Genomic DNA, 57,377 nt, shown 5'->3' with positions numbered 1-57,377 from the left:
CCTGCGCCATCCGCGAGTAGCCGATGATCGTGATGTCGGTGCCGGGCCGGGTCACGGCGGCGCGGCCGATCTCGGCGGGCTCGATCTCGGCGATCTCGGCGGGCAGCTCGCCCTTGCTGTTGTAGAGGGCGAGGTTCTCCAGGAAGAGCACCGGGTCGTCGTCCCGGATCGCGGCCTTGAGCATGGCGGACGCCTCGGCGGGCGTGCTCGGCGCGAGGACCTTCAGGCCGGGGATGAACGAGTAGAACAGCTCGACGTTCTGCGAGTGCGTGGCGCCGAGCTGCTGGCCGCCGCCGCCCGGCGTGCGGATCACCATCGGGACGCTGGCCTGGCCGCCGAACATCCCGTAGATCTTGGCGGCGTGGTTGACGATCTGGTCCAGCGCCAGCAGCGAGAAGTTGATCGTCATGATCTCGACGACCGGCCGCAGGCCGAGCATCGCGGCGCCGATCGCGGCGCCGACGAAGCCCTCCTCGGCGATCGGGGTGTCGCGCACCCGCTTGGGGCCGAACTCCTTGAGCAGCCCCTCGGTGATCTTGTACGAGCCCTCGAAGAGCCCGATCTCCTCGCCCATCAGGAAGACGTTCTCGTCGCGCAGCATCTCGGCGCGGAGCGTGTCCCGGAGGGCCTGGCGGTAGGTGACAAGTGCCATCGGACGACTCCTCAGGAACGGAATACGGTGTCGGCGAACACGGGGTCGGCGGGCAGGCGGCGCTGCTCACCGGCGACCGGGGTGGCGTAGGTGTAGTCGAACAGGGTGGACGGGTCGGGCGCCGGGCTGGCGTCGGCGAACGCGGCGGCGGCCTCGACCTCGGCGGCGACCTCGGCCTCGACGGCGGCGAGCCCGTCGTCGGTCAGCACGCCCTCGCGCACCAGCCGCTCGGCGAACGCGGCCAGCGGGTCGGAGTCGAGCAGCGCCTGCCGCTCCTCCTTGGTGCGGTAGCGGGCCGGGTCGACGACCGAGTGGCCGCGCAGCCGGGGGCTGACCGTCTCCAGCAGGTACGGCTTGGACTCCGACCGGGCGTACTCGACGGCCTCGCGGGCCGCGTCGCGCACGGCGATCACGTCGGCGCCGTCCACGCGGGCGCTCTCCATCCGGTACGAGGAGCCGCGCTTGTACAGCTCGGGCTCGGCCGCGGACGCCTCGACGGTGGTGCCCATGCCCAGCCCGTTGTTGATCACGACGAAGACGGCGGGCAGGTTCCAGAGCGCGGCGATGTTCAGCGACTCGTGGAACGCTCCGATCGCGGTGGTGCCGTCCCCCATCTGGCACATCACGACGTCGTCGCCGCCCTTGTACGACACCGCCAGGGCGGCGCCGGTGGCCAGCGGGAGCTGCCCGCCGACGATGCCGTACCCGCCGAGCAGCCGGGCCTCGGCGTCGAACAGGTGCATGGACCCGCCCCAGCCCTTGGAGACCCCGTCGGAGCGGCCGTACAGCTCGGCCATCACGCGGCCGGCGTCGATGCCCTTGGCCAGGGCGTAGCCGTGCTCGCGGTAGTTGGTGAACAGGTAGTCGGTGGGCCGCAGCGCGGCCATCAGCCCGACGACGGTGGCCTCCTCGCCGAGGTTCAGATGGCAGTAGCCGCCGATCTTGGCCTCGGTGTAGGCCCGCGACGCCCGCTCCTCGAACCGCCGGACCAGCAGCATCTGCCGGTAGTAGCCCGCGAGCTCGGCCGGGTTCCCCGGCGTTCCGGCGCCCGCGCCCGCGGTCCCGGTGGACCTCGGCTTCCCGGCCGCGGCGCCGCCGGTCCCCGCCTTGGTCCTGCCGGTGGTCTTCCGGGGACGGGTGTCCGCGCCCCGCGCCTTGGTGATCTCGGCCATCGGCGTTCTCCTCACGACTCCTGGAGCGCACCGCGGGGTCGCCACGGGCCTCCATTGATCATCATTGATCAATGATCGATCATATTCCTCCCCATCAGTATGCACTGACCAGGGAGTACTCGGGAAGTGGGCGCCGCCGTGTTCTGGGCCGCCCTCTACCATTGGCGCGTGAACGCTTCCGATCCGCTGCTGCGCACCGGCCTGTCCGCCCAGATCCGCGAGTTCATCGTCGAGGGCATCACGGCGGGCCGCTGGGAGCCGGGCGAGCGCATCGTCGAGCGCCGCATCGCCACCGAGCTCGGGGTGAGCCAGGGGCCGGTGCGCGAGGCGCTGCGCCAGTTGGAGGCGCTGCGGCTGGTGGAGAGCCTGCCGAACCGCGGTGCCCGGGTGCGCCCGTTCACCGAGGAGGACCTGGGCGAGATCTTTCCCGTCCGGGCCGGGCTCGAGCGTACCGCCGCCGAGCTGGCGCTGCCGCGCCTGGCCGCCCGGGTGGACGCCCTGGAACGGCACAACCGGCGCCTCGCCGAGGCCGCCGAGTCCGGCGACCTGCCCGAGCAGATGCGGCTGAGCATCGACTTCCACCGCGAGGTCGTGGAGACCGCCGGGAACCGGCTGCTCACCTCGGTCTGGGAGTCGCTGGGCATCGAGCTGTGGACGACGCTGTCCCTCCGCCTGCACCAGACGGAGATCTACTCCAAGTCCGCCGAGCACGCCGTGCTGATCGAGGCGTTCCGCCGGCAGGATCCCGAGGCCCCCCGGATGCTGCACGACCACGTCATGAACTATGCCCCCTGAGCGGCCCGTTGTGTCCCGGCTCACACCCGTCTAGGCTGCACGGTATCGCAAAACTTTCGAAACGTTTCGACGCGCTCGGAGGGGCATGTGCTCGTCGCCGGGATCGATTCCTCGACGCAGTCGGTCAAGGTCCTGCTCTGCCGCGCCGAGGACGGCACCGTCGTGGACGCCGCCGCGGCCCCGCACCCCGACGGTACCGAATGCCACCCCGAGCGCTGGTGGGAGGCCCTGAACCGGGTCCGTGACCTGCTCGAACGCGCCGACGCCGTCGCCGTGGCCGCCCAGCAGCACGGCATGGTGGCCCTCGACGAGGCCGGCGAGCCGGTCCGCCCCGCCCTCCTCTGGAACGACACCCGCTCGGCGCCGCAGGCCAGGGCGCTCGTCCGCGAGCTCGGCGGCCCCAAGACCTGGGCCGAGCGGACCGGGAGCGTGCCGCTGGCCTCGTTCACCGTCACCAAGCTGCGCTGGATGGCCGAGAACGAGCCGGACAACGCCCGCCGCACCGCCTCGGTCATGCTCCCGCACGACTGGCTGACCCTGCGCCTGGGCGCCGCGGCCCCGGTCACCGACCGCGGCGACGCGTCCGGCACCGGCTACTGGTCCCCGGCCGAGGGCCGCTACCTGCCCGAGCTGGTCACCGCCGCGCTCGGGCACGAGCCGGCCCTGCCGCGCGTCGCCGGTCCCGCCGAGACCGTCGGCGAGACGCCCTGGGGCGCCCGGCTGGCCCCCGGCACGGGCGACAACATGGGCGCCGCCCTGGGCCTCGGCCTGCGCGAGGGCGACGTCGTGATCTCGATCGGCACCTCCGGCACCGCCTTCGCCGTGGCGCCGGCCCCGGCCGCCGACCCGGGCGGGTTCGTGGCCGGGTTCGCCGACGCCACCGGCCGCTACCTGCCGCTGGTCTGCACGCTGAACGCGGCGCGCGTCCTCAGCTCGGCCGCCGACCTCGCCGGCACCGACCTGGACGGCCTGTCGGCGCTGGCCCTGTCCGCCGCCCCCGGCGCGGGCGGGCTGACGCTGCTGCCGTACCTCGACGGCGAGCGGACCCCCGACCGGCCCGGCGCCACCGGCGTCCTGGCCGGGATCACCACGGCCAACGCCACCCGCGCGAACCTCGCCCGCGCCGCCGTCGAGGCCCTGCTGTGCTCCCTCGCCGACGCCGCCGGGTACCTCGCGGCGCAGGGCGTGCGGCCCCGCCGGACGCTCCTGATCGGCGGCGGCGCCCGCTCGGAGGCGGTGCGGACGCTGGCCCCCGCGATCCTCGGCACGCCGGTGACCGTTCCCGAGCCCGCCGAGTACGTGGCGCTGGGCGCCGCCCGGCAGGCCGCGTGGGCCGCCGCCGGCACCCCCGAGCCGCCCGCCTGGCCCGCCCCGCCCGCCACCGAGCACGAGGCCGGCCGCGCCGCCGCCGAGGCGGCCGCCGGGATCCGCGCGAGGTACGCCGCCCTGCGCGACGGCACGCCCGCGTAAGAGTGAACATCGTCGAGGGAGGACAGTGTGGACAGTGTGAGTGGTGACCGTTTCACCCCCGCGCCCGAGGATCGGTTCTCGTTCGGGATCTGGACGGTCGGGTGGCAGGGCGCCGACGTGTTCGGCCCCGGCACGCGGCCGCCGATGGCCGCCGACCGGGCCGTCCGCGAGCTGGCCCGGATCGGCGCGTACGGGGTCAACTTCCACGACAACGACGTGTTCGACTTCGACGCCACGGCGGCGGAGCGGGACGAGCGGCTCGCGGCGTTCCGGAAGGCGCTGGACGAGACCGGGCTGGTGGTGACGACCGCGACCACCAACCTGTTCTCGCACCCGATCTTCAAGGACGGGGCGTTCACCGCCAACGACCGGGACGTGCGCCGGTTCGCGCTGCGCAAGGTCATGGACAACCTGGACCGGGCCGCCGAGCTGGGGGCGCGGACGTACGTGTGCTGGGGCGGCCGGGAGGGCGCCGAGTCGGGCGCGGCGAAGGACGTGCGGGCCGCGTTGGACCGTTACAAGGAGGCGTTCGACGTCCTCGGCGCGTACGTGGCCGACCAGGGCTACGACATCCGCTTCGCGATCGAGCCCAAGCCGAACGAGCCGCGCGGCGACATCCTGCTGCCGACCGTCGGCCACGCGCTGGCGTTCATCGGCGAGCTGGAGCGGCCCGAGACGGTCGGCCTCAACCCCGAGGTCGGGCACGAGGAGATGGCCGGGCTGAACTACGCGCACGGGCTGGCGCAGGCGCTGTGGCACGGCAAGCTCTTCCACATCGACCTGAACGGGCAGAACGGCCCCCGCTACGACCAGGACCTGCGGTTCGGCGCCGGGAACGCGCGCGGCGCGTTCTGGGTCGTCGACCTCATCGAGAACAGCGACTACGACGGGCCGATCCACTTCGACTTCAAGCCGCCGCGCACCGAGGACGACGCGGGGGTGTGGGAGTCGGCGCGCGGCTGCATGCGCAACTGGCTGATCCTGCGCGAGAAGGTGCGGGCGTTCCGCGCCGACCCGGAGGTCCAGGAGGCGCTGCGGGACGCGCGGGTGGACGAGCTGGCCGCGCCGACGCTGGCCGAGGGGGAGGACTGGCGCGCCGTCCGCGACTTCACGCCCGACATCGCGGGCCTGGCGGCGCGCGGGTCGGCGTTCGAGCGCCTCGACCAGCTCGCGCTGGAGCACCTGTACGGCACCCGCTGACGCCCTCTGGAACACACTGACCAGGGCGTCCGGGGATCTCCGTACCGGCCCGGCATAGGCTGTCGGGCATGTCGGAGATCCCCGCGGAGCCGCTCGGCGGGCGCTACGAGCTGGTGGCGCCGCTGGGCTCGGGCGGCATGGCGACGGTGTGGCGCGCCGTCGACCGGGTGCTCGACCGGCCCGTCGCGGTCAAGGTGCCGCGCGCGGACTGGCCGCGCGAGCTGACGCCCCGGCTGCACGAGGAGGCCAAGGCCGCCGCCGCGCTCGGCCACCCGCACATCACCGGCGTGTACGACTACGGCGAGGCGGTGCTGCCGGACGGCGCGCGGCTGCCGTACGTGGTGATGGAGCTGCTGGACGGGGAGAGCCTCGCCGGCCGGCTGGCGCGCGGGCCGCTGCCCTGGCGGGAGGCGGCCGTGCTGGGCGCGCAGCTCGCGTCCGCGCTGGCGGCCGCGCACGCCGCCGGCGTGGTGCACCGCGACGTCAAGCCCGCCAACGTGCTGCTCACCCCGGCCGGCGTCAAGATCCTCGACTTCGGCATCGCGTTCGCCGCGGGCGGCCCGGACGGCGGCGGCCCGCTGCTCGGCACGCCCGCCTACGTCGCCCCCGAGCTGCTCGCCGGCGCCGCGCCGGCCCCGGCCGCCGACGTCTACTCCTTCGGCGTCCTGCTGCGCGAGACCCTGACCGGTACCGCGCCCGAGGACGTCCCGGACGCGCCCGGCGAGCTGATCCGCCTGTACCGCCGCTGCCTGGCCGACCATCCCGAGGACCGTCCCACCGCCGCCGAGGCGGCGGCCGTCCTGCGCCGTACCGCGGGCATCCCCGACGACGTCCTCCTCCCCGGCGCCCTCGCGGCGGGGGAGGCGGGGCCCGCGGGGCCGGCGCGCGACAAGGGCACCCGGATCCTGGCGGAGCCGGTGCCGCCGCGGTCCGGGGTGCGGCGGCCGGTGGCGCTGGCCGGCGGGCTGGCGGGCGCGCTCTGCCTGCTCGCCCTGCTGCTGCTCCTCGTCCCGGACGGCGCGCCGGGAGGGGCGCCGCCGCCGGGCCGGGGCGCGACCTCGGCGCCGGCGACGACTCCGGCCGCGGCGGGCGGGTGCGCGGTGTCGTACGCGGTGGTCGGGGAGTGGCCGGACGGGTTCCAGGCGCGGGTGCGCGTCACCAACCTCGGGGACGCGCCCGTGGACGGGTGGCGGCTGGCGTGGGCGTTCCCGGACGGGCAGCGCGTCGTCCAGCTGTGGAACGGCGGGCAGACCCAGCGGGGGGCCGACGTGGAGGTGAGCGCGGCGGGATGGAACCGGACGATTCCGGCGCGCGGGACGGTGGAGTTCGGGTTCCTCGGCCGCCAGGACGGCGGCAACGGCGTGCCGGAGAGCTTCACGCTGAACGGCCGCGGCTGCCGTGCGGCGGGCTAGCGGCGGCCCGCCTTGGGAGCGCTCCCATGCAACGGCCCAGGTCAGCGGGCCGGAACGAAATCGGAGAGCGCGGATCTATTGTGTCGCAGCTCACCCAGGCTTACGATCCCCGGGAATCGAAGCGCTTCGATTCCCCCACCCCCTGAGGAGAACCCATGATCAAGGCGCGCAGGGGCGCGGCGCTGGTGGCCGCGCTCGCCGCGGGATCCCTGGTGCTGACCGCGTGCGGCGGTGACGGCGGGTCGGACCCGAACGAGCTGCGGCTCTGGCACTACGAGGCGCCCGAGAGCGCCATGGCCGTGGCCTGGAACCAGGCGATCAAGGAGTTCGAGCGGACGCATCCGGGCGTCAAGGTGAAGTTCGAGGAGAAGGGCTTCGAGCAGATCCAGAAGACGGCGCCGATGGTGCTCAACTCCAAGGACGCCCCCGACCTCATGGAGTACAACAAGGGCAACGCCACCACCGGGCTCATCTCCAGGCAGGGGCTCCTGGACGACATGACGGCCGAGGTGACCAGGCGCGGCTGGGACAAGGTGCTCAGCCCGAACGTCCAGGTCACGTCCAGGTACGACGACAAGGGCGTGATGGGCGGCGGCAAGTGGTTCGGCGTCCCCAACTACGCCGAATACCTCCAGGTCTATTACAACAAGGACCTGTTCGAGAAGCACGGCGTCAAGGTGCCCGCGACCTTCGCCGAGTTCACGGCCGCGATGGACGCGTTCGTGCGGAAGGGCGTCACCCCGCTGACCAACGCGGGCGCCGAGTACATGGCGCACCAGTTCGTCTACCAGCTCGCGCTCGACAAGGCCGACCGCGGCTGGGTGGACGCGTTCCAGCGCTACACGGCCAAGGCGAACCTGACCGACGCCGCCTGGACGGCCGGCGCCGCGACGTTCGCCGACTGGGTGAAGAAGGGGTACGTCGCCAAGGACTCGGTCGGGCTCAAGGCCGAGGACGCGGGCGTGGCCTTCATGAGCGGCGAGTACCCGATGATGTTCTCGGGCAGCTGGTGGTTCGGCCGGGTCGCCAAGACGGCGAGGTTCGACTGGGACACGATGGTGTGGCCGGGCGCGAGGATGACGCCGGGCTCGGGCGGCAACCTGTGGGTCGTCCCCAAGGGGTCGGAGAACAAGAAGCTGGCGTACGACTTCATCGACATCACGATGAAGAAGCACATCCAGAACGCGCTCGGCAACGCGGGCGGGATCCCGGTCGCGGCCGATCCGGCGGCCATCACCGACCCCAAGGCCAAGAAGCTCATCGGGAACTTCACCACGCTCGCCCGGAACGACGCCCTGGCCTACTACCCGGACTGGCCGGTGCCCGCCTTCTATGACAAGTGGGTCGCCGAGGTCCAGCGGCTCATGAACGGCAAGGGCACTCCCGCGCGGATCCTCGGCGAGGTCCAGAAGGCGTACGACGCCGGCCTGCCGAAGTGAGCGTCAAGGCCGCCCCGAGGGCGACGAGAGCCGCGGGCCGGGAACGGCTGGGATACCTGCCCTACCTCGTTCCCGGGCTGCTGCTGTTCACCGCCGTGATCGGCGTGCCCTTCGCGATGAACGTCGCCACCGGGTTCACCGAATGGGACGGCGTGGGCACGCCCGAATGGGCCGGGCTCGCCAACTACGCGCGGCTGGCCGGCGACGGCGAGTTCTGGGCCTCGTTCCGGCACAACGCGCTCGTCATCGTCGCGATGGCGATCGCGCCGACCGCGATCGGGCTGGTCCTCGCCGCGCTGCTGACCGACCTGGTGGACCGGCACTTCGGGCCGCGCGCCGCGAGCGTCCTGCGGGCGTGCATCTACCTGCCGCAGGTGCTGCCGGTGGTCATCGCGGGCGTGGTGTGGAGCTGGCTGCTCAACCCGCAGAACGGCGCGGTGAACGAGGTGCTCGCGGCCGTGGGCCTGGAGTCGCTCGCGCACGACTGGCTGGGCGACCCGGCGACCGCGCTGTGGAGCGTGCTGGTCGTCATGGTGTGGGTGCAGATCGGGTTCCCGCTGGTGGTGTTCATGTCCGGCCTCCAGCGGGTGGACCCGTCGCTGTACGAGGCGGCGGAGATCGACGGGGCGAGCTGGGCCCGCCGCTTCCGGCACGTGACCGTCCCGCAGATCCGGCCGGAGATCTTCGTGGTGCTGCTGTGGACGACGATCGCCTCGCTGAAGGTGTTCGCGCCCATCTACGTCCTGACGAAGGGCGGCCCGGGAGGGGCGACCAACGTGCCCGCGTACTACTCGTACCAGAACTTCTTCGACAAGACCGATGTCGGCTACGGCGCCGCGATCACCACCGTGATGACGCTGATCATCGTCGCGCTGACCGTCGTCTTCCTGCGGACGCAGGGCCAGGGGCCGGAGGGGGAGCGATGACCGCGGCCCTCGCCGGCACCGGGGCCGGGGTGCGGCAGGGGCGCGACGGCGGCGCGCGCAGGCGGCGCGGCCCGTCGGCGTACCTGGTGCTGGTGCTGCTGTTCGCGCTGGCCGGCGTCATGCTGATCCCGTTCGCCGTCGTGGTGCTCAACGCGCTGAAGACGCCGGAGGAGTACTCCGCGAACGGCCCGCTCGCGCTGCCCGAGGGCGTCAGCCTGGAGGGCGTCACCGCGTTCTGGGAGCGCACGGACTTCGGGCAGGTGCTCTTCAACAGCGCCCTGATCAGCGGCTCGGTGGCGGTCCTCGCCGTGCTGCTGTCGGTGCTGAACGCGTACGCGCTCGGCATCGGCCGCGTCAGGGGCCGCATGTGGGTGCTGGTGGTGCTGCTGCTGGCCAACACGCTGCCGCAGGAGGCGCTGGTCTACCCGCTGTACCACCTGGCCAAGCAGGCCGGCCTGTACGACACCCGGCTCGCCGTGGTCATCGTCTTCACGGTGATCCAGAGCGCGTTCGGCACCTACCTGCTGGCGTCGGTGCTGTCGGCGTTCCCGCGCCCGCTGCTGGAGGCGGCGCGGATCGACGGCGCGAGCCGGTGGCAGGTGCTCCGGCACGTCGTGGTGCCGGTCATCCGGCCGACCATGGCGGTGCTGCTGGTGTTCTTCTTCGTCTGGACCTGGAACGAGTTCCTGATCCCGCTGGTCTTCCTGGTCTCCAACGACAACCAGACGGTGTCGGTCGCCCTCGGCGTCCTGCAGGGGCAGCGGCTCATGGACGCCACGATGTCCAGCGCCGCGTCGCTGCTCGGCCTGCTGCCGACCGTGCTCTTCTTCCTGGTCTTCCAGCGCACCCTGTCCCGCGGCCTGACCGCGGGCGCGGTCAAGTAGATCGAGCGATCCGAGTAGAGGTGAGATGAAGTTCAGTGACGGCTACTGGATGATGCGCGCGGGCGTGCACGCGGCGCACCCCGCCGAGGTGCTCGACCACGAGGGGTCCGGCCGCGGCCCGCTCGTCGTGCACGCGCCCGTCCGGCGGATCCGGCACCGGGGGGACCTGCTGAGGGGGCCGCTGGTCACGTTCGAGTGCACGGCCCCGATGGCGGACGTGATAGGGGTGACGATCACGCACTTCGCGGGGGAGGAGCCGCGCCGCCCGGAGTTCGAGCTGGCGTTCGACCCGCCCCCGGACGCGGCCGTGCGCGGCGGCGACGAGGCCGTCACGCTGACCTCGGGCGCGCTGACCGTCCGGTTCGGGCGCGGCGAGGAGTGGGGCGTCGACTTCCTCGCGGGCGGGCGGCGGCTGACCGGGTCGCGGCCCAGGGCGACGGCGATCATCGAGACGGACGAGGGCCGCCACTACGTCCGCGAGCAGCTCGACCTGGGCGTGGACCACTTCGTGTACGGGCTCGGCGAGCGGTTCGGGCCGCTGGTGAGGAACGGCCAGTCGGTCGACGTGTGGAACGCCGACGGCGGCACCGCCAGCGAGCAGGCGTACAAGAACGTGCCGTTCTTCCTCACCAACGCCGGCTACGGGGTGTTCGTCGACCATCCCGGCCGGGTGTCGTTCGAGGTGGCGTCGGAGGCGGTGGCGCGGACGCAGTTCAGCGTCGAGGGCCGGTCGATGCGGTACTTCGTCATCTACGGGCCCACGCCGAGGGAGATCCTGCGCAAGTACACGGCGCTGACCGGGCGGCCCGCGCGGGTGCCGGACTGGTCGTACGGGCTGTGGCTGTCCACCTCGTTCACCACCTCCTACGACGAGGAGACCGTCACCTCGTTCATCGACGGGATGGCGGAGCGGGACCTGCCGCTCAGCGTGTTCCATTTCGACTGCTTCTGGATGCGCGAGTACCAGTGGTGCGACTTCGCATGGGATCCGCGCGTCTTCCCCGACCCGCCCGGCATGCTGCGCCGCCTGAAGGAGAAGGGGCTGCGCGTCTCGCTCTGGATCAATCCGTACATCGCGCAGCGCTCGCCGCTGTTCGAGGAGGCGAGGGCGCGCGGCTACCTGCTGAGGCGCCCGAACGGCGACGTGTGGCAGTGGGACCTGTGGCAGCCCGGCCTCGCCGTCGTCGACTTCACGAATCCGGCGGCGCGCGAATGGTACGCCGCGAAACTCGACGCGCTGCTGGAAATGGGCGTCGACTGCTTCAAGACCGACTTCGGGGAACGGATCCCGACCGATGTCGTCTACCACGACGGCTCCGACCCCGAGCGCGCGCACAACTACTACACCTACCTCTACAACCGGACGGTCTTCGAGCTGCTGCGCGAGCGGCGCGGCGAGGGCGAGGCGGTGGTGTTCGCCCGGTCGGCGACCGTGGGCGGGCAGCGGTTCCCGGTCCACTGGGGCGGCGACTGCGAGTCGACGTACGAGGCCATGGGGGAGAGCCTGCGCGGCGGCCTCTCCCTGGGGATGTCGGGGTTCGGCTACTGGAGCCACGACATCGGCGGCTTCGAGGGGACGCCGGACGCGGGGCTCTTCAAGCGCTGGATCGCGTTCGGGCTGCTGTCCTCCCACAGCCGGCTGCACGGCAGCCACTCGTACCGCGTGCCGTGGCTCTTCGACGAGGAGGCGGTGGACGTCCTCCGCCGCTTCACCCGCCTGAAGATGCGGCTGATGCCGTACCTGTCGGGCGCCGCGCGCCAGGCGTACGAGGAGGGGCTGCCGATGATGCGCGCGATGGTCCTCGCCTATCCGGACGACCCCGCCTGCACCCATCTGGAACGCCAGTACATGCTCGGCGACGACCTGCTCGTCGCGCCCGTCTTCTCCAACGACGGCGAGGTCTCGTACTACGTCCCCGAGGGCGTGTGGACCCGTTACCTCACCGGGGAGCGCGTCCGCGGGGGACGCTGGGTGCGCGAGCGGCACGGGTACGACAGCGTGCCCCTGCTCGTCCGTCCCGGCGCCGTCGTCGCCGAGGGCGCCGTCGCCGACCGGCCCGACTACGACCACGCGGAGGACGTCACCCTGCGCGTGTACGAGCCGCCCGACGGGTCCCGCGTCACGACGCGGGCCGGCGCGGCCACGTTCGAGACCGCCCGTTCGGGCGGCGCGATCCGGGTGACCGCCGAGGGCGCGGGCGGCTGGAACGTGCTCATCGTCAACGCCGACCCGGCCGCGGTGTCCGTCGAGGGCGGCACCGCCACCGCGCACGACCAGGGCGTCCTGGTCCGCGCGACCGGTTCGGAGATCATCGTGGAAGGGGACCGCCGATGACCGAGGGCTTCCTGTGGGGCGCCGCGACCGCCGCGTACCAGATCGAGGGGGCGGCCGCGGAGGACGGCCGCGCGCCCTCCATCTGGGACACCTTCAGCCACACCCCCGGGCGCACGCTGAACGGCGACACCGGCGACGTGGCCACCGACCACTACCACCGCTGGCGCGAGGACGTCGCCGCCATGGTGGACCTGGGGATCGGCGCGTACCGCTTCTCGATCTCCTGGCCGCGGGTGTGGTCGGGCGGCGCGTTCAACCGCAAGGGCGTCGACTTCTACTCGCGGCTGGTGGACGCGCTCCTGGAGGCGGGCATCGCGCCCGTCGCGACCCTCTACCACTGGGACCTGCCGCAGGAGCTGGAGGACCTCGGCGGCTGGCCGGCCCGCGACACCGCGTCCCGTTTCGCCGAGTACGCGGCGCACATCGGCCGCGCCCTCGGCGACCGCGTGCACACCTGGACGACGCTGAACGAGCCGTGGTGCTCGGCGTTCCTCGGGTACGCCGCCGGGGTGCACGCGCCCGGCCGCACCGACCCGGTGGACGCGCTGAAGGCCGCCCACCACCTCAACCTCGCGCACGGCCTCGCCTCCCGCGTGCTCCGCGCGGCCGCGGCACCGTCCGCGCGGCACTCGATCACCCTCAACCTGCACCACCTGCGCGGCGAGGCCGAGGCCGTGCGGCGGGTCGACGCCGTCTCCAACCGCGTCTTCCTCGACCCCCTCCTCGGCCGCGGCTACCCCGCCGACCTGCTGGAGGACACCGCCGCGCTCACCGACTGGTCGTTCGTCCGGGACGGCGACGAGGAGACGATCGCCGCGCCGCTGGACGTCCTCGGCGTCAACTACTACTCGCCCACCCTCGTCCGCACCTGGGACGGCGTCTCGCCCCGCGCCCACGCCGACGGGCACAAGGAGGGCGCGGCGACGCCGTTCGTGGGGTGCGGTGAGACCGTGGAGTTCGTCGAGCAGCCCGGCCCGCACACGGCGATGGGCTGGCCGGTGGACGCGACCGGCCTGGAGGAGATGCTGCTCGCCCTGCACCGCGACCACCCCGGCGTACCGCTGATGATCACCGAGAACGGCGCGGCGTTCGACGACGAGGTGGACGCCGGCGACCGGATCCGCGACGAGCGCCGCGTCTCCTACCTGCGCGACCATCTGGCCGCGATGCGGCGGGCGATGGCCGCGGGCGCGGACGTGCGCGGCTACTTCGCCTGGTCGCTGCTCGACAACTTCGAGTGGGCGTACGGCTACGACCGCCGGTTCGGGCTGATCCACGTCGACTACCCGACCGGCGAGCGCCGCTGGAAGGACAGCGCGCACTGGTACAAGGAGGCGATCTCCGGCGGCGATCCGCGATGAGCCGGCGGGGCGCCGCGGTGGCGGCGCTGCTGGTGTGCGCGGACCTGCGGGGCAGCGCTTCGCCGGGCCCGCCGCTCACCTATCATCGCGGGATTCGAACCGCTTCACCTACGGAAACGGGTACGCCTGGTGGTCAAGATCACTGATGTGGCGCGGCATGCCGGGGTCTCCCCGAGCACGGTCTCGTACGTGCTCAGCGGCAAGCGGTCGATCTCGGTGGAGACCCGCGAGCGGGTGCTGGCCAGCATCGCCCACCTGGGCTACCGGCCGCACGCGGGCGCCCGCGCGCTGGCCAGCAGCCGGTCGAACGTGCTGGCGCTGATGGTGCCGCTGCGCAGCGGCATCCACGTGCCCGTCGTGATGCAGATAGCGGTCGCCGCCGTGACCGCGGCCCGCCGGCACGACCACGACGTGCTGCTCCTGACGCAGGAGGAGGGCGTGGAGGGGCTGCGCCGGGTCGCCGACAGCGCGCTCGTCGACGCGCTGATCGTGATGGACGTCCAGATGCGCGATCCCCGGCTGCCGCTGCTGCGCGGGCTCGGCCGGCCCAGCGTGCTGATCGGCTTCCCGGCCGACGCCGCCGACCTGACCTGCATCGACCTGGACTTCCGGGCCGCCGGCGAGGCGTGCGCCGACCACCTGGCGGGGCTCGGGCACCGCACGGTCGCGCTGATCGGCTCGCCGCCCGAGGTGTACGAGCGGCAGACCGGGTACGCGCAGCGGGTTGCCGAGGGCTTCCGCGCGGCGGTGCGGCGGCACGGCATGGACGGCGAGGTCCACCCGTGCGAGTCGAGCGCCGAGGCCGCCCGCGCGCTGGTCGCCCGGCTGCTGGCCGAGCGGCCGGGGCTGTCCGGCGTCATGGTGCACAACGAGGCCGTCATGGAGCCGGTGGTCCGCGCGTTCCGGGCCGCCGGGCGGCGCGTCCCGGGCGACCTGTCGGTGGTCGCGATCTGCCCGGACGAGCTGGCCGAGCACGCCGACCCGCCGCTGACCTCGGTCGCCGTCCCGGCCGAGGAGGTCGGGCGGCGCGCGGTCGAGCTGCTGATGGCCAAGCTCGCCGGGGAGGCCGTTCCCGCCGCGACGCTGCTGCCGCCCCGGCTGACGCCGCGCGGCAGCGACCGCTGACCGTACCGAGAAGGCCGGGTACGAGAACAGGGGACGTCCGGCTCGGCGCCTTCTCGTTCAGGCGTCAGGAGCGGAGCAGCGCCGGTGCAGCTCGCGCATCCGGTCGCCGAACTCCGGGACGGGACCCTCGACGATCACGTCGGGGGCCACGTCCTGGACCGGGATCTCCCGCACCGGCCCCGGCGCCGCCCCGAACTCGGCCCGCCACGCCGCCAGCTGGGCGGAGGACACCGCGTACACGATGCGGCCCAGCCCGACCCAGCCGTGCGCCGCGGAGCACATCGGGCAGTGCTCGCCCGAGGTGTAGACGGTGGCCGCCGCGCGCTCGGCGGCGGTCATGTTCGCCGCCGCCCACCGCGCCAGCTCGAACTCGGGATGCGCGGTCTGGTCGCCCTTGGAGACGGTCCGGTTGTGGTCCTCGGCCAGCACGGTCCCGTCCCCGCCCACCAGCACCGACCCGAAGGGCTCCTCGCCCGCGTCCAGGGCCTGCTCGGCCAGCTCGGCGCACCGCTCCAGATGCCGCATCCCCGCCTCATCGATCATGCTTAGGAACTACCACACCCGTTCCGCGATGTACATTTCCCCGTGTGCTGGACAGCGGGGCGGCCGAGGACCTGTACGCGGCGTTCGCGGCCGTGCCCCGGCCCGCGCGGCTGGAGGGCTGCCCGTGCTGCGTGGCCCCGGGCGAGGGCCGGGCGCTGCTCGGCCGGCCGCTGCGCGCCCTCACCGCCGGCGACCTCGCCCGGTACGCGGCGAAGGCGCTGACCACGTGGGCGGGCGAGGAGGAGTTCCGCTACTTCGCGCCCCGGCTGCTGGAGCTGGCCGCCGCCGACGCGTTCCCGACCCTCGACCCGGAGATCGTCTTCGCCAAGCTCGGCCGGGCCGGGTGGACGGACTGGCCGCAGCGCGACGCGGTCGAGGAGTTCCTGCGCGCCTTCTGGACGCGGACGCTGGAGCGCCACCCGTCCCGTCCCGCCGTCGGCACGGCGCTGTGCGCGATCGGCGGCGCCGCCGGCCGGATGGCCCCCTACCTGGACGAATGGGGACGGCTCGCGTCCGAGGCGGCGATCCGGCAGCTGCACGCGTTCGTCGCCGAGGAGCTGGCCTGGCGCCGGGGGACGCCGCTGCTGCGCAACCCGTTCTGGGACACCGGGCGCGCCGCGTACCGGGAGGTCCTCGCCTGGCTCACCGGCGGGCCGGCGGCGGAGGCGGTCCGGGTCGCGTTCGAGCGCGCCGACCGCGAGGATGTCCTCGAACTGCTCGCCGACCTCGAAGACCGGTGCCGATGACGACCCTGACCAGGCGCGACCTCAACCGCGCCACGCTGGCGCGGCAGCTGCTCCTGGAACGCGCCCGGATGCCCGTACGCGACGCCGTCGAGCACCTGGCCGGGCTCCAGGCGCAGACGCCGCACTCCTGGTACCTCGGCTTCGCCTCCCGGCTGGCGGACGTGCGCCCCGAGGAGATCGCGGAGCTGCTCGACCGGCGGGAGCTCGTGCGGATCGCGCTGATGCGCGGCACGATCCACCTGGTCAGCGCCCGCGACTGCCGCTGGATGCGGCCGCTGGTGCAGCCCGTCCTGGATCGGGACCTGCGCTCCAACTTCACCCACACCAGGCCGATCGCGGGCCTGGACCTGGACGAGCTGGTGGACGCCGCCCGCCCGATCCTGGAGGAGCGGCCCCGCACGTCCAGGGAACTGGGCGCGCTGCTGGCCGAGCACGGCGTCCGGGCGGGCTGGGGCGAGCGCGCCCCGGCGTCGCTGGCGTACGCGGCGCGCAACCGGATGGCGCTGGTGCAGGTGCCGCCGCGCGGCCTGTGGGGCCGGAGCGGGCCCATCGCGCACACGACGGCCGAGTCCTGGCTGGGCGAGCCGCTCGCGGACGGCGCCGCCCCGGACGAGCTGGTGCTGCGCTACCTGGCGGCGTTCGGCCCGGCCACGGTCAAGGACGTGCAGGCGTGGTCGGGACTGACCCGGCTGCGGGAGGTCGTGAACCGGCTGCGGCCGCGGCTGGCCGCGTTCACCGGCGAGGACGGGCAGGAGCTGTTCGACCTGCCGGACGCCCCGCGCCCCGGCGGCGACGCGCCGGCGCCGCCGCGGCTGCTGTACGACTTCGACAACCTGCTGCTCTCGCACGCCGACCGGAGCCGGTTCGTGACCGCGGAGCATCTGGCGCAGGGGTACGCCACCCGCCGGCCGGTGCCCGGGTGGGTCCTGGTGGACGGCTTCACCGGCGGCGAGTGGGAGATCGCGCGGGAGCGGGACGCGGCCGTCCTCACGATCCGGACGTACGCGCCGCCGCCGGAGGGGCTGGCCGAGGAGGGCGAGCGGCTCCTGGCGTTCGCCCACGCGGACGCCGCGCGCCGCGACGTCCGCGTGGAGCGCCTCAGAACGGCACCGTGACCTCGGCGGTCAGCGGTTCCGGTCGCCGCGCAGGACGCGCTGCACGAGGTCGTCGCGGAGCTGCCCGTAGCCCGTCTCGGCCCAGATGTCGTCCTCGGCCTCGAAGTACGGGACCGTGCGGCCGCCGGCGCGGGCGGCGAGGACCTCGGGCGTGCGGTGCGCGCGGACGGCCCTGGCGCAGGCGGCGCAGGTGCGCACGCGCAGCTTGTCGCGCTGCCCGAGCGGGCGCCAGTCGACGGCCGCCGCCGAGTCGCCGTGCAGCGGGTTGAAGAAGCACAGCGGGCTCGGCGGGACCTCCTTGCCGCCGCGCGCCACCGACCGCGCGGAGGCCAGCGCGTCGCGGCCGCGGTCGACGAGGACGAGCACTCCGGCCAGGTCGGGGACGCCGCGCGCGTCGTCGAGCACCTTTCCGGCCGCCTGGTAGGCGTCCAGGGCGCGGGTCATGGCGGCGTGCGCGGCGGGCCGCGAGGTGTCGACGTCCGTCGCGTCCAGCAGCTCGCCGAACGTCACGACCTCGTGCGCCGCCTGCTCGCGCAGGCCGTCCTCGTCGGCGCGGGCGGCGGTGGCCAGGACCGTGCGGGACAGCAGGAGCGGGTTGCCGGCGCGTTCCACCGCGGACACCCGGCGGCGGCGCCACACCAGCAGGCCCGCGGCGGCCGCGGCGGCCGCGAGGCCCGCGCCCGCCAGCGGCAGGACGGGCGGCCCGCCCTCCTCCGCCGCCTCCGGCCCGGCCGGGGTGGCGGACGCGCGGGGCCTGGAGCTCCTCAGGTGCGCGGTGGCCTTCGCGTACTCGGCCTCCCCGTTGCCCGCGGCGATCAGCTCGACGGCGCGCAGCAGCCGGTCGGCCAGCGTCGCGTCCTTCAGCTCGTCCAGGAAGAACGGCACCCGCGCGGCCGAGCGCGTGTTCTCCCGCGACTCCTCGGTGCCGCCCCACTGCCGGGCGGCCAGCTGCCCCTCGTAGTCGTCCAGCGTGAGGTACGCGCCGTCGCGGCGCAGCCGGTCGTGCACGACGGTGGCGAGCTGGTCCGGGTCGTCCCAGGTGCCGCCCTTCACCAGCGGGACGATCACGATGAAGATCGGGATCGGCGACCGGCGCATCCGGGCCAGCAGCTCCGACCGCTTGGCCGGCGGGACGGCCGAGGCGAGCGAGCGGTCGACGTAGATCGGCGACCGGCGCAGCGCGGCGGCGATCCGCTGTCCGGGGGAGGGGGCGAGGAGCGGTTCACGTGACACCGAGGGACTCCAGCACGTCCGAGGGGATGTCGGGCCGGCGGGATCCGAAGCCCCCGCGCTCCCAGCGGCCCGGCACGTCATGGTGGGGACGGCCGTCCGGCACCCGCAGCAGCCGCGGTTTCCACTGGCCGTTCGCGCAGCCGGCGCAGACGGGCCGCCTGTTCCGGCCGCCGAGCTTGCGCCGCGCCGTGGACGGGCCGTGCAGCGGGTTGACGTAGCAGGGCGGCGCCGGCCGGTCCTCGGTGAGCGCGGCCCGCCCCTGCCGGACCAGGACGATGACCCCGACCAGGTCGAGCGCGGCGTCCGCGCTCCCGCGGTCCGGGCGCGGGCCCAGCTCGTCGTACAGGATCCGGGCGGCGTCGTACGCGCGCAGCGAGTAGCTCCGGTCGGGGAGGAGCTCCTGGGAGAAGGCCGCCAGCTCCTTGCCGGCCTGGGCGTGCAGCCGGCGTACGGAGGGCTTGGCGCTCGCGCGGCTCCGGAACGCGCGCGGCGCGCGGGCGGCCAGCAGGTACGCCCCGTACAGCAGCAGCGTCAGCAGCGGGCCCAGGACCAGCAGGCCGGTGAGGAGCGGCCCCCAGAAGGCGGCCTCCAGCGGCGGGCGGACGTCCTCCTGGCCGATCGGCGGCACGCTCGGCGGCGGGTAGGGGCTGGCGGGCGGGCCCGCCGGGGAGCTCTCGACGATCGCGAGCAGCCGGTCCACCCGCGCCGCGAGGTCGGCGAACGGCCGCTCGCGGTCGGTGCCGTCGCGCACGGACCGCGGGAGCAGGTCGTAGTCGGAGATCCGCCGCCGGGGGACGCCGAACCCCTCGGTCTCCAGTCCGGCGCGGGTGTCGGCGAGGACGTAGAGGCCGTCGCGCCCGATCCGCTCGCGCAGCCCGAACATCAGGGTCTCGGCCCGCCCGTACGACTCCGACTCCATGCCGTTGGGGATGACGGCGACGTAGACGGGGAGGCCGAGGGCCCCGGACGTCCGCCTGATCGCGGCCTTGATCCGCGACCGGTCGGCCCGGCCGAGCCCGTCGGCGAGGTCCATGTCGACGTACAGCGGGTCCTTGGCCAGCGCGGCCGCGACCCGGTCCAGGCGGTCCGGCGGCGCGGCGGCGTGCGCGGCCGCCGGGGCGAGGGCCGGGGCGGCGGCGAGCGCGGCGGCGAGCGCGAGGAGCGCGGTGAGGATCCTCATCGGCGAGCCTTCCGCCGCCACACGGCCAGTGCGGCGGCCGCGGCGAGCGCGCCGGCCGCGGTGCCGCCGGCCATCGCGAGCATCTCCTTGCGGTCGCGCTCGGCGGACCGGTCGCGGTACGGCGGCGCCGGCGGCCGCGAGCGCCGCTGCTCGATGCGCTTCGCGACGTCAGGGGCGGTCAGGATCTCGACGAACCGTTCCACGTGCGCGACCACGCCCGCGTCGTAGGGCAGCTCCAGCCGGGCGGTCAGCCAGGCGCGCCCGGCCGGCAGCGAGCCGCCGTACTGGCGGGCCTCGCCGCTGCCGCGGTGGTCGGTGACGATGTAGAGGCCGTCCTTGCGCAGCCGGTCGTGCAGCAGCGGGATCAGCGTGTCCCGGTCGGGGATCGTGGAGATCGGCAGCGGCCCGGGGCCGACCACGACGTACGCGGGCACGTTCAGCCGCGCGAGGTGCGCGCGGATCCGGGCCGCGGCGTCCGCCGGGATCTCGCGCGGGGCGTGGTCGGTGATCTGGATCGGGTCGCGGGCCAGGCGGCGGGCCAGCAGGTCGGCCCGGCCCGGCGGGTCGGGCGCCGCCGCGTGCGCCGCGGCCGGTCCCGGCGACACGGGCCCCAGCGAGACCGGTCCCAGCGAGGCCGATCCGAGCAAAAGGGACGTGACGCCAAAGAGTAGGAGCAACCGCACGCGGCGGAGTCTACAAGGCGCGCCGGTCCTCGTCCCGCCGGTACGCGGCGGTGAGCTGCGCCTCCGCGTCGTCGAAGTACGACAGCAGCTCGCGCTCCGCGGCCGCGGTCTCGCCGCGCGCCATCAGCTCGGTCAGCAGCCGGTTGCGCACCAGGTACGGCTCGTGGAACTCGCGCGGCGAGCCCATCTCGTGGAACACCAGCCGCAGCTCGGCGAGCAGGTTGCGCATCACCTCGTCCACCCGGGGGCTGCCGCACAGGGCGCCGATCGCCTGGTGGAAGCGGATGTCGGCGGTGCCCACCCCGGGCCAGTGGCCGGCCGCGGCGGCGCGCTCGCCCTCGGCGACGGCGGCGTCCAGCCGGTCCAGCGCACCGGGGCCGGCGGTCGCGGACTCGCGCACGCCGGCGCACTCCAGGATGCGCCGCACCCGGTAGAGGTCGGCGAGGTCGGCGGCGGTGAGCCGGCGGACGAACACGCCGCTGTTGAAGCGGTGCTCCAGCAGCCGCTCCTGGACCAGCAGCCGGAACGCCTCGCGCAGCGTGTTCCGCGAGACCCCGGCGGCCCGGCACAGCTCGGCCTCGGGCAGCCGCTCGCCGGGCTGCAGCAGCCCGTCGGTGATCTGCTCGCGCAGCAGCCCCGCGACGCGGGCGGCGGTGCTCGACCTGTCGAGGTCGCCGCGGGCCGCCTCGATCCGGCTGATCCAGGTCTCCTGCGCGGGCATCGACGTCCCTTCGGCTCGGGGGGAGGGGAAAGCGGGGCAACGAGGGCAACGAGGGCAACGAGGGCAACGAGGGCAACGAGGGAAACACGACCGTGACGCCAGCGTATCGCTGAATTCATCAACTTGGGGATTGCTGGATTGTTGAACAATCCTTACCCTACTGGAAACGCGTACCCTCCAGGGGAGACCGACCATGACCGAACACGTCACGCTCGACAAGGGCGGGACGCCGCCGTCGGCGCCACGCCGCGGCGCGCTCCTCGGCGCGATGTTCCTGATGGCGACCAGCGCCATCGGCCCGGGCTTCATCACCCAGACGACCGTCTTCACCGCCCAGCTCGGTGCCGCGATGGCGTTCGCCATCCTGGTGTCGGTCCTGGTCGACATCGCGATCCAGCTGAACGTGTGGCGGGTGATCGGCGTCGCCGGCCGCCGCGCCCAGGACCTGGGCAACAGCGTGCTGCCCGGGGCCGGCTACGCGCTGGCCGCCCTGGACGTCTTCGGCGGGATCATCTTCAACATCGGCAACATCGCCGGCACCGCGCTCGGCCTCAACGCCCTGCTCGGCCTGGACGTCAAGATCGGTGGAACGATCTCCGCCCTGATCGCCATCGGGATCTTCCTGAGCAAGCGGGCCGGCGTGGCGATGGACCGGATCGTGGTCGTCCTCGGCTTCCTCATGATCGTGATGACCCTGTACGTGGCGATCGTCTCCTCGCCGCCCATCGGCGACGCGCTCGTCCAGACGGTGGCGCCCGAGGAGGTGAGGTTCCTGGTCATCACCACCCTCATCGGCGGCACGGTCGGCGGCTACATCACCTACGCCGGCGCCCACCGCATGATCGAGTCGGGGCTGACCGGCCCCGAGAACGTCAAGGGCATCACCCGCAGCTCGATCACCGGCATCCTGGTCACCGCCCTGATGCGCGGCCTGCTCTTCCTGGCCGTCCTCGGCGTGGTGGCCGGCGGCGCCAAGCTGGCCGCCGAGAACCCCGCGCCCTCCGCGTTCGAGCACGCCGCCGGCGAGGCCGGCCTGCGGATCTTCGGCCTGATCATGTGGTCGGCCGCGATCACCTCGGTGATCGGCGCCTCCTACACCTCGGTGTCGTTCCTGGTGTCGTTCCACTCCTGGATCGAGCGCAACCGCAACTGGCTGGTGGTCGCGTTCATCGCCCTCTCCACCGCCCTCTACCTGTCGCTCGGCACCACGCCGGTCGACCTGCTGATCCTCGCCGGCGCCCTGAACGGGCTGATCCTCCCGTTCGGCCTCGGCCTCCTGATGTGGATCGCGGCCCGCCGCCGCGACCTGCTCGGCGGCTACCGGTACCCGGCCTGGCTGCTGGTGCTGGGCGCCGCCGCCTGGGTACTGACCCTGTACCTGGGCTGGAACTCCCTGACCGGGATCGCCGATCTCTGGAACTGAGGTGACCATGGCCGAACGGCCGATCGACCCGGCCGGCCTCACCCCGGAACAGGCCAGGGCCCTGTTCCGGGCGGGCCTCCGGGTGCCCACCGCGGGCTGGTGCGCCGGGAGCACGCAGGCCAACCTGATCGCGGTGCCCCGCGAGCACGCGTACGACTTCCTGCTCTTCGCCCAGCGCAACCCCAAGCCCTGCCCCGTCCTGGACGTGACCGAGCCGGGGGAGACCTCCGCCGGCCTGTTCGGCGGCGACCTCCGCACCGACCTGCCGGGCTACGTCGTGTACGAGCACGGCGAGCCCGTCGCCGAGGTGACCGACGCCACCGAGTACTGGCGCGACGATCTGGTCGCGTTCCTCATCGGGTGCAGCTTCACCTTCGAGGCGGCCCTCCAGGAGGCGGGCGTCCCGGTCCGGCACATCGAGCAGGACCGCAACGTCCCGATGTACCGGACGGGCCGCGCCTGCCGCCGGGCCGGCGAGATCGGCGGCCCGCTGGTCGTCTCGATGCGCCCGGTCCCGGCCGAGCAGGTCGCCGACGCCGTCCGCGTGACCTCCCGCTACCCGGCCGTCCACGGCGCGCCCGTCCACATCGGAGATCCCGCCGAGCTGGGCATCGCCGACCTGGACGCCCCCGACTTCGGCGAGCCGGTCGACGTCCGCATGGGGGAGATCCCCGTCTTCTGGGCGTGCGGCGTCACCCCGCAGGCCGCCGTGATGGCGTCCCGCCCGAAGTTCGCCATCGGCCACGCCCCCGGCCACATGGCCATCACGGACGCGCGGGACTCCGACTACCTCGTCCCCTGATCGCGGGCGGCCGGCCGCGGTTCTGTGGTGATATTGGAGGGCTGATCGTTTGCCGTCCCGTGACGGCGGCTGACCACGGGACGACGGGAGCGCCCATGGACCCCCTCCGGCCCAACGACCCGCGCATGATCGGCCGGTACACCCTGACCGGCCGGCTCGGCGCCGGCGGCATGGGGCAGGTGTACCACGGCCATTCGCCGGGCGGCCGGCCCGTCGCGGTGAAGCTGATCCGCGCCGAGTACGGCGCGGACGCCGAGTTCCGGCGCCGGTTCGCCCGCGAGGTCGAGGCGGCCAAGCGGGTCGGCGGCTTCTACACCGCCCAGGTCGTCGACGCCGACCCGGAGGCCGAGACGCCCTGGCTGGTCACCGCCTACGTGCCCGGGCCCTCGCTGGCGGACGCGGTCAACGAGCGGGGGCCGCTCCCGCCGGATGCCGTCCGCACCTTGGGAGCGGCCCTGGTCGAGGGGCTCATCGCCGTCCACGACTGCAACCTCGTCCACCGCGACCTCAAGCCCGGCAACGTCATCATGGGCCCGGACGGCCCGCGCCTGATCGACTTCGGCATCGCCCGCGCCCTGGACGCCACCTCCACCACCGTGACCGGGGGCGTGGTGGGGACGCCCGCGTACATGTCGCCCGAGCAGGCCCGCGGCGACGCCGCCGGGCCGCTGTCGGACGTCTTCTCGCTCGGCTCGGTGCTGGCCTTCGCCGCCACCGGCGCCGCCCCGTTCGGGCACGGCTCGGTGGCCTCGATCGTCTACCGCGTCGTCCACGGCGAGCCCGATCTCGGCGCCGTCCCGGCGGAACTGCGCCCGCTGATCGCCCGCTGCCTGGAGAAGAACCCCGCCGGCCGCCTGGGCACCCACGAACTGCTCGCCATGCTCGCCCCGCGGCCCGACCACAGGTTCCCGGTGGCGGTCCCGCCGCGGGAGGACGGCCCCGGGCACGCCGCCACCCGCCCGCTGCGCGCCGCCCCGGCCCCGCCGACCGAGCCTCCGGAGCAGCCCGGACCCGAACCCGCGGGGGACTCCAGCACGTGGAAGACCTCCAGAAGGAACGAGATCTTCCACGTGGACACCCTGATGGTCCTGGGGGTGGTCTGGGCGATCCCCGCGGGCACGGCGGCGCTGGCCGTCGCGGGCTGGTCCCCGCCGATCTGGCTGTGGGTGATCGCGGCCCTACTGTTCATCCTGGGCGCGGTCGTGCTGCTGGCCTTCGCGGCCGTGGACGAGCGGCTGGTCATCGACCACCACGGCATCGCCCGCCGGGTAGGGACCAGGAAAACCTCTCTCGCCTGGGACGAGATCGAGCGGCTCGCCTTCCGCGACCACCGGCCCGGGAAGCCGCGCTGGCGATCGCGGGACTACCTCGCGGCGGTACCGAAGGAGGCCACGCCGCTGCCGCAGGACAAGAGCAGGAAGGACCTGCGGTGGCGGTCGTCCGCGGGCGACTACCGACTGGTCGACATGTCGATCGTGAAGGGGCGGCCGTACCACGAGATCGCCGAGGCGGTGGCCCGCTTTAGCTCTGGCCGGCTGATCGTGGAGGTCCCCCGCCGGCCGCAGGATCCGGGGATCAAGGCGGGGTGAGCGGGGCGGCGAAGGACCACCCCTTCTCCAGCAGGGCCTCGACGGCCCCGGCGGCCGCGGCCAGGCGCGCCTCGTGCGGCCCGGTCACGGTGACGTGGGGGAGGCCGCGACGCTCCAGCTCCTCGCGGAAGCGGCCGTGCATCCAGTGCCGGACCGGCTCGCCGTCGCGCCAGCCGTCCTGGTCGAACGGGACGCCCGCCGGGTCGGTGAGGATCCACAGGTGGTGCCGCCCGGTATGGAGCGGGAACGTCTCGGGGGCCGGCTCGCCCAGGTAGCGCTCGTACCAGAGCGCGGTGGCGAACGCGTCGGTGTCGCAGACCAGCACGGGCGAGCCCGCGCGGGCGGCCGCCTCCTCCAGGGCCAGCTGGCGCTCGGCGATCAGCGCGAAGTCGCGGGGCTCCCAGACGAGGCCGTCCAGCCAGAGGGACGGGTCGTTCGCGGCCCGCCGGGCGGCGGCGAGCTTCTCCTCGGTGTACGTGCGGCCGTACTCGGGGACGTACCGCGTCTCCGGCCAGCGCCGGGCGAAGTGCTCCGCGAGGGCCCTGGCCAGCGTCGTCGTCCCGGTGGACTCGGCGCCGACCAGGACGATCCGGCGGGCGAGGTGGCCCCGCACCGGGGGCGCCAGCCACTTCCAGGCGGCGGCCGGGTCGGCGCGCACGGCGGTGCCGCTGACGGGGAAGCGCTCGCGCGGCGGGTCCACCGGGACGTGCACGGCCCCGAAGCGGCGGGCCAGCTCGGGGCCGTACGCCTCGGAGGAGAAGACCGCGTCGACGGGGCCCGACGTCTCCGGGAGCCCGGACCGGAACGCCGCGACATGGGCCGCCCAGGCGTCCTCGGAGCCGTAGTCGATCTCATGGTCGTCCACCACCGGGACGATCTCCACGTGCGCCTGCGGATGGCACTCGCGGAGCCAGGCGGCGCGCAGGGCGAGCGGGACGCTCTCGACCGTGGACCCGGCGACGATCACCGTGACCCGGTCGCAGGCCGCCGCCGCGGTGTCGACGAGGTGGTGGTGGCCGGCGTGCGGGGGATAGAACTTGCCGGTCACGAGCCCGTGCCTCATGCGGGCACCGGGGCGGCCTGGGCGCGCAGGTCCTTGCGCCAGGCGTTCAGGCCGAGGACGCAGAGCGTCAGGAAGATGATGTACAGGGCGCTGGTCAGCTTGAGGTCCTTGTAGAAGTAGAGCGGGATGTAGACCAGGTCGGCGGTGATCCAGATCCACCACGACTCCAGCAGCTTGCGCGACTGCCCGTAGATCGCCATGAGCGACAGTGCGGTCGTCAGCGCGTCCCAGAACGGGACGGTCGAGTCGGTCCGGGTGGCCAGCAGCCAGGTCAGCGCCGCGGTGGTGGCGGCGCCCGCCGCGACCAGGGCCGTCCAGGTCGTCCGGCTCGTCCGGGTGACGGGGAGGTCGTCGCGGCCCTCGCCCCCGTACAGCCAGACCCACCAGCCGTACGCCTGGAGCCCGATGTAGACGATCTGCAGGCCGGCGTCGGCGTACAGCCCGCCGTCGAGGAAGACCAGCCCCAGCAGGATCACGTTGGCGATGCCGATCGGCCAGTTGAGGATGTTCTGCCGGACGACGAGCCACACGTTCACGCCGCCGGTGACGAAGCCGAGCAGCTCGGCCCACGTGGTGGGGACCGTTCCGAGGTGGAACGCGGGCTGGAGCAGCGGGCCGAGCAGATCATGCAGCGTCATCGACGCCTCCGGGGGAGACCGAGGGGGAACCATTAATCGTCAGAGAGACGATAACACCCCGCGGATCAGGCGCTCTCCCGGACCACCAGGTGAGGCTGGAGGATGACGACCGGGTCGGGGACGGACTCGCCCTGGATGCGGGAGATCAGCAGGCGGGCCATCTGCCGGCCCATCTCCTCCACCGACTGGTGGACGGTCGTCAGCGGCGGATCGGCGACCGGGGCGCTCGCCGAGTCCTCGAAGCCGATCACCGCCACGTCCTCCGGGATGCGGCGGCCGCGCTTCTTCAGGACGCGCATCGCGCCGAGCGCCATCGGGTCGTCGGCGGCGAAGAGCGCGTCCATGTCCGGCTCGCGGTCCAGCAGCTCCTGGGCCGCCTCGACCCCGCTGGCCTCGCTGAAGTCGCCGTACACCACCAGCTCGGGCAGCCCGGCCGCGGCCAGCGCCTCCCGGTAGCCGGTGAGGCGGTCGACGCCCACGCCCATGTCCTGCGGGCCGGCGATCGTGGCGATCCGCCGCCGGCCCTGGCCCAGCAGGTGCTCGACCGCCTGCCGGGCGCCGTCGCGGTTGTCGACGTCGACGTACGAGACCGGCGTGAGCCCGACCGGGCGGCCGCCGAGCACCGTCGGAACGCCGCCCGCCTCCAGCTTGGCCGGCAGCGGGTCGTCGCCGTGCAGCGACGTCAGCAGCACCCCGTCCACGTGCTGCCCGGTCAGGTAGCTCTCCAGCCGCGCGTACTCCTCCGGGGACTGGGCCAGGGCGAGCAGCAGCTGGAGCCCGGTGTCGCTCAGCTCCGAGCTGATCCCGCGGATGATGCCCGCGAAGAACGGCTCGTCGAACACCCGCTGCTCCGACTCGGCCACCACCAGCGCCACCGTGTCGGTACGCCGGGTCACCAGCGTCCGCGCGGCCCGGTTAGGAACGTACCCCAGCTCCTCGATCGCCCGCAGCACGGCCTCGCGGGACTCCCGGCTCACCCGCGGGGAGCCGTTGATCACCCGCGAGACCGTGCCCCGCCCGACGCCCGCGCGGGCCGCCACCTCTTCGAGGGTGGGACGCTCCGCCGAGCGCCTCACCTGCGTCGCCTCTTCATCCGGCCCCTTCTCCACCCCGCGACGTTCAGACGTGATCCGGCAGTCCGCCGCGCCGGATCACGCCCGCGTACCAGCGTGCGCTGTCCTTGGGCACCCGGCGCTGGGTCGCGTAGTCGACGTGCACCAGCCCGAACCGCTTCGAGTAGCCCCAGGACCACTCGAAATTATCCAGCAGCGACCAGGTGAAGTAGCCGCGAAGCGGGACACCCCCGGCGATGGCCTCGTGCGAGGCCCGCAGGTGCGCGTCGATGTACGCGATGCGGTCGGCGTCGTGGACGGTGTCCTCGCCGTTCAGGACCTCGTCGTAGCCCGCGCCGTTCTCGGTGATGTAGAGGTCGACCGGCGGGTAGTCGGTGTGGAGGCGGGTCAGCACCTCGTGCAGGCCGCTCTCGTCGATCTCCCAGCCCATCCCGGTGACCGGCCGGCCGCCGTCCACGAACCCGACGGACTCGCTGCCCACCCAGGGGGAGTGGGACGCGAACGGCGACGTCGCCGCCTGCCCGGCCGTGCCCGCCTCGCCCGTCACGGTGAACCGCGAGTAGTAGTTCACGCCGAGCTGGTCGAGCGGCTGGTTGATGACGGCCAGGTCGCCCGGCCGGACGGCCGCGTCGAAGCCCAGCTCCTCCAGGTCGGTCAGCACGTCGGCCGGGTACGAGCCGCGCAGCAGCGGGTCGAGGAAGAAGCGGTTCTGCATGCCGTCCACGCGGCGCGCCGCGTCCAGGTCGGCCGCCGAGTCGCTGGCCGGGCTGATCGCGTACAGGTTGACGGCCGCGCCCAGCCGGTGGTCCGGGTGGCGCTCGCGCATCCCCTGCACCGCCAGCCCGTGCCCCAGCATCAGGTGGTGGGCGGCGCGCAGCGCGGCGGGCCCCTCGCGGCGGCCGGGCGCGTGCTCGCCCGACGCGTACCCGAGGAACGCCGCGCACCACGGCTCGTTCACCGTCATCCACTGCCCGACCCGGTCGCCGAGCGCCTCGTGGACGAGCCCGGCGTACTCGGCGAACCGGTACGCGGTGTCGCGCTCCGGCCAGCCGCCCGCGTCCTCCAGGCCCTGCGGCAGGTCCCAGTGGTAGAGCGTCGGCCACGGCTCGATGCCCGCCTCCAGCAGCGCGTCCACCAGCCGCCGGTAGAAGTCGAGCCCGGCCTCGTTCGCCTTCCCGCTCCCGGACGGCTGCACCCGCGGCCACGAGATCGAGAACCGGTACGCCGTCAGCCCCAGTTCCGACATCAGCGCGACGTCGTCCCGGAACAGGTGGTAGTGGTCGACGGCGACGTCGCCGGTGTCGCCGCCGAGCACCTTGCCCGGCGTCCGGCAGAAGGTGTCCCAGATCGACGGCCCGCGCCCGTCCTCGGCCGCCGCCCCCTCGATCTGGTACGCGGCCGTCGCGGCCCCCCAGCGGAACCCGGCCGGGAACGCCAGCGCCGGCGCCGGCGGCGTGCTGCTGCTGTGCTGTACGGAGGTCACGCCGCCCTCCGGAGGATGCCGTGGTCGTCAGGCCGACGAGAAGACCGACCTTCTGGGAGGGCGTCTAGGCGCTCGGGCAGCCCGCAGCGTTCAGCTTGCATGGACCATTCCTTTCGGAAACGCTTATTGATCACAGGGTGGTGTGGCAGCCTTCGAACATGCGTACGGCTTACAAGTGCCGGGCCTACCCGGCCCCCGAGCAGGCGGCGGTACTGAACCGCACGTTCGGGTGCGTGCGCATGGTGTGGAATCAGGTGCTGGCCTGGCGCACCGAGCGGTACCGGGCCGACAAGACCCGGACCTCCTACGCCGAATCGGACCGGTACCTGACGCGGTTGAAGAAGGCCGAGGACCTGGCGTTCTTGAACGAGGTGTCGTCGGTGCCGCTGCAGCAGGCGCTGCGGCACCAGTCCGCCGCGTTCGCCAACTTCTTCGCCGGGCGGGCCGGGCACCCCAGGTTCAAGTCCCGCGACGGACGCCGGTCGGCGTCCTGCACCCGCTCGGCGTTCCGGATGCGCGACGGAGAGTTGTTCCTGGCCAAGATGCCCGGCGCATTGCGGCTGGTGTGGTCCTGGCCCGGCGTCGACCTGACGACGCTCGATCCGACCTCGGTGACGGTGTCCCGCGACGCCGACGGCAGGTGGTACGTGTCGCTGGCCGTCGACACCGACGATCCCGTACCTCTTGCCCGTACCGGCGAGCGGGTGGGCGTGGATCTGGGGATCAAGGACTTCGCCGTCACCAGTGATGGGGAGAGGTTCGCCAACCCTCGGCATCTGCAGCGCAAGCAGCGCAATCTGGCCCGGTACCAGCGCCGCATGGCCCGCAAGTGCAAGGGCGGCGCGAACCGGAAGAAGGCCGCCCGCAAGGTCGCGGCCGCGCACGGCAAGGTCCGCCGCGCCCGGGAGGACTTCCTGCACAAGACCACCACGCGGCTGTGCCGCCGCTACGACGTGATCGTGATCGAGGACCTCAACGTCACGGGCATGGTCCGCAACCGCCGCCTGGCCACGCACATCAGCGACTGCGGCTGGGGCGCGTTCCGTACGATGCTGGAGTACAAGGCGGCGCGATGGGGCAGGCGGCTGGTGGTGATCGACCGCTGGTTCCCCTCCTCCAAGACCTGCTCGCACTGCGGGCACCTGCTGTCCCGCCTCGATCTGGGAACGCGGCACTGGACGTGCCCCGACTGCGGCACCCGGCACGACCGGGACGTCAACGCCGCCCAGAACATCCTGGCCGAAGGACTTTCGGTGCCGGCCTGTGGAGCTGACGTCAGACGGACCGGGAAACCCCGGCCGCGGTCGGCGGCGAAGCAGGAAACCCCCCGGAGCGATCCGGGCCGCACCCGCGGCAGGCGGCCTTAGACCGTCCGGGAATCCCCCTGCTCCAGCTGGGAGAGAAGTCAAGCCTTGATCGCACCTTCCATGATTCCGCCGATGATCTGGCGGCCGAACACGATGAACACCACGAGCAGCGGCAGGATCGCCACCGTCGTCCCGGCGAACATGAGCGTGTAGTCCTTGAAGTAGGCGTTGGCCAGGTTGTTGATCGACAACTGCACCGTGGGGTTGTCGGGGGTCAGCACCGCCAGCGGCCACATGTACTCGTTCCAGGTCTGCATGAACGTGAAGAGGCCGAGCACGCCCGCGGCCGGCCGCAGCGCCGGCAGCACGACCCGCCAGTAGATGCCGAACGTGGTGCAGCCGTCGACGCGGGCCGCCTCGATCAGCTCGTCCGGGACGGCCTGCGCCGCGTACTGCCGCATCATGAAGACGCCGAACCCGGTCACCAGGAACGGCACGATCACCGCCTGGAGCCGGTTCTGCCAGCCGATCTCCACCATGATCATGTAGAGCGGGATGATGCCCATCTGCACCGGGATCATCATCGTCGCGATGATCGTCAGCAGCAGCGCGTTCTTGCCGCGGAAGCGCAGCTTGGCGAACGCGAAGCCGGCCAGCGAGGCGAAGAAGACCGTCGAGACCGTGACGACCGACGAGGCGATCGCCGAGTTCAGCAGGCCCTGGGCGAAGTAGGCGTCCGGGTTGTCGAACAGCCGGCCCACGTTGTCGCCGATGTTGCCGCCGGGGAGCAGCGGCGGCGGCACGTCCGACACCGAGGCGTTGGTCCGGGTGGCCACCACGATCATCCAGTAGATCGGGAAGATCGACAGCACCAGCGCCACGACCAGCGTCAGGTACGTCAGCGGGCTGGCCTCCCAGAGCCCGCGCAGCCGGCCGGGCTGCCGGGCCTGCTTGCCGGTCCGGCCGCGCGCCGGGGTCACAAGCGTCATTTCGCGCCTCCCGTGCGCCGCACGAACAGGAAGTTGAGCAGGGAGAACACGATGATCAGCAGGAACAGCGCCCAGGCCACCGTCGCGCCGTAGCCGTAGCGGTCGTCGGTGAAGGCGTTGTCGAACATGTACATCGTGATCGTCTGGAACTGGTGCAGCGAGCCGCCGTCCATCTTGTTGCTGGTGCCGATGCCGAACAGCACCGGCTCGGTGAACAGCTGCAGCCCGCCGATCGTGGAGATGATGACGGTGAAGATGATCGTCGGCTGCAGCATCGGCACGGTGATCTGCCAGAACTGCCGCATCCGGGACGCGCCGTCGATCGCCGCCGCCTCGTACAGGTCCTTGGGGATCGCCTGCATCGCGGCCAGGTAGATCAGCGCGTTGTAGCCGATCCAGCGCCAGTTGACCATGGCCGCGACCGCGATCCAGGACCAGCCGCGGCTCGCCTGCCAGTCGATGTCGCCGGCGCCGACCAGCCCGAGCACCCAATTGATCATGCCGTAGTCGCGGTCGAACATCTGGGTGAACACGATCGCGACCGCGGCGGTCGAGGTGACCAGCGGGGCGACCATGCCGATGCGCCAGAACGTGCTGCCGCGCATCCGCCGGGCCAGCGTGTTGGCCAGGAACAGCGCGAGCAGCAGCTGCGGGACGGTCGCGACGACGAAGATCCCGATCGTGTTGACCGTGGCGTGCCAGAAGTCGGCGTCGGTCAGCAGGTACTCGAAGTTCTCCAGGCCGACGAACTCGCGCGTCCCCGAGGCCAGCCCCCAGTCGTGCAGCGACACCCACAGGGTGAACAGCAGCGGGAACAGCCCGAAGACGATGAAGACCAGGTAGAACGGCGAGATGAACAGGTAGGGCGAGGCCCGCAGGTCGAGCCGGGCGAGCCGGGCCCGCCACCCCGGCTTGCGGGGGCCGGGGGCCGGGGACGGCGCCGCGGCCCCGGTCTCGGGTCGGACGTCGATGGTCATGCGCCTCCTTCCGGAGGAGTGCGAGGAGTCAGCGGTGCGGGAGCGGCGAGGGGGAGGAGGGGGAGCAGGGGCCGTTCACCGGACCGCGGCGCGCTCGGGGTACGGCGAGCGCGCCGCGGCCGGGAAGCGGGCGTTACCTGGCGGCCTTCTTGGCCTCCTCGACCGCCTTCGTCCAGGCCTCCTCGGGCTTGACCTTGCCCTGGCCCACCGCGATCAGGACGTTCTCGACCGCGAGCCGGACGTCCTCGTTCTTCGGGCCGAGGTGCACCGGCTTCACCTGCGCGGCCATGTCACCGAAGATCTTGCCGACCGGAGCGTTGCTGAAGTACTCGCTCTTGGAGTCGCCCACCGCCGGGTCCTTGGCGGCCTGCGGCGACGACGGGAAGGTGTTCTTGTCCTTGTACGCACCGACCTGGCCCTGCGGCGAGGTCAGGAACTTGGCCAGCTCGGCGGCCTCCTTCTGGTGCTTGGACTGCTTGGGCACCGCCAGCCACGAGCCGCCCCAGTAGCCGCTGCCGCCGGGGACCGCGGCGACCTCCCACTTGCCCTTGCCGTAGTCGCCGGAGAACTCCTCGATGCCGCCGAGCATCCAGGACGGGCACGGCACGGCGGCGAAGGTGTCGCGCTTGAGCGCGGTCTGCCACGGCGGGGTGAAGATCGCCATGTCCGACGTCATCTTGTTCTGGGAGAACTTCAGCGAGGTGTCGAACGCCTGCTTCACCGCGGGGTTGGTGTCGAACACCAGGTTGTTGTTCTTGTCGAAGAAGCTGTAGCCGGGGCCCGCGCCGGCGTTCTGCAGCACGGTGGCGCGGAAGATCGCGGTCGGCCCGTCCAGCCACTTGGTGTCGGGCACCTTGCCCATGAAGTCCTGGCCGGTCTTCAGGAACGCGTCCCAGGTCGGCCAGAGCTTGGAGACCTCGTCGCGCTCGGTCGGCAGCCCGGCCTTCTTGAACAGGTCCTTGCGGTAGCACATGCCGAGCGGGCCGATGTCGGAGCCGAGCCCGATCAGCTGCTTGCCGTCCGGGGTGAGGCCCATCTGCCACTTCCACGGCAGGAAGTTGCCCTGGAGCTCGCGGCCGCCATGGTCGAAGAGGTTCACGAACTTGCCGGGCTGCTGCATGTAGACGGGCAGGATGCCCTCCTCCAGCGCGACCACGTCGCCGGCCCCGCTGTTGGTGGACATCCACTGCTGGATCCGCGGCTTGTAGTCGTCCAGGCTGGAGACCTTGCGCTGCTTGATCTTGATGTTCGGGTGGGACGCCTCGTACTGCTTGTAGAGCTGGTCGTAGCCGAACTCGCCGAAGATGTCGACGGTCAGCTCGATCGGCCCGGAGCCGCTCTCGCCGTCGTCGCCGCCGCAGGCGGCGAGTCCGGTGGCCGCGAGGACCCCGGCCAGCAGCGCGGCCACGGTCCGTGCTGCCGGCCTGCGGCCGCGTCGCTTGGTGACCCTCATTCCGACCCCTCTCAGGTCGTGCGGGTGGGTGGGGGGATGGCTCGGATGCCCGCACCGACCGGGGGGAGGGTGGCGGCCATCACTGATGTGGGAGCGCTCCCACGGATGAAAGACGGCCGGACATGTGATTGTCAATGGCCCGCAACACAACCGTTACCCGGCACCCGCGGACGGGCCATGGGCCATGTTGACAGACCGCGCGGCGGCCGCGAGGCTGGGGTGTGGGAGCGCTCCCAAGGTCTGGGTGTGGCACGGGGCGCTCCCGTCGTGGACCTGGCGGGCCGGGCCGTACCTCCCTCGCGCCGTGCCAGGTCGTTCCCGGGGGCCGGGAGCGGAGGGGCGCGGGCCGGCACCCGCGCCCCTCCGCCACATGCCCGTGCCCGGACCCGCGACCCGGGGCCGGGCGGCGGCTCATCCCTCGGCCGCGATCGACAGCGGCGGCGCCGCCGGCGCCGTCGAGCGGCGCACCACCAGCTCGGGCCGGTACAGCAGCTCGGTACTGGACGACCGGGTGCCGCCGATCTCCTCCAGCAGCGTGCTCACCGCCGCGAGCCCCATCTCCCGGACGGGCTGGCGCACGGTCGTGAGCGGCGGGTCCAGGTACGGCGTCATCAGCGAGTCGTCGAACCCCACCACCGACACGTCCTCGGGCACCCGCAGATGCCGCTGCCGCGCGCCCCGGATCACGCCGATCGCGAGGATGTCGCTGCCGCAGCAGATGGCGGTGCAGCCCCGGTCCAGCAGCTGCTGCGCCGCGGCCTGCCCGCCCTCCACCGTGAACACCGTGTTGGCGACCAGCTCGTCGACGTCCGTGGTCCCGAGGTGCTCGGCCATCCCGCGCCGGAACCCCTCGGTCTTGCGGATCGACGGCACGAACCGGCCCTGCCCCATCGCCAGCCCGATCCGCCGGTGGCCGAGAGAGGCCAGATGGGCCACCGCCATCTCCAGCGACGCGGTGTCGTCGTTGGAGATGTACGGCGCCTCGATGTCCGGCCGGTACCCGTTCACCAGCACGATCGGCAGCCCGCGGTCGATCAGCCGGACGTAGCGGGCGCGGTCGGAGCGCGAGTCGGCGTGCAGCCCGTTCACGAAGATGATCCCCGAGACGCCGCGCTCCAGCAGCAGCTCGGTGTAGTCGTCCTCGGTGATCCCGCCGGGGGACTGGGTGCACAGCACCGCCGTGTACCCCGCCAGCGCCAGCGCGTTCTCGATGACCTGCGCGAACGCCGGGAAGATCGGGTTGATCAGCTCCGGCACGATCAGCCCGATCAGCCCGGCCCGCTGCTGCCGCAGCCGCGCCGGCCGCTCGTACCCCAGCACGTCCAGCGCGCTGAGCACGGCCTGGCGGGTCGCGGCGGCCACGCCCGGCTTCCCGTTGAGCACGCGGCTCACTGTCGCCTCGCTGACTCCCGCATGGGCAGCGATGTCGGCCAGGCGCATCGTCATGGCCACAATCTATCGGTCCTTGCCAGGCTCGCCGCCGGTCGTGACATCGCACCATACGGCGGTGTCCGGGGGGAGGACGATGCAGTCGCCGTCGGGACGGATCGGGCCGCTGGCGAGCAGCGGCCGGCCGTATGCCGGGATCCGCGCCGTGCGGTCGCCGAGGTTCACCGCGCAGGTGAGCCGGGCGCCGGCCGCGGCGGCGCCGGAGCCGGGCGCGGCCTCGCGCGAGAAGACCAGCGTGCCGGGCGGGCCGACGAGCCAGCGGAGCGTTCCGTCGCCGAGCGCGGGGTGCTCGCGCCGCAGCCGCAGCGCGGCACGGTACAGCGACAGCATCGAGTCCGGGTCGGCGGACTGGCGCTCGACCGTCAGGTCCGCCCAGTGCGGCGGGATCGGCAGCCAGCTCGCCTCGCCGGGGCCGAAGCCGAACGGCGGCGCGTCGCCCGACCAGGGGAGCGGCACGCGGCACCCGTCGCGGCCGGACTCGGGGTCGCGGGCGCGCTGCGGGTCCTGGAGGAACTCCTCGGGCAGGTCCAGCACCTCCGACAGGCCCAGCTCCTCGCCCTGGTAGATGTAGGCCGAGCCGGGCAGCGCCAGCATCAGCAGCGCGGCCGCGCGGCCCCGGCGCAGCCCGACCTCGCCGCCGCCGTACCGGGTGACGTGCCGCTTGACGTCGTGGTTGGACAGCACCCAGGTGGTGGGCGCGCCGACCTGGCCCGCGGTGCGGAGCGACTCGTCGATGACGTCGCGCTTCTCGCGCGGGTCCCAGCCGACGGTCAGGTAGTGGAAGTTGAACGCCTGGTGCAGCTCGTCCGGGCGCACGTACAGCGAGAGCCGCTCGGCGTTCGGCGCCCACGCCTCGGCGACCGCGATGCGCTCGCCGCCGTAGGAGTCGAGCAGCCGCCGCCAGGAACGGTGGATCGCGTGGACGCCGTCCTGGTCGAAGTACGGCAGCACGGTGCGGCCCAGCATCGTGACCTGGTCGCCGAAGCCCGCGTCGGGCAGCCCCGCGGCCTTGACCATGCCGTGCGCGACGTCGACGCGGAAGCCGTCCACGCCCAGGTCGAGCCAGAACCTCAGGACGTCCTCGAACTCGGCGTGGACCTCCGGGTTCTCCCAGTTCAGGTCGGGCTGCTCGGGCGCGAACAGGTGCAGGTACCACTGGCCGTCGGGGACCCGCGTCCAGGCGGGGCCGCCGAAGACCGACTCCCAGTCGTTGGGCGGCCGCGAGCCGTCCTCGCCGCGGCCCTCGCGGAAGATGTAGCGGGCCCGCGCGGCGCCGCCCGGTTCGGCGGCCAGGGCCTCCTGGAACCAGGCGTGCCGGTCGGAGGTGTGGTTCGGGACGACGTCCACGATGATCCGCAGCCCGCGGTCGTGCGCGTCGCGGATCAGCGCGCGGGCGTCGTCCAGGTCACCGAAGATCGGGTCGACGTCGCGGTAGTCGGCCACGTCGTATCCGAAGTCGGCCATGGGGGAGGTGTAGAACGGTGTCAGCCAGAGCGCGTCCACGCCCAGCTCGGCGAGGTGGGGAAGCCGTTCGCGGACGCCCGCGAGGTCGCCGATCCCGTCTCCGTTCGAGTCGGCGAAGCTGCGGACGTACACCTGGTAGATGACCGCGTCACGCCACCACCCGGCGACGGTGGCCTGGGGGGCGGGGGTGACGTCGATGGTGTGCTGCGTCATGGTGTCCTTGTCGGGTTGCCTTGACGTGTGTTCGTTCGGAGCGCGTGCGGGGGCGCTGATGTCTCCGCCCCCCAGTCTGCGTCGGGAGCGGCCGTTACTTGACTCCCCCCGCGGTGAGACCCGCCACGATCCGGCGCTGGAAGATCAGCACCACCACGACCAGCGGCACGGTGACGATCACGCCGGCCGCCATCTGGGTGCCGAACGGCTGGTCGAAACCGGACACGCCGGTGAACTTGGAGATCGCGACCGTGGCGGTCTGCATCTCCTTCTTGTTGACCACCGAGAGCGCGATGATGAACTCGTTCCACGCGGCGATGAACGTCAGGATCGCCGTCGTGAACACCCCGGGCGCCGCCAGCGGCACCACGACCTTGCGGAACGCCTGGCCGCGGGTGCAGCCGTCCACCATCGCGGCCTGCTCCAGCTCGAACGGCAGCTGCCGGAAGAAGGCGGTCAGCAGCCACACCGTCAGCGGCAGCGCGAAGCCGAGGCTGGGCAGGATCATCGCCTGGTAGGTGTTGATCCACCCGATGTCCGTGAACAGTTCCAGCAACGGGATGAGCTGCGAGATTCCCGGGAACATGGTGGTGCCGATGATGATCCCGAGCACCGCGTTCTTGAACGGGAACGTCAGCCGCGCCAGCGCGTACGCGGTGAACACCCCGACGACCAGCGTCAGCACGGTGGTGATCCCGGCGACCACGAAGCTGTTGACCAGTGCCCGGCCGAAGCCGTTGCCGCCGCCGAACACGGCGGCGAAGTTCTCCAGCGACCAGCGCACCGGGACGATCGAGTTGTCGAACTGGTCCTGCGGGCGCCGGAACGCCGACACGATCATCCAGTAGAAGGGGGCCAGGCAGTAGAGCACCACGGCGGCGATGCCCACGTACGGCAGGACCTTGCGGGCCCCGGCGGCGACGGCGCTCATGCGCGCACCCTCCTCTTCCTCGGGGCGGTCCTGCCGCGGCCCGCCTTCACCGTCTCGCGGGCCTCGCCGATGATGTCGGCGCCGAGCAGCCTGACGAACAGGTACGAGATCACCGCGATGTAGGCGAACAGGACGGTGGCGTACGCGGCGGCCGAGCCGTAGCGCAGGTTGTTCGCCTCGAACCAGGAGATCATCGTCAGCGTCTCGACCGACTTCTTGTTGACGCCGATCAGCACGGCCGGCAGGTCGAACATGCGCAGCACGTCCAGCATCCGGAACAGCACGGCGACCAGCAGCGCGGGCTTGACCAGCGGCAGCGTGACGCGGAAGAACTGCTGGACCGCGCCGGCGCCGTCCACCTTGGCGGCCTCGTACACCTCGCGCGGGATGAGCTGGAGCCCGGCCAGCACCAGCAGCCCGATGAACGGCGAGGTCTTCCACACCTCGGCGATCACGACCGCGAGCTTGGACTCGAAGCCGTCGGCGGTCCAGAGCACCTGGTGCCGGATGACCGCGTTGAACGCGCCGTCCGCCTGGAAGATCCACCGCCACAGCAGCCCGGAGATCGCGGTGGGGATCGCCCATGGCACCAGCACGCCGGCCCGGACGATGCCGCGGCCGCGGAACGCCCAGTGCATGATCAGCGCCATGGCGACGCCGATGACCGTCTCCAGCGTCACGGTGGTGACGGTGAAGAACGTGGTGTTGCCGAAGGCGTTCCAGAAAGCGCCGGCGCCGTCCCCGGCGAAGATCGCGGTGTAGTTGTCCAGCCCGGCGAACCGCTCGCCCTCGATCACGAAGCCGTCGGCGTCCAGGCCCTGCCCCTTGGTGAACAGCGACTCGCGGAAGCCCGCGATCACCGGGTAGCCGACGACGAGCGCCAGCACCAGCAGGGTGGGGGACAGCAGGAGCGCGGCCAGCCGCCGCGACCCCGACACGTCCTTCCCGGGCTTCCCGCCGCGCCCCTTCTTCGCCGGTGCGCCGGGCTCCGCGCCCGCCGCCCGCCTCTCGTCGAACGTGGTGGCCATCTGCCTCATCTCTCTCGAACGTCGCCGTCCCGCCACGGCGGCGGGCGGTGTCCGGTTCCTACGGCGTCGTGGTCAGCGCGCCGAGCTTGCCCTGGAGGTCGCTCAGGGCCTGGTCGGTGGGGGTCCTGCCGCCGAGCGTGTCGTACACCGCGCCCTGGACGGCCGCGGTGACGTCGCCGTACTTGACGGCCGCCGGGCGCGACTTCGCGTTCTCGATCGCCGCCTTGAGCGTCGGCATGAACGGGTACTTCTTCACGATCTCGGGGTCGGTGTAGAGCGCGGCGACGGTCGGCGCCTGCGAGGTGGCGAGCAGGTTGGCCTTCTGCTGCGCGCCGTCGGCCATGTACTTGATGAAGTCGAGCGCGGTCGCCTTGTTCTTCGCGAACGCGGAGATCGCGTAGTTGTGGCCGCCGAGGTTGGCGGCGCCGGGGCCGTTCGGGCCGGGGATCGGCGCGACGTGGAACCTCCCGGCCACCTTGGACGAGCCGTCCTTCTTGTTCGCCAGCTCGTACTGGTACGGCCACTGCCGGTGGAACAGCAGCTTCCCGGCCTGGAAGTGGCGGCGGCCGCCCTCGCCGTCCAGCGTCAGCGCGGCCTTGGGCATCCGGCCGTCCTTGACGGCCCGCGCGAGGAAGTCCACGCCGGTCTTGGCCTGCGGGGTGTTCACGGTCGGCTTGCCGTCGGCGCCCACGATGGTGCCGCCCGCACTGTTGATCGCCTCGGCGGTGGACACGGTGAGGCCCTCGGTCTTGCCGACCTCGGTCAGGTAGCAGTCCACGCCCTTGCCCTCGGGCAGCGCCTTCACCTTGTCGCAGGCCGCCCACATCTCCTGCCAGGTCTTCGGCGGCTCCTTGATCCCCGCCTTCGCCAGCAGGTCGGACCGGTAGTAGAGGAGGCCGGAGTCGGAGGTCAGCGGCACCGCGTACAGCTTGCCGCGGTACTCGCCGGTGGTGACGGTCGCGGGCAGCAGGACGCTCGTGTCGACCGCGTTCGGGCCGGCCTTGGGCAGTTCCACGAGCCAGCGGTTGGCGGCGAACTCGGCGGTCCAGACGACGTCGAGGTTCAGGATCGTGTACGCGTCCGACTTGGTCGTGGCGTTCTGGATCATCTGCTGCCGCTGGTCGTTCGGCTCGTCCGGCAGCTCGACGACCCGGGCCTGCTCGTTCGGGTGCGCCTTGTTCCAGGCGTCGATCATCTTCTGCATGTTGCCGGACCGGTCCTTGCCGGTCGCCAGCGTGATCGGCCCGCGCCCGGTGAGCTCCGAGCCCGCCGCGGCGTCGCCGCCCGGCGAACCGCCGCCGTCGCCGCCGCACGCGGCCAGTGAGAGCGCGAGCGCCAGGCCGGTCAGCGCGCCGGCCAGGGGTGTGCGCCGCATGTTCGTCCCTCCTCGGGGAGTGGGGACCGTGTTCGGCCCCCGGTCTCGTCCTCGTGGGCCGGGACGCTAGCCGGGGTTTGCAAGGTCGTAAATCCCTTGCAGAAACTTTCTGCATGATCGTGCCCGATCTGTTACCGGCGGCACTATGATGGGTGATGTGGGGCGGAAGGGATGGAATGTCGGCCGTCGAGGCGGCGTCTTAGCTGCAATTTCTTGCTGGAGTATTGCAAGGCTTGCGGGTTCTTTGTAACTTCCCGGCAACACGGGAGGTCCGCACGCCATGGACAGACCTGCTCTCGCCCGGCTCGCCGCCACGCTGGCGGCGGCCGCCGCGCTCCTCCTCGCTCCCGCCGCCGCCCTCGCGGGAACGAAGGACGGCATGGACACCGACCTGGCCCGCTCGCGGGCGCACTGGATCGACCGCGCGACGCTGGCGTGGAACGTCCCGCCGGCCGGCGGCCACCGGTACGAGCTGGTCACCGCGCCGGGCGGCGACCTGCGCGTCGAGGACGGCGACCTGGCGGGGGAGCGGCGCGTCCTGCGGCTGTCGCCGGTGGACGGCGGCCTCGCGGCGGGGCAGCGGGCGAAGTGGCCGCACCTGGCGGCGTACGCCGCGTACCGGGTCGATCCGCGCGACGCCGGGCTCGCCGGCGAGGCGCTGCGCGGGCGGCTCGCCGCGGTCGAGCGGGACGCGGGCGGGCGCCTGGTCAGGGCCACCGGCGTGCAGGTCCCGGGCGTGCTCGACGACGTGTACGCGAGCGCCGCCACCCGGGCGGGCCTGGGGCCGGTGTGGCGGGACGGCGCGCCGGAGCTGTCGGTCTGGGCGCCGACCGCGCGCGACGTCGCGCTGGACCTGGACGGCCGCGTCCTGCCGATGCGCCGCGACGACGCCTCGGGCGTCTGGACGATCCGCGGCGCGCCGGCGTGGAAGGACCTGCCGTACGCGTACCGCGTGACGGTGTACGCGCCCGCCGCCGGCCGCGTGGTGACCAACGTGGTGACCGATCCCTACAGCCTGGGGCTCACCGCCGATTCGGAGCGGAGCCTGCTCGTCGATCTGGACGACCCGGGGCTGGCGCCGGCGCGGTGGACGTCCTTGCGCAAGCCCCGTCCCCGGACGCGGCCGTCGATCTACGAGCTGCACGTCCGGGACTTCTCGGCCTCCGACCGGAGCGTTCCGGAGGAGCTGCGGGGCACGTACGGCGCGTTCGGCCTGGAGTGGTCGGACGGGATGCGCGCGCTGCGCGGGCTGGCTCGGGACGGTATGTCCCACGTGCACCTGCTGCCCGCGTCCGACTTCGGGTCCGCGCCCGAACGGCGGAGCGACCAGCGGGAACCCGGCTGCGACCTGGCGTCCCTTCCCGCCGACTCCGAGAGGCAGCAGGAGTGCGTGGCCGCCGTGCGCGGGTCGGACGCGTTCAACTGGGGCTACGACCCGCTGCACTACACCGTGCCCGAGGGGTCGTACGCCTCCGATCCCGGCGGCACCGCCCGGATCCGGGAGTTCCGCGGGATGGTCGCCGGGCTCAACCGGGCCGGGCTGCGGGTCGTGATGGACGTCGTCTACAACCACACGTTCGCGGCCGGGCAGGACCCGCGGTCCGTCCTCGACCGGATCGTCCCGGGCTACTACCACCGGCTCCTGGAGGACGGCGCCGTGGCCACCTCCACGTGCTGCCCCAACACCGCGCCCGAGCACGCGATGATGGACCGGCTCGTCGTCGACTCGGTCGTGACCTGGGCGCGCCGGTACAAGGTCGACGGGTTCCGGTTCGACCTGATGGGCCACCACCCGAAGGCGAACATCCTGCGGGTCCGCGCGGCGCTCGACCGGCTCACGCCCGGGCGCGACGGCGTGGACGGCCGCGCGATCGTCCTGTACGGGGAGGGCTGGGACTTCGGCGAGGTGGCCGGGCACGCCCGCTTCGAGCAGGCCACCCAGGCGGCGATGGCGGGGACCGGGATCGCGACGTTCAACGACCGGCTGCGCGACGCGGTGCGCGGCGGCGGGCCGTTCGACGCCGACCCGCGCGTCCAGGGCTTCGGGTCCGGGCTGTGGACCGCGCCCAACGGCTCCCCGGCCAACGGCACGCCGGACGAGCAGCGCGCCCGCCTGCTGCGCGCCGCCGACCGGATCAAGGTGGGGCTCGCGGGCAACCTGAAGGGCTACCGCTTCACCGCGTCGGACGGCCGTGCGGTGACCGGCGCCGACATCGACTACAACGGCGCCCCAACCGGCTACACGGCCGCGCCCGGCGAGGCCGTCACGTACGTGGACGCGCACGACAACGAGACGCTGTACGACGCCCTCGCCTACAAGCTCCCCCCGGACACCCCCATGGCGGACCGCGTCCGCATGCACGCGCTGTCGCTGTCGGTCGTGCTGCTGTCGCAGGGGACGCCGTTCCTGCACGCGGGAACGGAACGGCTCCGCTCCAAGTCGCTGGACCGCAACTCCTACGACTCCGGCGACTGGTTCAACCGGCTGCACTGGGACTGCCGCCTCGGCAACGGCTTCGGCGCCGGGCTCCCGCCCGCCTGGGACAACCGCGACAGGTGGCCGTACGCGCGCCCGCTGCTCGCCTCCCCGGGCCTGCGGCCCTCCTGCGCCGACATCGGCGCCGCCCGCGACCGGGCGGGCGAGCTGATGCGCATCCGGGCGTCGTCCCCGCTCTTCGCGTTGCCGACCGCGGCGGAGGTCCAGCGGCGGCTGTCGTTCCCGCTGAGCGGCGAGGGCGAGACGCCGGGCGTCATCACGTACCACCTGGACGGGCGCGGCCTCGACCCCCGCTGGACGTCCGTGACCGTCGTCCTCAACGCCCAACCGCGGCCGCGGAGCCAGGCGCTCCCCGCTCTCAAGGGCGCCGGCGTGCGGCTCCACCCCGTTCAGGCGGGCTCGCCGGACCCGGCCGTCCGGGGAGCGTCGTTCGACCGCGCCACCGGGACGTTCACCGTCCCGGGACGCACCGCCGCCGTCTTCGTCCAGGACTGATGCCCGCTGCTGCCCGCTACCCCCCCGCCAGGAGGCACAGGATGAGGAAACGCCGTATCGCCGCCGCTTCGGTGGCCGCGCTCACCACCGCGGGCCTGGGACAGGCCGCGCTCCCGCCCGCCCAGGCCGCGCCGTCCGGCGCGAGGACGGTGATGGTCCAGCTCTTCCAGTGGAAGTGGGCCGACGTGGCGAAGGAGTGCGAGACCGTGCTCGGGCCCAAGGGCTTCGGCGCCGTCCAGGTCTCGCCGCCGCAGGAGCACGTCGTGCTCCCGGACGCGGGCCAGGGCGGCTACCCGTGGTGGCAGGACTACCAGCCGGTCGGCTACCCGGGACCGGACTTCGCCACGCTCACCACCCGCCGCGGCGACGTCACCGCCTTCCGCGACATGATCGCCCGCTGCCACGCGTCCGGCGTGAAGATCTACGCCGACGCCGTCGTCAACCACGCGACCGGGCAGGCGTCGGGCGGGCGCGGCAGCGCCGGGACGGCGTTCTCCGGCAAGTACGACTACCCGGGCACGTTCTCCGGCGCCGACTTCCACGGCTGCCGCCGCGACATCGCGAACTACGGCGACCGCTGGGAGGTGCAGAACTGCGAGCTGGCCGGCCTGGCCGACCTGAGGACGGAGGACGCCGGATACGTCCGCCCCCGCATCGGCCGCTACCTGAAGGACCTGGCCTCGCTCGGCGTGGACGGCTTCCGGATCGACGCCGCCAAGCACATGCCGGCCGCCGACATCGCCGCGATCCTGGACGAGATGCGCAAGCAGATCGCGGACGACCCCGCCTTCCCCGCGACCGGGACCCGCGACCCGTACGTCTACCAGGAGGTCCTGTACGGCGCGGGCGAGCCGGTCAAGCCCGCCGAGTACCGGGCGAACGGCGACCTCAAGGAGATCCAGGCGATGAACTTCGTCTCGATGAAGTTCTGGAGCGCCGCCGACCCCGGCAACCGGCTCCACCAGCTGCACGCGTTCCCGAACGGGTGGGGCGAGGACATGGAGCCGAGCGGCAGGGCGATCGTGATGGTCGACAACCACGACGCCCAGCGGGACGCGCTCACCGGGCGGCGGATCCTCACGTACAAGAACGGCGCCGCGTACCGGCTGGCCAACGTGTTCCTGCTGGGGTGGGACTACGGGACGCCGCTGGTGATGTCGAGCTTCGCGTTCACCCAGCGCGACACCAGCCCGCCCGCCCACGGCGGCGGTACCACCAAGGACGTCGCCTGCAACGGGACGGAGTGGGTGTGCGAGCACCGCTATCCCGAGGTGGCCGGCATGGTCGGCTTCCGCAACGCGGTCGGCGGCGCCCCCGTCGACAAGGCCGATGACGCGCCCGAGCAGGACTGGTACACCGACCACTCCGAGGGCGGCCCCGGAAACAAGATCGCTTTCAGCCGGGGCGACCGCGGCTACGTCGTCATCAACCGGGACGAGTCGAGCGGCTGGCACCGCACGTACCGGACGCGGCTGCCCGCCGGGACGTACTGCGACGTCATCCGCGGCGGGTACGACCCGGCCGCCCGGACCTGCGCCCCGTCCCGCACGGTCACGGTCGGGGCCGACGGGACGTTCACGGCCGACGTCCCCGCCATGACGGCGCTCGCCCTGCACGTCGGAGCCAGGGTCGGGTAGCCCTCGCCGGGGCCGCTGATCGCGATTATCTCTCCCGATACGGAACCGAACGGGCGAACCTCTACGTACCAGGGGTGACGAACCGATGGTGACGAGGGGGAAGATGCGCGACCACGGCCTTGGCAACGGAATCGGCAACGGCGACGGAATCGGCGACGGGATCGGGATCGGGATCGGTGAGGAGGACATCGCGGAGGCCGACCTGGTGACGCGGCGCGGCACGTTCAGGGCCGTCGCGTTCCGGGACCCGGTGGACGGGCACGAGCACATGGCGCTCGTGCGCGGGCGGATCCGCGGGCGGGAGGACGTGCTCGTCCGGGTCCACTCGGAGTGCATGACCGGGGACATCTTCGGCGCGACGCGCTGCGAGTGCGGCGACCAGCTCGGCGCGGCCCTGGACGCCGTCGTCCGCGAGGGCGGCGGCGTCCTGGTCTACCTGCGCGGCCACGAGGGGCGCGGGATCGGGCTGGTCGCGAAGGTCCGGACCCACGTCCTCCAGGACGAGCAGGGCCTGGACACGGTCGACTCGGCGACGGCCCTCGGGCTGCCGGTCGACGTCCGCGACTACGGGCCGGCCGCCCGGGTGCTGGAGCACCTGGGCGTCCGCTCGGTCCGGCTGCTGTCCAACAACCCCGACAAGGTGCACGCGCTCCAGGCGGCCGGGATCAAGGTGGCCTCGCGGGTGCCGCTGCTCGTCCCGGCCAGCGACGACAACATCCGGTACCTGACCGCCAAGCGCGACCGGCTCGGGCACGACCTGCCCCAGCTCGGCGCGCTGCCGGCCGCCGGCTGCGGCGAGGCGAGCGGATGAGCCCCGCGGCCCCGCCGCCGCGCCGCGCCCGGCCGGAACGCGGTCCGGCCGGAGCGCGGCGCCGCCGTCAGCCGGCGGCCGCCCCGGTCCCGGCCGCGTCCCGGCCGGCGTTGCGGCGGAGCCAGGCGACGTCCCGGCCGAACGACCACGCCAGCAGCGCCAGCGCGGCCGCGGCGGTGAGCGCGGCGCCGGCGGGCGGGAGCGTTCCGGCCGCGACCAGCAGCACGCCCTGGAGCGCGGCGACGACCTTGCGGGCGGCACGCGGCGGGAGCCCGGCGCGCAGCCAGGGCAGGGCCCAGGACGCCGCGACGAACGCGTACCGCATCGCGCCGATCGCCAGCACCCAGAGCCCGGCGGACGCGGCGACGTGGACGCTCAGCACCAGGATCAGGAACGCGTCGACCTCCATGTCGAAGCGCGCCCCGAACCTGGACACCGTCCCGGTGCGGCGCGCGACCTTGCCGTCCACGCCGTCCAGCAGCAGCGCGGCGGCGGCGATCGCGGTGAGCAGTTCCGGGCCGGGACCCGCTGCCGGCCCGCTCGCCAGCAGGGCGTCCACCACCAGCGCCGTCACGCCGCCGGCGAGCACGGCGCGGGCGAGGGTGACGCGGTCGGCGGGACCCAGCGTGGCGCGGCCGGCGCGGCGCGCGGCGCCCGCGAGGATGGCCCCCAGCGCGAGCGCGTGCAGGGCGCCGGCGGCCCAGGCCGTGGCGCCGAGCCCCGCGCCCGCCCAGAGCGCGCCCAGCAGCGCGAGCTGGGCGCCCGCCGCGGCGGCCGCCTCCAGGCCCGCGGTCGCGTACGGCCGGGCCGGCCGCGCCGGTCGGGCCGGCCGGGCGGGGGGCAGCGTGATCATCGGGCTCCGGGTACCCGTCGTGTGCGTCATGCGATGCCGTACGGGGCGGGGACCGCGGAACGTTCAGCAGGGCCGGGAAGGACGGGGTGATCGGGAAAAGTGGAGCGCAGGGCACGGGCGTTCTGGGTGCGTTCGCCGGGAGCAGGGGAGATCCGGTCGGTGCGGCTGCCGGAGCCGGGACCGGACGACGTCCTGGTGCGGACCCTGTACTCCGGCGTCAGCCGCGGCACCGAGGCGCTGGTGTTCCGCGGCGGCGTCCCGGCCGGCCAGTACGACCTCATGCGGGCCCCCTTCCAGGACGGCTCGTTCCCCGGGCCGGTCAAGTACGGCTACCTCAACGTGGGCGTCGTCGAGCACGGCCCCGCGGACCTGCGCGGCCGCCCCGTGTTCTGCCTGTACCCCCATCAGACCCGGTACGTCGTCCCGGCGCACGCCGTGACACCCGTACCGGACGGCGTGCCGCCGGAGCGCGCCGTCCTGGCGGGCACCGTCGAGACCGCCGTGAACGCCCTGTGGGACGCGGCGCCGCTGGTCGGCGACCGGATCGCCGTCGTCGGCGGCGGCATGGTCGGCTGCTGCGTCGCGGGCGTGCTCGCCGGGCTGCCGGGCGCCCGCGTCGAGCTGGTCGACGTGGACCCGGGCCGCGCGGCCGTCGCCGAGGCGCTCGGCGTCGGCTTCGCCACCCCGGAGCGGGCGGCCGGGGACTGCGACCTGGTGGTGCACGCCAGCGCCACCGCCGCCGGCCTCGCCCGGTCCCTCGAACTGCTCGCCCGCGAAGGCGAGGTCATCGAGCTGAGCTGGTACGGGGACCGCCCGGTCAGCGTCCCGCTCGGCGAGTCGTTCCACTCCCGGCGGCTGTCGATCCGCGGCAGCCAGGTGGGGGCGGTCGCGCCGTCCAGGAGGGGGCGGCGCGGCTTCGCCGACCGGCTGGAGCTGGCGCTCCGGCTGCTCGCGAACCCCGCCTTCGACGTCCTGATCACCGGGGAGAGCCCCTTCGAGGAGCTCCCCCGGGTCCTGCCCCCGCTGGCGTCCGGGGACCTGCCCGCCCTCTGCCACCGCGTCGTCTACGAGTACGAGGAGGACGTCCTTGTTCAGCGTCACCGTTCGTGACCACCTGATGGTCGCGCACAGCCTGCGCGGCGAGGTCTTCGGACCGGCCCAGCGCCTGCACGGCGCCACGTTCCTGGTGGACGCCACGTTCCGCCGGGCCGAGCTGGACGCCGACGGCATCGTGGTCGACATCGGGCTGGCCACCGGCGTGCTGGGCGCGGTGCTGGGCGCGTTCAACTACCGCAACCTCGACGACGAGCCCGCGTTCGCCGGGGTCAACACCTCGACCGAGTTCCTGGCCAAGGAGATCGCCGATCGGCTCGCCGAGCGCGTCCGGGCGGGCGACCTCGGCGAGGGCGCGCGCGGCCTCGCCGGGATCACCGTGACGCTGCACGAGTCGCACGTCGCCTGGGCGAGTTACGAGCTGGCCCTGTGAACCCCGCGCCGGGAAGCGCCGTGTACGTGGTCATGCCGGGCGACGTCGACCGGGTGGCCGTGCCGAGCGGCGGCAACGTCTACGACCGGCGGGTGTGCGAGGAACTGGCGCGGCGCCGCCCCGTCCACGAGATCGCGATCCACGGCGACTGGCCGCGCCCGGACGCCGCGTCCCGCGAGCGGCTGGGGCGCGCCCTGGCCGGGCTGCCCGACACGGCCGGCGTGCTGCTGGACGGGCTCGTCGCCTGCGGCGTCCCGGACGTCGTCGGCCCGCACGCCGGCCGGCTGCGCCTCACGGTCCTCGTCCACCTGCCGCTGGCCGACGAGGGCGCCGGCGCCGCCGGCCTGGACGCGCCCGAACGCGCCACCCTGCACGCGGCCGGGGCCGTCGTGGCCACCAGCGCGTGGGCCGCCCGCAGGCTGGTCGACCACCACGGGCTCGACGCGGCCCGCGTCCACGTCGCCGCGCCCGGCACCGACCCCGCCGGGGCGGCGCCGCCCGGCGACGGCACGCGGCTGCTGTGCGTGGCGTCGGTGACGCCGCGCAAGGGCCACGACGTGCTCGTCCAGGCGCTCGGCGAGCTGGCGGACCTGCCGTGGACGTGCGAGTGCGTCGGGCCGCTGCGCCGCGACCTCGCGCACGTGGCGCAGGTCCGCAAGCTCGTCGAGCGGCACGGCCTGGACGACCGGATCTCGCTCGCCGGGCCCCGCCGCGGCGCCCGGCTGGACGCCGCGTACGCGGGCGCCGACCTGCTGGTGCTGCCGTCGCGCGCCGAGACGTACGGGATGGTCGTGACCGAGGCCCTCGCCCGCGGGATCCCCGTCCTCGCGGCCGACGCCGGCGGCGTGTCCGAGGCGCTGGGGCGGGCGCCCGGCGGCCGCGTGCCGGGACTGCTCGTACCGCCGGGGGACGTCGCCGCCCTCGCCGCCGCGCTGCGCCGCTGGCTCACCGGCCCCGGCCTGCGGCGCGAGCTGCGCGCGGCCGCCCTCGGCCGCCGCGGCACGCTGCGGAGCTGGGACGAGACCGCCCGCGACCTCGCCGCCGTCCTGGACCGGGAGGCCCCGTGAGCACCCCCGGGACCTTCTCCCCGGACTGGCTGGCGCTGCGCGAGCCCGCCGACGCCGCCGCCCGCGCCGTGGACCTGCTCGGCCCGCTGCGCGCCCGCCTCGCCGCGCGGGCGGCCGGGCCGCTCGTCGTCCGCGACCTGGGCTGCGGGACCGGCTCGATGCACCGGTGGCTGGCGGGCTGGCTGCCCGGCCCGCAGCGCTGGATCCTGCACGACCGCGATCCCGGGCTGCTCGAACGCGCCGCCGCGAGCGCCGGCGCCGGCGCCGAGACGCGGGAGGGCGACATCGCGTCCCTCACCGCCGCCGACCTGGCCGGCACCTCGCTCGTCACCGCGTCCGCGCTGCTCGACCTGCTGACCGGCGCCGAGCTGGACCGCCTCGCCGCCGCGATCACCGGCGCGGGCAGCCCGGCGCTGCTGGCGCTCACGGTGGTCGGGCGGGTCGAGCTGAGCCCGCCGGACCCGTTCGACGCCGGGTTCGCCGCCGCGTTCAACGCCCACCAGCGGCGCGGGTCCAGGCTCGGGCCCGCCGCCGCGGACGCCGCCGCCCGCGCGTTCGAGCGCCGCGGCGCGGCCGTATGGAGCAGCCCGAGCCCGTGGCGGCTCGGCCCCGAGCGGGCGGCGCTCACCGCGGAGTGGCTGCGCGGCTGGGTCGGCGCGGCGGCCGAGCAGTCGCCGGACCTGCCCGCCGCGACGTACCTGCGGCGGCGCCTCGACGCGTGCGCCGCGGGGGAACTGCACGCCGTCGTCCACCACCGCGACCTGCTCGTCCTTCCGGAGGCGACCTCATGACCCGGTCGCTGTGGCCCTGGCTGCGGACGCTCGCCGCCGTCGCCGTGCTCGCCGGGCTGGTGTGGTGGCACAGCACCGCCGCGTTCGTGGCCGCCGCGCGCGCCGTCACCGCGGAGTCGGTCGCCGTCGCGCTCGCGATCGGCCTGTTCACGACGTTCTGCAACGCCCGGCGCTGGTGCCTGGTGGCGCACCGCCTCGGCCTGCGCCTCCCCGTGGGCGCCGCCGTCGGCGATTACTACCAGGCGTCCTTCCTGAACGCCGTGCTGCCCGCCGGAGTGCTCGGCGACGTGCACCGCGCGGTCAGCCACGGCCGGGACTCCGGGGACGTCGGCCGCGGCGTCCGCGCGGTCGTCCTGGAACGGGCCGCCGGCCAGGTGGTGATCGTCGCCGCCGGGCTGCTGGTGCTGCTCACCCGGCCCGTCCTGCTGCCCGCCCTGGGCGCCGTGGCGGCCGCCGTGCTGGTCCTCGCCGCCGTCCTCGCGGCCGCCGGGTGGGCGTTCCGCCGCCGGCTCCGCGCGCTCGCGGCCGACCTGCGGCTCGTCCGGGACGCCTGGCCCGGCCTGGCGCTGATGTCGGCGGCGGCGCTGGCGGGCTACGTCGCGCTGTTCCTGGTCGCCGCGCGCGTGGCGGGCGCGCACGCCCCCGTCGCGGACCTGGTGCCGCTCGCCGTCCTCGCGCTGCTGGTGATGGGCCTGCCGGTGAACGTCGGCGGCTGGGGGCCCCGCGAGGCCGCCACGGCGCTGGCGTTCGGTGCCGTCGGGCTGGGCGCCGCGCAGGGCCTCACCGTCGCCGTCGTGTACGGGCTCCTCACGCTGGTCGCCGGCCTGCCCGGCGCCGCCGTGCTGCTGCTGCGCCTGCGCCTGCGCCGCCGGGCCGCCCGGCCGCGGCCGGCGCCGGTGCGGCTACGGATCGAGCAGCCGCAGATGCGCGCCGAACGACTCCACCAGGGAGGCGAGAAGGTCCCGGCCCTTGCCGGCCGAGGCCAGTGACGGCCGCCCGACGACGCCCGAGCCGGTGTACGGCTCCAGCCCCAGCGTGAGCAGGTGCCGCCGGTCGCCGGAGTCGTGGTCGCCCGCCTCGTACCCCGGCCGCACCAGGCTCGGGTGCGCGTGCAGCAGGATGGAGGTCTCCAGCTCGCCGGCGTGCATGTCGTCCAGGGCGGGGCTGCGCAGTCCGGCCGCCGCCCGCGCCGCCTCCCAGTCCGGCTCGGCGGGGAACAGCGCCATGTCCCCGCCCGCCTCCTGGACGACGTTGCCGAGCACGTAGTTGCCGCCGTGCCCGTTGACCAGCACCAGCTTCTCGATCCCGGACCGGCGCAGCGACTCGGCCACGTCCCGCACGACCGCGTACAGCGTCGCCGCCGAGACGCTGACCGTCCCCGGCCAGGCGGCGTGCTCGTGCGAGCACGAGATCGTCACCGGCGGCAGCGCCAGCACCGGATGGGCGGCGGCGATCTCCCGCGCGATCGTGCACGCGATGACGGTGTCGGTCGCCAGCGGGAGGAACGGCCCGTGCTGCTCGAAGCTCCCGACCGGCAGCACCGCCACGGCGGCGTCCCGGTCCAGCTCGTCGTCGGTGGTCGTCATCGGCAGGAGGTATGCGGACATGTCTGGCATGGCACCGAGCATGGCGCATCACCGGCCGCACCGCCCGGATCACTTCCGGCGCTTGAGCGTCCCGGACGTCTCGACCTTGCCCGACCTGCCGCGGTAGCTGATCCGGACCTTGCCGTCGGCGGGCTTCTCGAGCCGGATGTCACCGACGTCGCACGCCGTGCCGCCGGCCGGGAACCTCGTGTCGAGCGTGAGGACGCCGGACTCGTACGAGACGGGCACGGTGGTGCCGACGCACTCGCCGTTCCGGTAGTCGACCTTGCCGGGGCCGGTCCCGCCGCGCAGCGTCACCGCGACCTGCCAGGTCGACTCGTCCCCGTCCCGGTCCTTCACCTTGCCCTTCCAGGTGCCGGCGAACCGCTCGGGAACGGGGACGGGGGCGAGAGCGTCCGGCTCGGACACCGACTGGAACCCCACCCAGAACACCAGTACGGATCCCGCCATCCACAGCAGGCCGCACCCGAACGCGATCGTCCTGCCCGGAATGAGCGTGCGCGGCCGCCGCGCGGCTGCACGGGGCGGCGGCTGAGGCGGCGGAGGCGGCGGGCCGGGGTCGGGCGGTGGCGGCGGGGGCGCGTACGGCGGCGGGTGCGGTGGCCGGTGCGGCGGGGGCGAACCCGGGACGGCGCTCTCCCACGGATCCGGGCTGTGCGGCGTGCCCGGTTCGGCCGCCTCCCAGGGGTCGTCGACGACGCCGGCGGCGGAGGCGGGCGCGTGGTCCGGTACGGGGTCCGGGGGCCGGAGGAAGGCGTCGTACTCGTCGCGGCGGCGGCTGAGGACGTCGCGCGCGGCGTTCAGGAGGCGGGTGCGCCGCTCCGCCGCCGCCTTGGCCGCGGGGTCCAGGACGCGATCCGGGTGGTGCCTCAGGATCAGCTCGCGGTGGGCGCGCCGGACCTCGTCCGGCGAGGCGTCCGGCCGCACGCCGAGGATCTCGTACGCGTCGTGGCCATCGAGTTCGGTGAACCCCGCCGGCACCGCTACTTCCCGATGCGCCGCTGCACCGAGGCCCGGTAGCAGGTCAGCGACCAGTGGGCCGTCGCGTCCGTGTGCCCCACCGGGACGTCCTTGGTCCCGACGGCCACCGTCACGTCCTTGGCGCCGGCCAGGAACAGGATGAACGCGCTGAGGCGGTGCTCGGCCCCCTCGTACCACCAGTCATGGCACAGCAGCCTCCGGCCCTGCGTGAACGGCGTCTGGAGCAGCTCCTGCGCCCGCGGCGGCAGGTTGCCGAGCACGCCCTTCGCCGCGGGGCTCAGCCCGATGTCCGGCCCGGCCGCTCCCGCCGTGCCGGCGGGCGCGAACGGGGCGGGCCCGGGCGGGGGCCGGTGGTCGATCGCGACGTGCCGCAGCGATCCGGGATCGAGGACGAAGGCGGAGATCGCGTACACGGGGCGGTGCGCGGTGTCGATCCGCGGCTCGGCGATGGCGAGGCCGCGGTCGCCGAACACGACCCCGTACGGCCGCCCGTCCGCCGCCGACGCGTCCGCGGCGGCGAACCAGTCGATGACGCCGCCCGCCAGCTCGTGCAGCCGCTGCCGCGTCCGGGGGCCGATCGCCTCCCAGTACTCCTGCCGCGGCCGCCCGCCGAACCGCATCGCCTCGGCCCGGTGGAGGGGGGCGGCCGCGCCGCCCGGCCGGGCGAGGTTCCCGGCGGGCCGTGGTTCCGGGGCGTGCGTGCCGCCCGGGACGAGGGGGAACGACGGGTCCACGCGCGGGCCTCCTGAGCGGGTTCCGACTTCTGGTTGATCAGCTTAGTGTGGCGCCATTGTGCCTTTCGAGGGGAATCGCCCGTTCAGGCAACCGGTCCTCGACCGGCAGCGTGGTCGCGCCCGCCGGCCGACCTCCCGCATGATCGGCTCAAGGAACTCCTGGGGCGGGGCCGGGCCGGCGGGCCGGTGGACGGCGAGATCCTCGGTCACGTCCGCCGGAGGGCGCCGTGAGGTACGGGTCAGGCCGTCCCGGCCGCCGGCGCGCGGGAGAGGGCCGCGTCGACCGCCTCGGGGGCGAGGACGTGGTCCAGGACGAGCGCCGCGCATCCGGCCAGGCCGGCCGCGTCGCCGAGCCGGCTCGGCTCGATCCGCAGCCCGCGGGTGGCCAGGGCGGTGCCGCGCCGGTAGACGACCTCCCGCACGCCCGCCACCAGCGGCTCGTACGCGGCGGTGAGGTCGCCGCCGAGCAGCACGACCGCCGGGTTGAGCAGGTTGACGGCCGCGGCGATCACCTCGCCGATGCGGCGGCCGGCCTCCCGGAAGAGGGCGACGGTCGCCGGGTCGCCCGCCCGGGCCAGCGCGGTCAGCTCGGCGAGGTCGGCGGCGGGGGAGCGGGCCAGCAGCGCGGCGCCGCCGGCGACCGCCTCGACGCAGTCGCGGTTCCCGCAGCGGCAGGTGACGCCGCCGCCGGCGGAGACGGGGATGTGGGCGATCTCGCCGGCGGCGCCCAGCGCGCCGCGGCGGATCCCGCCGCCCATGATCAGGCCGGCGCCGATGCCGGTGGAGAGCTTGACGAACAGCAGGTCGCCGACCTCCCGGCGGAACCGGGACTCGTACTCGCCGAGGGCGGCGATGTTGACGTCGTTCTCCAGGAACGCCGGTACGCCGAACCGCGCGGCGATCGGCGGCCCGACCGGCACGCCGTCCCACTCCTCGCGGCCGGCCTCGACGGGGTCGGGGACGCCGATGCCGGCGCCCCGGACGGGCGGCCGGCCGAGCCCGTCGAGCAGGGCGTCCCAGCCGTCGAGCAGCGCGTCGAGCCCGGGGGTGACGTGGTCCTGCGCGAGGACGGTCCCGGCGAGGTCGCAGACGGCGGCCTGGCCGCGGGACCGGCCGAGGTTGGCGACGAGGATCGCGCCGCCGGCGGCGTTGAACGACAGCCGCGCGGGCGGCCGGCCGCCGGTGGACGGGCCGTCGAGGCGCTCGGTCACCAGGCCGTGCGCCGCCAGCTCCGACACCCGCAGCGCCACGGCGGGCCGGGACAGCCCGGTGACCCGGCCCAGCTCGGCCCGGGTGCTGGCGCCCTCGCGGATCAGCTTGAGCACGTCACCGCTCGATGAGGGCCGTCTGGTCATCCGGCCAGTGAAGCATGGCAGCCGAAGTGCCACAAGATACGGGACTTATGTAATTATTCATGCTTAAGTAGTGCGCAGTTGTTACCTGAAGAGTGGAGGAGCGTCCATGGCCGGGTCCCCCCATCCCGTGGTCGCGCGGGTCACCGAGCGGGTCGCCGAGCGCGGCGCCGCCCGCCGCGCCGCGTACCTGCGCAGGATCGCGGAGGCCGCGTCGGCCGGGCCCGCGCGCACCGCGCTGGGCTGCGCCAACCTCGCGCACGGCTTCGCCGCCTGCGGCCCCGCCGAGAAGCTCCAGCTCAGGGGCGCCACGGCGAAGAACATCGCGATCGTGTCGGCGTACAACGACATGCTCTCCGCGCACCAGCCGCTCAAGGACTACCCGGACCTCCTCAAGGCCGCGATCCGCGCGGCGGGCGGCACCGCCCAGTTCGCCGGCGGCGTGCCCGCCATGTGCGACGGCATCACGCAGGGCCGCGCGGGCATGGAGCTGTCGCTGTTCAGCCGGGACGTCGTCGCCATGTCGACGGCCATCGCCCTGTCCCACGACATGTTCGACGGCGCGCTGATGCTCGGCGTCTGCGACAAGATCGTTCCCGGGCTGGTGATCGGCGCGCTCTCCTTCGGCCACCTGCCGACCCTCCTGGTCCCCGCCGGGCCGATGCCCTCCGGCCTGCCGAACGACGAGAAGGCCAGGGTCCGCAAGCGGTACGCCGCGGGCGAGATCGGCCGCGACGAGCTGCTGGCCGCCGAGTCCGCCTCGTACCACTCGCCCGGCACCTGCACGTTCTACGGGACGGCCAACTCCAACCAGATGCTGATGGAGGTCATGGGCCTCCACCTGCCGGGCGCCAGCTTCGTCCCGCCGGGCACCGAGCTGCGCACCGCGCTCACCGAGGAGGCCGCCCGGCGCGTCCTCACCCTGACCACCCCGGTCGGCGAGGTGCTCGACGAGCGCGCCTTCGTGAACGGCGTCGTCGCGCTGCTCGCCACCGGCGGCTCCACCAACCACACCCTCCACCTGGTCGCGATGGCGGCCGCCGCCGGCATCGAGCTGACCTGGGACGACTTCGACGAGCTCTCCTCGGTCACGCCGCTGCTGACCCGGCTCTACCCCAACGGCTCCGCCGACGTGAACCACTTCCACGCCGCGGGCGGCACCGCGTTCCTCATCGGCGAGCTGCTGGACGCCGGGCTCCTGCACGAGGACGCCCGCACCGCCACCGGCGGCACGCTCGCCGCGTACCGCGAGACCCCCGTGCTCAGCGAGGCGGGGCTCACCTGGCGGCCCGCGCCCGCCGAGTCGGGCGACACCGCCGTCCTGCGGCCCGTCCGGGACCCGTTCGAGGCCCAGGGCGGCCTGCACACCGTGCACGGGAACCTGGGCCGCGCCGTGGTCAAGGTGTCGGCCGTCCGGGAGGAGCACCGCACGATCGAGGCCCCGGCCCGCGTCTTCGACTCCCAGCACGAGCTGCAGGAGGCGTTCGCCGCCGGCGAGCTGGACGGCGACCTCGTCGCCGTGGTCCGCTTCCAGGGCCCGCAGGCCAACGGCATGCCCGAGCTGCACAAGCTCACCCCGCCGCTGTCGGTCCTCCAGGACCGCGGCCACCGCGTCGCGCTGGTCACCGACGGCCGGATGTCCGGCGCCTCCGGCGCGGTGCCCGCCGCCATCCACGCCTCGCCCGAGGCCGCCGCCGGCGGCCCGCTGGCCCGGGTCCGGGACGGCGACCCGATCCGGCTCGACGCGGGCAAGGGCGTCCTGGAGATCCTCGTCCCGGACGAGGAGTTCGCCGCCCGCGTCCCCGCCCCCGCGCCGCCCGCCGAGCCGGGCACCGGCCGCGAGCTGTTCGCGGCGTTCCGCGGCGCCGTGGGACCCGCCGAGCGGGGCGCCGGTGTCTTCTCCTGATCCGGCCGGTCCGGCCGCGTCCGGCTGGACTCTTCCCGGCGTGCGGGCCAACGTGGCGGGGAGTGATTCCATGAACGCCGGCGTGCGGCCGGCCGGGCCCTGTGAGGGGGTTTCGCGGTGAGTCTTCCCTGGCTGGTCGCCGATGTGGGCGGCACCAACGCCCGGTTCGCCCTGATCGAGGGGCCGGGTGAGGGGCCCGAGCACGTGCGCGCGCTGCCCACCCGCGACCACGCGGACCTGGGCGAGGCCGCCGCGGCCTACCTGGACGAGGCCGGCGTGCGGCCGGGCGCGGCCTGCCTCGCGGTCGCCGGACCCGTCTCCGCCCGGACGTACCACCTCACGAACGCGGGCTGGGCGCCCGGAACGGCCGAGGCGGTGCGCGAGCGGCTCGGGGTGCCCCGGCTGGAGATCCTGAACGACTTCGAGGCGCTGGCCCTGTCGCTGCCGCGCCTGGGCCCCGGCGACCTGTGCCCGGTCGGCGGGGACGCCCTGCCCGCGGCGGACGGGACGGCGCCGCTGGCGGTGCTGGGCCCCGGCACCGGCCTGGGCGTGGGCGGGCTCGTCCCCGCCGCCGGGGACTGGCTGCCGCTGGCCGCCGAGGGCGGGCACGCCGACCTGCCGGCCGGCACCGACCGCGAGACCGAGCTGCTCCGGCTCCTGCACGCCGGCGGCGGCCGCAGCGCCGAGCACCTCCTGTCGGGGGACGGCCTCGTGCGCCTGCGCGGGCTGCTCGCCGACCTGACCGGCGTCCGGGCGGAACCGCTGACGGCCGCCGAGATCTGCCGCATGGCCGACCCGCTGTCGGCCGAGACGGTGCGGGCGTTCTGCGGGTTCCTGGGGGCGTTCGCCGGGAACGTGGCGCTCACGCTGGGCGCGCGCGGCGGCGTCTTCCTCGGCGGCGGCATCCTCCC

Annotated in this window: 50 protein-coding genes (2 of these 50 cut by a window edge); 26 read left to right on the top strand and 24 right to left on the bottom strand. The window is 73.9% G+C overall.

The window, feature by feature from the left end; all coding sequences use genetic code 11:
• Positions 1-652, bottom strand: partial view of an alpha-ketoacid dehydrogenase subunit beta gene (locus tag ACA361_RS11605; protein ID WP_375011864.1) — the 5' portion only. The gene continues 362 nt to the left of window position 1, outside the view; 652 of the gene's 1,014 nt are visible here — the first part of the coding sequence; its start codon is at positions 650-652; its stop codon lies beyond the left edge, outside the window.
• A gap of 11 nt (positions 653-663) precedes the next feature.
• A complete protein-coding gene (gene pdhA, locus ACA361_RS11600; protein ID WP_375011863.1) occupies positions 664-1,824 on the bottom strand; it encodes a pyruvate dehydrogenase (acetyl-transferring) E1 component subunit alpha in 1,161 nt (386 codons plus the stop codon).
• Between the two features lie 168 nt (positions 1,825-1,992).
• Here pdhA and ACA361_RS11595 point away from each other — a divergent pair, with 168 nt between their 5' ends.
• The 10 genes from ACA361_RS11595 (at position 1,993) to ACA361_RS11550 (ending at position 14,771) form a co-directional block, all read left to right on the top strand.
• On the top strand, positions 1,993-2,619 hold the full coding sequence (locus tag ACA361_RS11595; RefSeq protein WP_366624105.1) for a GntR family transcriptional regulator: 627 nt from the start codon (positions 1,993-1,995) through the stop codon (positions 2,617-2,619).
• 87 nt (positions 2,620-2,706) lie between these two features.
• Positions 2,707-4,089 (top strand): xylulokinase, encoded by a 1,383-nt coding sequence (gene xylB / locus ACA361_RS11590; RefSeq protein WP_375011862.1) that lies wholly within the window; start codon positions 2,707-2,709, stop codon positions 4,087-4,089.
• Positions 4,090-4,125: 36 nt separating this feature from the next.
• A complete protein-coding gene (gene xylA, locus ACA361_RS11585) occupies positions 4,126-5,289 on the top strand; it encodes a xylose isomerase (RefSeq protein ID WP_375011861.1) in 1,164 nt (387 codons plus the stop codon).
• A 68-nt stretch (positions 5,290-5,357) separates the two neighbouring features.
• Complete coding sequence (locus tag ACA361_RS11580) at positions 5,358-6,701, top strand: cellulose binding domain-containing protein (protein WP_375011860.1); 1,344 nt, start codon at positions 5,358-5,360, stop codon at positions 6,699-6,701.
• Positions 6,702-6,856: 155 nt separating this feature from the next.
• Positions 6,857-8,140, top strand: coding sequence for an extracellular solute-binding protein (locus tag ACA361_RS11575; RefSeq protein WP_375011859.1), 1,284 nt, complete (start codon positions 6,857-6,859; stop codon positions 8,138-8,140).
• Entirely contained in the window at positions 8,137-9,066 is a 930-nt protein-coding gene (locus ACA361_RS11570; protein ID WP_375011858.1) for a carbohydrate ABC transporter permease, read from the top strand. Before ACA361_RS11575 ends, ACA361_RS11570 begins: the two co-directional genes overlap by 4 nt.
• Complete coding sequence (locus ACA361_RS11565) at positions 9,063-9,950, top strand: carbohydrate ABC transporter permease (RefSeq protein ID WP_375011857.1); 888 nt, start codon at positions 9,063-9,065, stop codon at positions 9,948-9,950. Before ACA361_RS11570 ends, ACA361_RS11565 begins: the two co-directional genes overlap by 4 nt.
• A 25-nt stretch (positions 9,951-9,975) precedes the next feature.
• Positions 9,976-12,285 (top strand): alpha-xylosidase, encoded by a 2,310-nt coding sequence (gene yicI, locus ACA361_RS11560; RefSeq protein WP_375011856.1) that lies wholly within the window; start codon positions 9,976-9,978, stop codon positions 12,283-12,285.
• A complete protein-coding gene (locus ACA361_RS11555) occupies positions 12,282-13,646 on the top strand; it encodes a GH1 family beta-glucosidase (protein WP_375011855.1) in 1,365 nt (454 codons plus the stop codon). The genes yicI and ACA361_RS11555 overlap by 4 nt, the downstream gene beginning before the upstream one ends.
• A gap of 129 nt (positions 13,647-13,775) precedes the next feature.
• Entirely contained in the window at positions 13,776-14,771 is a 996-nt protein-coding gene (locus tag ACA361_RS11550) for a LacI family DNA-binding transcriptional regulator (RefSeq protein ID WP_375011854.1), read from the top strand.
• A 57-nt stretch (positions 14,772-14,828) separates the two neighbouring features.
• Here the strand turns inward: ACA361_RS11550 and ACA361_RS11545 are convergent, their stop codons facing one another.
• A complete protein-coding gene (locus tag ACA361_RS11545; RefSeq protein WP_375011853.1) occupies positions 14,829-15,314 on the bottom strand; it encodes a nucleoside deaminase in 486 nt (161 codons plus the stop codon).
• Positions 15,315-15,358: 44 nt separating this feature from the next.
• On the opposite strand from ACA361_RS11545, the gene ACA361_RS11540 reads away from it, so the two are divergent.
• Both ACA361_RS11540 and ACA361_RS11535 read left to right on the top strand, forming a co-directional pair.
• On the top strand, positions 15,359-16,060 hold the full coding sequence (locus tag ACA361_RS11540) for a hypothetical protein (protein ID WP_375011852.1): 702 nt from the start codon (positions 15,359-15,361) through the stop codon (positions 16,058-16,060).
• Positions 16,057-17,175: a winged helix DNA-binding domain-containing protein gene (locus tag ACA361_RS11535; protein ID WP_375011851.1), complete on the top strand. Its 1,119-nt coding sequence runs from the start codon at positions 16,057-16,059 to the stop codon at positions 17,173-17,175. Before ACA361_RS11540 ends, ACA361_RS11535 begins: the two co-directional genes overlap by 4 nt.
• A gap of 9 nt (positions 17,176-17,184) precedes the next feature.
• Here ACA361_RS11535 and ACA361_RS11530 read toward each other — a convergent pair whose 3' ends face one another.
• The 4 genes from ACA361_RS11530 to ACA361_RS11515 form a co-directional block, all read right to left on the bottom strand.
• Entirely contained in the window at positions 17,185-18,408 is a 1,224-nt protein-coding gene (locus ACA361_RS11530) for a hypothetical protein (protein ID WP_375011850.1), read from the bottom strand.
• Complete coding sequence (locus ACA361_RS11525) at positions 18,398-19,588, bottom strand: hypothetical protein (protein WP_375011849.1); 1,191 nt, start codon at positions 19,586-19,588, stop codon at positions 18,398-18,400. The genes ACA361_RS11530 and ACA361_RS11525 overlap by 11 nt, the downstream gene beginning before the upstream one ends.
• Complete coding sequence (locus ACA361_RS11520) at positions 19,585-20,193, bottom strand: hypothetical protein (protein WP_375011848.1); 609 nt, start codon at positions 20,191-20,193, stop codon at positions 19,585-19,587. The genes ACA361_RS11525 and ACA361_RS11520 overlap by 4 nt, the downstream gene beginning before the upstream one ends.
• An 88-nt stretch (positions 20,194-20,281) precedes the next feature.
• Positions 20,282-20,992, bottom strand: coding sequence for a GntR family transcriptional regulator (locus tag ACA361_RS11515; protein WP_375011847.1), 711 nt, complete (start codon positions 20,990-20,992; stop codon positions 20,282-20,284).
• A 193-nt stretch (positions 20,993-21,185) separates the two neighbouring features.
• Between ACA361_RS11515 and ACA361_RS11510 the strand changes: the two genes are divergently transcribed.
• From ACA361_RS11510 to ACA361_RS11500, 3 genes are all read left to right on the top strand, one after another.
• Positions 21,186-22,415: an NRAMP family divalent metal transporter gene (locus tag ACA361_RS11510; protein WP_375011846.1), complete on the top strand. Its 1,230-nt coding sequence runs from the start codon at positions 21,186-21,188 to the stop codon at positions 22,413-22,415.
• 7 nt (positions 22,416-22,422) lie between these two features.
• Complete coding sequence (locus ACA361_RS11505; protein WP_375011845.1) at positions 22,423-23,217, top strand: putative hydro-lyase; 795 nt, start codon at positions 22,423-22,425, stop codon at positions 23,215-23,217.
• A 95-nt stretch (positions 23,218-23,312) separates the two neighbouring features.
• Positions 23,313-24,806: a serine/threonine-protein kinase gene (locus ACA361_RS11500; protein WP_375011844.1), complete on the top strand. Its 1,494-nt coding sequence runs from the start codon at positions 23,313-23,315 to the stop codon at positions 24,804-24,806.
• On the opposite strand, the gene ACA361_RS11495 is transcribed toward ACA361_RS11500, so the two are convergent.
• The 4 genes from ACA361_RS11495 to ACA361_RS11480 form a co-directional block, all read right to left on the bottom strand.
• Positions 24,793-25,869 carry an AAA family ATPase gene (locus tag ACA361_RS11495; protein ID WP_375011843.1) on the bottom strand — a complete coding sequence of 359 codons (1,077 nt, stop codon included), beginning with the start codon at positions 25,867-25,869 and terminating at the stop codon, positions 24,793-24,795. The genes ACA361_RS11500 and ACA361_RS11495 overlap by 14 nt on opposite strands.
• A complete protein-coding gene (gene pnuC, locus ACA361_RS11490; RefSeq protein ID WP_375011842.1) occupies positions 25,866-26,507 on the bottom strand; it encodes a nicotinamide riboside transporter PnuC in 642 nt (213 codons plus the stop codon). The genes ACA361_RS11495 and pnuC overlap by 4 nt, the downstream gene beginning before the upstream one ends.
• Before the next feature lie 65 nt (positions 26,508-26,572).
• A complete protein-coding gene (locus ACA361_RS11485) occupies positions 26,573-27,583 on the bottom strand; it encodes a LacI family DNA-binding transcriptional regulator (protein ID WP_375011841.1) in 1,011 nt (336 codons plus the stop codon).
• 43 nt (positions 27,584-27,626) lie between these two features.
• Positions 27,627-29,063, bottom strand: a complete 1,437-nt coding sequence (locus ACA361_RS11480; RefSeq protein WP_375011840.1) for a GH1 family beta-glucosidase — start codon at positions 29,061-29,063, stop codon at positions 27,627-27,629.
• 158 nt (positions 29,064-29,221) lie between these two features.
• On the opposite strand from ACA361_RS11480, the gene ACA361_RS11475 reads away from it, so the two are divergent.
• Positions 29,222-30,430: an RNA-guided endonuclease InsQ/TnpB family protein gene (locus ACA361_RS11475; protein ID WP_375011839.1), complete on the top strand. Its 1,209-nt coding sequence runs from the start codon at positions 29,222-29,224 to the stop codon at positions 30,428-30,430.
• Between the two features lie 38 nt (positions 30,431-30,468).
• On the opposite strand, the gene ACA361_RS11470 is transcribed toward ACA361_RS11475, so the two are convergent.
• From ACA361_RS11470 to ACA361_RS11435, 8 genes are all read right to left on the bottom strand, one after another.
• Positions 30,469-31,359: a carbohydrate ABC transporter permease gene (locus ACA361_RS11470; protein ID WP_375011838.1), complete on the bottom strand. Its 891-nt coding sequence runs from the start codon at positions 31,357-31,359 to the stop codon at positions 30,469-30,471.
• On the bottom strand, positions 31,356-32,336 hold the full coding sequence (locus ACA361_RS11465) for a carbohydrate ABC transporter permease (RefSeq protein ID WP_375011837.1): 981 nt from the start codon (positions 32,334-32,336) through the stop codon (positions 31,356-31,358). The genes ACA361_RS11470 and ACA361_RS11465 overlap by 4 nt, the downstream gene beginning before the upstream one ends.
• 133 nt (positions 32,337-32,469) lie before the next feature.
• Complete coding sequence (locus tag ACA361_RS11460) at positions 32,470-33,789, bottom strand: ABC transporter substrate-binding protein (protein ID WP_375011836.1); 1,320 nt, start codon at positions 33,787-33,789, stop codon at positions 32,470-32,472.
• Positions 33,790-34,200: 411 nt separating this feature from the next.
• Positions 34,201-35,235 (bottom strand): LacI family DNA-binding transcriptional regulator, encoded by a 1,035-nt coding sequence (locus tag ACA361_RS11455; RefSeq protein ID WP_375011835.1) that lies wholly within the window; start codon positions 35,233-35,235, stop codon positions 34,201-34,203.
• 9 nt (positions 35,236-35,244) lie between these two features.
• Complete coding sequence (locus ACA361_RS11450; RefSeq protein ID WP_375011834.1) at positions 35,245-36,915, bottom strand: glycoside hydrolase family 13 protein; 1,671 nt, start codon at positions 36,913-36,915, stop codon at positions 35,245-35,247.
• A 94-nt stretch (positions 36,916-37,009) separates the two neighbouring features.
• Positions 37,010-37,846, bottom strand: coding sequence for a carbohydrate ABC transporter permease (locus tag ACA361_RS11445; RefSeq protein WP_375011833.1), 837 nt, complete (start codon positions 37,844-37,846; stop codon positions 37,010-37,012).
• Complete coding sequence (locus ACA361_RS11440) at positions 37,843-38,883, bottom strand: carbohydrate ABC transporter permease (protein ID WP_375011832.1); 1,041 nt, start codon at positions 38,881-38,883, stop codon at positions 37,843-37,845. The genes ACA361_RS11445 and ACA361_RS11440 overlap by 4 nt, the downstream gene beginning before the upstream one ends.
• 49 nt (positions 38,884-38,932) lie before the next feature.
• Positions 38,933-40,249: an ABC transporter substrate-binding protein gene (locus ACA361_RS11435; RefSeq protein WP_375011831.1), complete on the bottom strand. Its 1,317-nt coding sequence runs from the start codon at positions 40,247-40,249 to the stop codon at positions 38,933-38,935.
• A 280-nt stretch (positions 40,250-40,529) separates the two neighbouring features.
• Between ACA361_RS11435 and pulA the strand changes: the two genes are divergently transcribed.
• The 3 genes from pulA to ribA all read left to right on the top strand — a co-directional run bounded on the left by pulA (position 40,530) and on the right by ribA (position 45,689).
• Entirely contained in the window at positions 40,530-43,241 is a 2,712-nt protein-coding gene (gene pulA / locus ACA361_RS11430; protein ID WP_375011830.1) for a pullulanase-type alpha-1,6-glucosidase, read from the top strand.
• A 41-nt stretch (positions 43,242-43,282) separates the two neighbouring features.
• Entirely contained in the window at positions 43,283-44,878 is a 1,596-nt protein-coding gene (locus ACA361_RS11425; RefSeq protein ID WP_375011829.1) for an alpha-amylase family protein, read from the top strand.
• An 85-nt stretch (positions 44,879-44,963) separates the two neighbouring features.
• Positions 44,964-45,689 carry a GTP cyclohydrolase II gene (ribA, locus tag ACA361_RS11420; RefSeq protein ID WP_375011828.1) on the top strand — a complete coding sequence of 242 codons (726 nt, stop codon included), beginning with the start codon at positions 44,964-44,966 and terminating at the stop codon, positions 45,687-45,689.
• 67 nt (positions 45,690-45,756) lie between these two features.
• Here the strand turns inward: ribA and ACA361_RS11415 are convergent, their stop codons facing one another.
• The gene (locus ACA361_RS11415) at positions 45,757-46,542 is read right to left on the bottom strand and encodes a CDP-alcohol phosphatidyltransferase family protein (protein ID WP_375011827.1); all 786 of its coding nucleotides are present in this window, start codon (positions 46,540-46,542) and stop codon (positions 45,757-45,759) included.
• 99 nt (positions 46,543-46,641) lie between these two features.
• Here ACA361_RS11415 and ACA361_RS11410 point away from each other — a divergent pair, with 99 nt between their 5' ends.
• Genes ACA361_RS11410 through ACA361_RS11390 form a run of 5 tightly spaced genes read left to right on the top strand, consistent with a single transcriptional unit; the run spans position 46,642 to position 50,875 of the window.
• Positions 46,642-47,652 carry a zinc-binding alcohol dehydrogenase gene (locus tag ACA361_RS11410; RefSeq protein WP_375011826.1) on the top strand — a complete coding sequence of 337 codons (1,011 nt, stop codon included), beginning with the start codon at positions 46,642-46,644 and terminating at the stop codon, positions 47,650-47,652.
• Entirely contained in the window at positions 47,630-48,028 is a 399-nt protein-coding gene (locus tag ACA361_RS11405; protein ID WP_375011825.1) for a 6-pyruvoyl tetrahydropterin synthase family protein, read from the top strand. Before ACA361_RS11410 ends, ACA361_RS11405 begins: the two co-directional genes overlap by 23 nt.
• Positions 48,025-49,095 (top strand): glycosyltransferase family 4 protein, encoded by a 1,071-nt coding sequence (locus ACA361_RS11400; protein WP_375011824.1) that lies wholly within the window; start codon positions 48,025-48,027, stop codon positions 49,093-49,095. Before ACA361_RS11405 ends, ACA361_RS11400 begins: the two co-directional genes overlap by 4 nt.
• A complete protein-coding gene (locus ACA361_RS11395) occupies positions 49,092-49,886 on the top strand; it encodes a methyltransferase domain-containing protein (protein ID WP_375011823.1) in 795 nt (264 codons plus the stop codon). The genes ACA361_RS11400 and ACA361_RS11395 overlap by 4 nt, the downstream gene beginning before the upstream one ends.
• Positions 49,883-50,875, top strand: coding sequence for a lysylphosphatidylglycerol synthase transmembrane domain-containing protein (locus ACA361_RS11390; protein WP_375011822.1), 993 nt, complete (start codon positions 49,883-49,885; stop codon positions 50,873-50,875). Before ACA361_RS11395 ends, ACA361_RS11390 begins: the two co-directional genes overlap by 4 nt.
• Here ACA361_RS11390 and ACA361_RS11385 read toward each other — a convergent pair.
• From ACA361_RS11385 to ACA361_RS11370, 4 genes are all read right to left on the bottom strand, one after another.
• Complete coding sequence (locus tag ACA361_RS11385) at positions 50,789-51,502, bottom strand: creatininase family protein (RefSeq protein WP_375011821.1); 714 nt, start codon at positions 51,500-51,502, stop codon at positions 50,789-50,791. The two genes, ACA361_RS11390 and ACA361_RS11385, sit on opposite strands and share 87 nt — an antisense overlap.
• A gap of 39 nt (positions 51,503-51,541) precedes the next feature.
• Entirely contained in the window at positions 51,542-52,474 is a 933-nt protein-coding gene (locus ACA361_RS11380) for a J domain-containing protein (protein WP_375011820.1), read from the bottom strand.
• Positions 52,475-52,476: 2 nt separating this feature from the next.
• A complete protein-coding gene (locus ACA361_RS11375; RefSeq protein WP_375011819.1) occupies positions 52,477-53,208 on the bottom strand; it encodes a hypothetical protein in 732 nt (243 codons plus the stop codon).
• 239 nt (positions 53,209-53,447) lie between these two features.
• Positions 53,448-54,563 carry an ROK family protein gene (locus ACA361_RS11370; RefSeq protein WP_375011818.1) on the bottom strand — a complete coding sequence of 372 codons (1,116 nt, stop codon included), beginning with the start codon at positions 54,561-54,563 and terminating at the stop codon, positions 53,448-53,450.
• 106 nt (positions 54,564-54,669) lie between these two features.
• Between ACA361_RS11370 and edd the strand changes: the two genes are divergently transcribed.
• Together edd and ACA361_RS11360 are read left to right on the top strand one after the other, a co-directional pair.
• Positions 54,670-56,466 carry a phosphogluconate dehydratase gene (gene edd / locus ACA361_RS11365; RefSeq protein WP_375011817.1) on the top strand — a complete coding sequence of 599 codons (1,797 nt, stop codon included), beginning with the start codon at positions 54,670-54,672 and terminating at the stop codon, positions 56,464-56,466.
• Between the two features lie 117 nt (positions 56,467-56,583).
• Positions 56,584-57,377, top strand: partial view of a glucokinase gene (locus tag ACA361_RS11360; protein ID WP_375011816.1) — the 5' portion only. The gene runs 166 nt beyond the window's last position; 794 of the gene's 960 nt are visible here — the first part of the coding sequence; the start codon lies at positions 56,584-56,586; its stop codon lies off the right edge, out of view.

This window comes from Actinomadura sp. 21ATH (assembly GCF_041951345.1).
Lineage (GTDB): Bacteria > Actinomycetota > Actinomycetes > Streptosporangiales > Streptosporangiaceae > Spirillospora.
The sequence above is the reverse complement of the archived record's forward strand: the minus strand, read 5'-3'. Positions and strand labels throughout refer to the sequence as shown.

Coding starts and splice junctions, on each gene's coding strand:
- pdhA (WP_375011863.1), bottom strand. CDS start 1,824: ATGGCCGAGATCACCAAGGCGCGGGGCGCGGACACCCGTCCCCGGAAG.
- ACA361_RS11580 (WP_375011860.1), top strand. CDS start 5,358: ATGTCGGAGATCCCCGCGGAGCCGCTCGGCGGGCGCTACGAGCTGGTG.
- ACA361_RS11575 (WP_375011859.1), top strand. CDS start 6,857: ATGATCAAGGCGCGCAGGGGCGCGGCGCTGGTGGCCGCGCTCGCCGCG.
- ACA361_RS11565 (WP_375011857.1), top strand. CDS start 9,063: ATGACCGCGGCCCTCGCCGGCACCGGGGCCGGGGTGCGGCAGGGGCGC.
- yicI (WP_375011856.1), top strand. CDS start 9,976: ATGAAGTTCAGTGACGGCTACTGGATGATGCGCGCGGGCGTGCACGCG.
- ACA361_RS11555 (WP_375011855.1), top strand. CDS start 12,282: ATGACCGAGGGCTTCCTGTGGGGCGCCGCGACCGCCGCGTACCAGATC.
- ACA361_RS11545 (WP_375011853.1), bottom strand. CDS start 15,314: ATGATCGATGAGGCGGGGATGCGGCATCTGGAGCGGTGCGCCGAGCTG.
- ACA361_RS11535 (WP_375011851.1), top strand. CDS start 16,057: ATGACGACCCTGACCAGGCGCGACCTCAACCGCGCCACGCTGGCGCGG.
- ACA361_RS11525 (WP_375011849.1), bottom strand. CDS start 19,588: ATGAGGATCCTCACCGCGCTCCTCGCGCTCGCCGCCGCGCTCGCCGCC.
- ACA361_RS11515 (WP_375011847.1), bottom strand. CDS start 20,992: ATGCCCGCGCAGGAGACCTGGATCAGCCGGATCGAGGCGGCCCGCGGC.
- ACA361_RS11510 (WP_375011846.1), top strand. CDS start 21,186: ATGACCGAACACGTCACGCTCGACAAGGGCGGGACGCCGCCGTCGGCG.
- ACA361_RS11505 (WP_375011845.1), top strand. CDS start 22,423: ATGGCCGAACGGCCGATCGACCCGGCCGGCCTCACCCCGGAACAGGCC.
- ACA361_RS11500 (WP_375011844.1), top strand. CDS start 23,313: ATGGACCCCCTCCGGCCCAACGACCCGCGCATGATCGGCCGGTACACC.
- ACA361_RS11495 (WP_375011843.1), bottom strand. CDS start 25,869: ATGAGGCACGGGCTCGTGACCGGCAAGTTCTATCCCCCGCACGCCGGC.
- pnuC (WP_375011842.1), bottom strand. CDS start 26,507: ATGACGCTGCATGATCTGCTCGGCCCGCTGCTCCAGCCCGCGTTCCAC.
- ACA361_RS11475 (WP_375011839.1), top strand. CDS start 29,222: ATGCGTACGGCTTACAAGTGCCGGGCCTACCCGGCCCCCGAGCAGGCG.
- ACA361_RS11470 (WP_375011838.1), bottom strand. CDS start 31,359: ATGACGCTTGTGACCCCGGCGCGCGGCCGGACCGGCAAGCAGGCCCGG.
- ACA361_RS11465 (WP_375011837.1), bottom strand. CDS start 32,336: ATGACCATCGACGTCCGACCCGAGACCGGGGCCGCGGCGCCGTCCCCG.
- ACA361_RS11460 (WP_375011836.1), bottom strand. CDS start 33,789: ATGAGGGTCACCAAGCGACGCGGCCGCAGGCCGGCAGCACGGACCGTG.
- ACA361_RS11455 (WP_375011835.1), bottom strand. CDS start 35,235: ATGACGATGCGCCTGGCCGACATCGCTGCCCATGCGGGAGTCAGCGAG.
- ACA361_RS11450 (WP_375011834.1), bottom strand. CDS start 36,915: ATGACGCAGCACACCATCGACGTCACCCCCGCCCCCCAGGCCACCGTC.
- ACA361_RS11445 (WP_375011833.1), bottom strand. CDS start 37,846: ATGAGCGCCGTCGCCGCCGGGGCCCGCAAGGTCCTGCCGTACGTGGGC.
- ACA361_RS11440 (WP_375011832.1), bottom strand. CDS start 38,883: ATGAGGCAGATGGCCACCACGTTCGACGAGAGGCGGGCGGCGGGCGCG.
- ACA361_RS11435 (WP_375011831.1), bottom strand. CDS start 40,249: ATGCGGCGCACACCCCTGGCCGGCGCGCTGACCGGCCTGGCGCTCGCG.
- pulA (WP_375011830.1), top strand. CDS start 40,530: ATGGACAGACCTGCTCTCGCCCGGCTCGCCGCCACGCTGGCGGCGGCC.
- ACA361_RS11425 (WP_375011829.1), top strand. CDS start 43,283: ATGAGGAAACGCCGTATCGCCGCCGCTTCGGTGGCCGCGCTCACCACC.
- ribA (WP_375011828.1), top strand. CDS start 44,964: ATGGTGACGAGGGGGAAGATGCGCGACCACGGCCTTGGCAACGGAATC.
- ACA361_RS11415 (WP_375011827.1), bottom strand. CDS start 46,542: ATGATCACGCTGCCCCCCGCCCGGCCGGCCCGACCGGCGCGGCCGGCC.
- ACA361_RS11390 (WP_375011822.1), top strand. CDS start 49,883: ATGACCCGGTCGCTGTGGCCCTGGCTGCGGACGCTCGCCGCCGTCGCC.
- ACA361_RS11385 (WP_375011821.1), bottom strand. CDS start 51,502: ATGCCAGACATGTCCGCATACCTCCTGCCGATGACGACCACCGACGAC.
- ACA361_RS11370 (WP_375011818.1), bottom strand. CDS start 54,563: ATGACCAGACGGCCCTCATCGAGCGGTGACGTGCTCAAGCTGATCCGC.
- edd (WP_375011817.1), top strand. CDS start 54,670: ATGGCCGGGTCCCCCCATCCCGTGGTCGCGCGGGTCACCGAGCGGGTC.